The 56,357-nt window shown below is 60.5% G+C and carries 54 protein-coding genes, 7 tRNA genes and 1 riboswitch (1 of these 62 running past the window's edge); of the genes, 18 read left to right on the plus strand and 43 right to left on the minus strand.

Annotated elements, in window-relative coordinates; genetic code table 11:
* Positions 1–117: 117 nt before the first annotated feature.
* The 19 genes from G9Q84_RS24485 to leuC form a co-directional block, all read right to left on the minus strand.
* Positions 118–194: transfer RNA gene (locus G9Q84_RS24485), tRNA-Asp, on the minus strand.
* Between the two features lie 105 nt (positions 195–299).
* Positions 300–376: transfer RNA gene (locus tag G9Q84_RS24490), tRNA-Asp, on the minus strand.
* Between the two features lie 55 nt (positions 377–431).
* Positions 432–507: transfer RNA gene (locus G9Q84_RS24495), tRNA-Val, on the minus strand.
* A 100-nt stretch (positions 508–607) separates the two neighbouring features.
* Positions 608–1,372 (minus strand): SDR family oxidoreductase, encoded by a 765-nt coding sequence (locus G9Q84_RS24500; protein WP_032888256.1) that lies wholly within the window; start codon positions 1,370–1,372, stop codon positions 608–610.
* Between the two features lie 11 nt (positions 1,373–1,383).
* Positions 1,384–2,595, minus strand: coding sequence for an O-succinylhomoserine sulfhydrylase (locus G9Q84_RS24505; RefSeq protein WP_032888258.1), 1,212 nt, complete (start codon positions 2,593–2,595; stop codon positions 1,384–1,386).
* Between the two features lie 65 nt (positions 2,596–2,660).
* Positions 2,661–4,166 (minus strand): amidophosphoribosyltransferase, encoded by a 1,506-nt coding sequence (purF, locus tag G9Q84_RS24510; protein ID WP_032888260.1) that lies wholly within the window; start codon positions 4,164–4,166, stop codon positions 2,661–2,663.
* Between the two features lie 41 nt (positions 4,167–4,207).
* On the minus strand, positions 4,208–4,765 hold the full coding sequence (locus G9Q84_RS24515; RefSeq protein ID WP_003192538.1) for a CvpA family protein: 558 nt from the start codon (positions 4,763–4,765) through the stop codon (positions 4,208–4,210).
* Between the two features lie 257 nt (positions 4,766–5,022).
* On the minus strand, positions 5,023–5,673 hold the full coding sequence (locus G9Q84_RS24520; RefSeq protein ID WP_122752901.1) for an SPOR domain-containing protein: 651 nt from the start codon (positions 5,671–5,673) through the stop codon (positions 5,023–5,025).
* Positions 5,657–6,964, minus strand: a complete 1,308-nt coding sequence (gene folC / locus G9Q84_RS24525; RefSeq protein ID WP_181644218.1) for a bifunctional tetrahydrofolate synthase/dihydrofolate synthase — start codon at positions 6,962–6,964, stop codon at positions 5,657–5,659. Before folC ends, G9Q84_RS24520 begins: the two co-directional genes overlap by 17 nt.
* Complete coding sequence (gene accD / locus G9Q84_RS24530; protein WP_032888267.1) at positions 6,961–7,881, minus strand: acetyl-CoA carboxylase, carboxyltransferase subunit beta; 921 nt, start codon at positions 7,879–7,881, stop codon at positions 6,961–6,963. The genes folC and accD overlap by 4 nt, the downstream gene beginning before the upstream one ends.
* A gap of 244 nt (positions 7,882–8,125) precedes the next feature.
* On the minus strand, positions 8,126–8,746 hold the full coding sequence (locus G9Q84_RS24535) for a phosphoribosylanthranilate isomerase (protein ID WP_099603136.1): 621 nt from the start codon (positions 8,744–8,746) through the stop codon (positions 8,126–8,128).
* A 63-nt stretch (positions 8,747–8,809) separates the two neighbouring features.
* Positions 8,810–9,634 (minus strand): tRNA pseudouridine(38-40) synthase TruA, encoded by an 825-nt coding sequence (gene truA / locus G9Q84_RS24540; RefSeq protein ID WP_053128844.1) that lies wholly within the window; start codon positions 9,632–9,634, stop codon positions 8,810–8,812.
* 230 nt (positions 9,635–9,864) lie between these two features.
* Complete coding sequence (locus G9Q84_RS24545) at positions 9,865–12,450, minus strand: FimV/HubP family polar landmark protein (RefSeq protein WP_181644219.1); 2,586 nt, start codon at positions 12,448–12,450, stop codon at positions 9,865–9,867.
* Positions 12,451–12,612: 162 nt separating this feature from the next.
* Positions 12,613–13,623 (minus strand): aspartate-semialdehyde dehydrogenase, encoded by a 1,011-nt coding sequence (locus G9Q84_RS24550; protein ID WP_122680518.1) that lies wholly within the window; start codon positions 13,621–13,623, stop codon positions 12,613–12,615.
* 250 nt (positions 13,624–13,873) lie between these two features.
* Entirely contained in the window at positions 13,874–14,986 is a 1,113-nt protein-coding gene (asd, locus tag G9Q84_RS24555) for an aspartate-semialdehyde dehydrogenase (RefSeq protein ID WP_032888280.1), read from the minus strand.
* Positions 14,987–15,050: 64 nt separating this feature from the next.
* On the minus strand, positions 15,051–16,133 hold the full coding sequence (gene leuB, locus G9Q84_RS24560; protein WP_003192555.1) for a 3-isopropylmalate dehydrogenase: 1,083 nt from the start codon (positions 16,131–16,133) through the stop codon (positions 15,051–15,053).
* A gap of 52 nt (positions 16,134–16,185) precedes the next feature.
* Positions 16,186–16,950, minus strand: coding sequence for a class I SAM-dependent methyltransferase (locus tag G9Q84_RS24565; protein WP_032888283.1), 765 nt, complete (start codon positions 16,948–16,950; stop codon positions 16,186–16,188).
* Between the two features lie 129 nt (positions 16,951–17,079).
* The gene (gene leuD / locus G9Q84_RS24570) at positions 17,080–17,724 is read right to left on the minus strand and encodes a 3-isopropylmalate dehydratase small subunit (RefSeq protein ID WP_032888286.1); all 645 of its coding nucleotides are present in this window, start codon (positions 17,722–17,724) and stop codon (positions 17,080–17,082) included.
* A gap of 10 nt (positions 17,725–17,734) precedes the next feature.
* Positions 17,735–19,153: a 3-isopropylmalate dehydratase large subunit gene (gene leuC / locus G9Q84_RS24575; protein ID WP_053128838.1), complete on the minus strand. Its 1,419-nt coding sequence runs from the start codon at positions 19,151–19,153 to the stop codon at positions 17,735–17,737.
* A 139-nt stretch (positions 19,154–19,292) separates the two neighbouring features.
* On the opposite strand from leuC, the gene G9Q84_RS24580 reads away from it, so the two are divergent.
* Together G9Q84_RS24580 and G9Q84_RS24585 are read left to right on the plus strand one after the other, a co-directional pair.
* On the plus strand, positions 19,293–20,183 hold the full coding sequence (locus G9Q84_RS24580) for a LysR family transcriptional regulator (RefSeq protein WP_181644220.1): 891 nt from the start codon (positions 19,293–19,295) through the stop codon (positions 20,181–20,183).
* Positions 20,184–20,249: 66 nt separating this feature from the next.
* A complete protein-coding gene (locus G9Q84_RS24585) occupies positions 20,250–23,528 on the plus strand; it encodes an EAL domain-containing protein (RefSeq protein ID WP_032888294.1) in 3,279 nt (1,092 codons plus the stop codon).
* 749 nt (positions 23,529–24,277) lie between these two features.
* Here G9Q84_RS24585 and G9Q84_RS24590 read toward each other — a convergent pair.
* The 10 genes from G9Q84_RS24590 to uvrB form a co-directional block, all read right to left on the minus strand.
* Positions 24,278–25,237: a tRNA dihydrouridine synthase gene (locus tag G9Q84_RS24590; protein ID WP_032888297.1), complete on the minus strand. Its 960-nt coding sequence runs from the start codon at positions 25,235–25,237 to the stop codon at positions 24,278–24,280.
* 55 nt (positions 25,238–25,292) lie between these two features.
* Positions 25,293–25,727, minus strand: coding sequence for an acyl-CoA thioesterase (locus G9Q84_RS24595; RefSeq protein WP_032888298.1), 435 nt, complete (start codon positions 25,725–25,727; stop codon positions 25,293–25,295).
* Positions 25,728–25,768: 41 nt separating this feature from the next.
* Entirely contained in the window at positions 25,769–26,602 is an 834-nt protein-coding gene (locus tag G9Q84_RS24600) for an alpha/beta hydrolase (RefSeq protein WP_032888301.1), read from the minus strand.
* Positions 26,603–26,618: 16 nt separating this feature from the next.
* A complete protein-coding gene (locus G9Q84_RS24605) occupies positions 26,619–27,158 on the minus strand; it encodes a TetR/AcrR family transcriptional regulator (RefSeq protein WP_032888304.1) in 540 nt (179 codons plus the stop codon).
* 183 nt (positions 27,159–27,341) lie between these two features.
* Positions 27,342–27,417, minus strand: a tRNA-Glu gene (locus G9Q84_RS24610).
* A gap of 78 nt (positions 27,418–27,495) precedes the next feature.
* Positions 27,496–27,571 (minus strand) — tRNA-Ala (locus G9Q84_RS24615).
* A 50-nt stretch (positions 27,572–27,621) separates the two neighbouring features.
* Positions 27,622–27,697 (minus strand) — tRNA-Glu (locus G9Q84_RS24620).
* A gap of 78 nt (positions 27,698–27,775) precedes the next feature.
* Positions 27,776–27,851, minus strand: a tRNA-Ala gene (locus tag G9Q84_RS24625).
* A gap of 147 nt (positions 27,852–27,998) precedes the next feature.
* The gene (gene gltX / locus G9Q84_RS24630; RefSeq protein ID WP_032885844.1) at positions 27,999–29,480 is read right to left on the minus strand and encodes a glutamate--tRNA ligase; all 1,482 of its coding nucleotides are present in this window, start codon (positions 29,478–29,480) and stop codon (positions 27,999–28,001) included.
* Between the two features lie 201 nt (positions 29,481–29,681).
* A complete protein-coding gene (gene uvrB / locus G9Q84_RS24635) occupies positions 29,682–31,697 on the minus strand; it encodes an excinuclease ABC subunit UvrB (RefSeq protein ID WP_032885845.1) in 2,016 nt (671 codons plus the stop codon).
* 343 nt (positions 31,698–32,040) lie between these two features.
* On the opposite strand from uvrB, the gene G9Q84_RS24640 reads away from it, so the two are divergent.
* Both G9Q84_RS24640 and G9Q84_RS24645 read left to right on the plus strand, forming a co-directional pair.
* The gene (locus tag G9Q84_RS24640) at positions 32,041–33,237 is read left to right on the plus strand and encodes an amino acid aminotransferase (RefSeq protein ID WP_181644221.1); all 1,197 of its coding nucleotides are present in this window, start codon (positions 32,041–32,043) and stop codon (positions 33,235–33,237) included.
* A gap of 98 nt (positions 33,238–33,335) precedes the next feature.
* On the plus strand, positions 33,336–33,545 hold the full coding sequence (locus tag G9Q84_RS24645; RefSeq protein WP_016970937.1) for a hypothetical protein: 210 nt from the start codon (positions 33,336–33,338) through the stop codon (positions 33,543–33,545).
* A gap of 44 nt (positions 33,546–33,589) precedes the next feature.
* Here G9Q84_RS24645 and ptrR read toward each other — a convergent pair whose 3' ends face one another.
* On the minus strand, positions 33,590–34,462 hold the full coding sequence (gene ptrR / locus G9Q84_RS24650; protein WP_181644222.1) for a putrescine utilization regulator PtrR: 873 nt from the start codon (positions 34,460–34,462) through the stop codon (positions 33,590–33,592).
* 105 nt (positions 34,463–34,567) lie between these two features.
* Here ptrR and G9Q84_RS24655 point away from each other — a divergent pair, with 105 nt between their 5' ends.
* The 4 genes from G9Q84_RS24655 (at position 34,568) to G9Q84_RS24670 (ending at position 39,296) form a co-directional block, all read left to right on the plus strand.
* Positions 34,568–35,950 (plus strand): aldehyde dehydrogenase family protein, encoded by a 1,383-nt coding sequence (locus G9Q84_RS24655; protein ID WP_122752908.1) that lies wholly within the window; start codon positions 34,568–34,570, stop codon positions 35,948–35,950.
* Between the two features lie 252 nt (positions 35,951–36,202).
* A riboswitch (cobalamin riboswitch) is annotated at positions 36,203–36,396 on the plus strand.
* A gap of 115 nt (positions 36,397–36,511) precedes the next feature.
* Complete coding sequence (locus G9Q84_RS24660; RefSeq protein ID WP_032885849.1) at positions 36,512–37,522, plus strand: ABC transporter substrate-binding protein; 1,011 nt, start codon at positions 36,512–36,514, stop codon at positions 37,520–37,522.
* Positions 37,519–38,535: a FecCD family ABC transporter permease gene (locus tag G9Q84_RS24665; RefSeq protein WP_185160213.1), complete on the plus strand. Its 1,017-nt coding sequence runs from the start codon at positions 37,519–37,521 to the stop codon at positions 38,533–38,535. Before G9Q84_RS24660 ends, G9Q84_RS24665 begins: the two co-directional genes overlap by 4 nt.
* Positions 38,532–39,296 carry an ABC transporter ATP-binding protein gene (locus tag G9Q84_RS24670; RefSeq protein ID WP_181644223.1) on the plus strand — a complete coding sequence of 255 codons (765 nt, stop codon included), beginning with the start codon at positions 38,532–38,534 and terminating at the stop codon, positions 39,294–39,296. The genes G9Q84_RS24665 and G9Q84_RS24670 overlap by 4 nt, the downstream gene beginning before the upstream one ends.
* A 528-nt stretch (positions 39,297–39,824) precedes the next feature.
* Here G9Q84_RS24670 and G9Q84_RS24675 read toward each other — a convergent pair.
* From G9Q84_RS24675 to G9Q84_RS24685, 3 genes are all read right to left on the minus strand, one after another.
* Positions 39,825–40,313: a GNAT family N-acetyltransferase gene (locus G9Q84_RS24675; protein ID WP_099603115.1), complete on the minus strand. Its 489-nt coding sequence runs from the start codon at positions 40,311–40,313 to the stop codon at positions 39,825–39,827.
* Positions 40,310–40,729: a GNAT family N-acetyltransferase gene (locus tag G9Q84_RS24680; RefSeq protein ID WP_338104110.1), complete on the minus strand. Its 420-nt coding sequence runs from the start codon at positions 40,727–40,729 to the stop codon at positions 40,310–40,312. Before G9Q84_RS24680 ends, G9Q84_RS24675 begins: the two co-directional genes overlap by 4 nt.
* Before the next feature lie 167 nt (positions 40,730–40,896).
* On the minus strand, positions 40,897–41,778 hold the full coding sequence (locus G9Q84_RS24685; protein WP_032885855.1) for a LysR family transcriptional regulator: 882 nt from the start codon (positions 41,776–41,778) through the stop codon (positions 40,897–40,899).
* A 100-nt stretch (positions 41,779–41,878) separates the two neighbouring features.
* Between G9Q84_RS24685 and G9Q84_RS24690 the strand changes: the two genes are divergently transcribed.
* Entirely contained in the window at positions 41,879–42,931 is a 1,053-nt protein-coding gene (locus tag G9Q84_RS24690) for an alkene reductase (protein ID WP_181644224.1), read from the plus strand.
* An 88-nt stretch (positions 42,932–43,019) separates the two neighbouring features.
* Here G9Q84_RS24690 and G9Q84_RS24695 read toward each other — a convergent pair whose 3' ends face one another.
* The 4 genes from G9Q84_RS24695 to G9Q84_RS24710 all read right to left on the minus strand — a co-directional run bounded on the left by G9Q84_RS24695 (position 43,020) and on the right by G9Q84_RS24710 (position 45,349).
* Positions 43,020–43,940 (minus strand): alpha/beta hydrolase fold domain-containing protein, encoded by a 921-nt coding sequence (locus G9Q84_RS24695; protein WP_181644225.1) that lies wholly within the window; start codon positions 43,938–43,940, stop codon positions 43,020–43,022.
* Entirely contained in the window at positions 43,940–44,380 is a 441-nt protein-coding gene (gene tspO / locus G9Q84_RS24700) for a tryptophan-rich sensory protein TspO (protein WP_032885858.1), read from the minus strand. Before tspO ends, G9Q84_RS24695 begins: the two co-directional genes overlap by 1 nt.
* 104 nt (positions 44,381–44,484) lie before the next feature.
* Complete coding sequence (locus tag G9Q84_RS24705; protein WP_181644226.1) at positions 44,485–45,048, minus strand: nucleotidyltransferase family protein; 564 nt, start codon at positions 45,046–45,048, stop codon at positions 44,485–44,487.
* A gap of 67 nt (positions 45,049–45,115) precedes the next feature.
* On the minus strand, positions 45,116–45,349 hold the full coding sequence (locus G9Q84_RS24710) for a hypothetical protein (protein WP_032885861.1): 234 nt from the start codon (positions 45,347–45,349) through the stop codon (positions 45,116–45,118).
* Between the two features lie 223 nt (positions 45,350–45,572).
* Between G9Q84_RS24710 and G9Q84_RS29560 the strand changes: the two genes are divergently transcribed.
* From G9Q84_RS29560 to G9Q84_RS24725, 4 genes are all read left to right on the plus strand, one after another.
* Positions 45,573–45,698 (plus strand): hypothetical protein, encoded by a 126-nt coding sequence (locus G9Q84_RS29560; protein WP_274603011.1) that lies wholly within the window; start codon positions 45,573–45,575, stop codon positions 45,696–45,698.
* A gap of 72 nt (positions 45,699–45,770) precedes the next feature.
* A complete protein-coding gene (locus tag G9Q84_RS24715) occupies positions 45,771–46,709 on the plus strand; it encodes a hypothetical protein (protein ID WP_181644237.1) in 939 nt (312 codons plus the stop codon).
* A gap of 81 nt (positions 46,710–46,790) precedes the next feature.
* Positions 46,791–47,486, plus strand: a complete 696-nt coding sequence (locus G9Q84_RS24720; protein ID WP_181644227.1) for a DUF1963 domain-containing protein — start codon at positions 46,791–46,793, stop codon at positions 47,484–47,486.
* A gap of 17 nt (positions 47,487–47,503) precedes the next feature.
* Positions 47,504–48,127 (plus strand): SMI1/KNR4 family protein, encoded by a 624-nt coding sequence (locus tag G9Q84_RS24725; protein WP_181644228.1) that lies wholly within the window; start codon positions 47,504–47,506, stop codon positions 48,125–48,127.
* Between the two features lie 8 nt (positions 48,128–48,135).
* On the opposite strand, the gene G9Q84_RS24730 is transcribed toward G9Q84_RS24725, so the two are convergent.
* From G9Q84_RS24730 to G9Q84_RS24740, 3 genes are all read right to left on the minus strand, one after another.
* A complete protein-coding gene (locus tag G9Q84_RS24730) occupies positions 48,136–48,696 on the minus strand; it encodes a hypothetical protein (RefSeq protein WP_181644229.1) in 561 nt (186 codons plus the stop codon).
* A 619-nt stretch (positions 48,697–49,315) separates the two neighbouring features.
* Positions 49,316–50,044, minus strand: coding sequence for a hypothetical protein (locus tag G9Q84_RS24735; protein ID WP_099603109.1), 729 nt, complete (start codon positions 50,042–50,044; stop codon positions 49,316–49,318).
* Between the two features lie 74 nt (positions 50,045–50,118).
* Positions 50,119–50,976 (minus strand): LysR family transcriptional regulator, encoded by an 858-nt coding sequence (locus G9Q84_RS24740; RefSeq protein ID WP_032885868.1) that lies wholly within the window; start codon positions 50,974–50,976, stop codon positions 50,119–50,121.
* A 112-nt stretch (positions 50,977–51,088) separates the two neighbouring features.
* Between G9Q84_RS24740 and G9Q84_RS24745 the strand changes: the two genes are divergently transcribed.
* Positions 51,089–51,697 (plus strand): LysE family translocator, encoded by a 609-nt coding sequence (locus G9Q84_RS24745; protein WP_181644230.1) that lies wholly within the window; start codon positions 51,089–51,091, stop codon positions 51,695–51,697.
* A 91-nt stretch (positions 51,698–51,788) separates the two neighbouring features.
* A complete protein-coding gene (locus G9Q84_RS24750; protein ID WP_032885870.1) occupies positions 51,789–52,154 on the plus strand; it encodes a cupin domain-containing protein in 366 nt (121 codons plus the stop codon).
* Here G9Q84_RS24750 and G9Q84_RS24755 read toward each other — a convergent pair.
* Together G9Q84_RS24755 and G9Q84_RS24760 are read right to left on the minus strand one after the other, a co-directional pair.
* The gene (locus G9Q84_RS24755; RefSeq protein WP_181644231.1) at positions 52,142–52,450 is read right to left on the minus strand and encodes a hypothetical protein; all 309 of its coding nucleotides are present in this window, start codon (positions 52,448–52,450) and stop codon (positions 52,142–52,144) included. The two genes, G9Q84_RS24750 and G9Q84_RS24755, sit on opposite strands and share 13 nt — an antisense overlap.
* A gap of 6 nt (positions 52,451–52,456) precedes the next feature.
* A complete protein-coding gene (locus G9Q84_RS24760; RefSeq protein WP_143499393.1) occupies positions 52,457–52,816 on the minus strand; it encodes a hypothetical protein in 360 nt (119 codons plus the stop codon).
* 110 nt (positions 52,817–52,926) lie between these two features.
* Between G9Q84_RS24760 and G9Q84_RS24765 the strand changes: the two genes are divergently transcribed.
* From G9Q84_RS24765 to G9Q84_RS24775, 3 genes are all read left to right on the plus strand, one after another.
* Positions 52,927–53,280, plus strand: coding sequence for a hypothetical protein (locus tag G9Q84_RS24765; RefSeq protein ID WP_181644232.1), 354 nt, complete (start codon positions 52,927–52,929; stop codon positions 53,278–53,280).
* Positions 53,281–53,341: 61 nt separating this feature from the next.
* Positions 53,342–54,586, plus strand: coding sequence for a hypothetical protein (locus tag G9Q84_RS24770; RefSeq protein WP_095185537.1), 1,245 nt, complete (start codon positions 53,342–53,344; stop codon positions 54,584–54,586).
* An 89-nt stretch (positions 54,587–54,675) separates the two neighbouring features.
* On the plus strand, positions 54,676–55,302 hold the full coding sequence (locus tag G9Q84_RS24775; protein ID WP_032885879.1) for a glutathione S-transferase family protein: 627 nt from the start codon (positions 54,676–54,678) through the stop codon (positions 55,300–55,302).
* Between the two features lie 27 nt (positions 55,303–55,329).
* On the opposite strand, the gene G9Q84_RS24780 is transcribed toward G9Q84_RS24775, so the two are convergent.
* Positions 55,330–56,357 carry the 3' portion of an OPT family oligopeptide transporter gene (locus tag G9Q84_RS24780; RefSeq protein ID WP_181644233.1) on the minus strand. It continues 709 nt past the right edge of the window, so 1,028 of the gene's 1,737 nt are visible here — the last part of the coding sequence; its start codon lies beyond the right edge, outside the window — the gene reads right to left on this strand; its stop codon occupies positions 55,330–55,332.

Genomic DNA, 56,357 nt, shown 5'->3' on the forward strand with positions numbered 1-56,357 from the left:
CACCAAATCGCAGACACAAAAAACCCCGGTCTTTCGACCAGGGTCTTTGCTATCGGGTCAAAGTAGCCAAAGGCTTACTTTGTGCTTCAAGGCGTTCAGTGGGCCTTGAGGCAGATATGGCGCAGCGGACGGGACTCGAACCCGCGACCCCCGGCGTGACAGGCCGGTATTCTAACCGACTGAACTACCGCTGCGTATCGCTTGATCAGTTGAGCAAAACACCTCAACCGTCTTTAAACATCTGATCAATCAGCCTTGGCTGTTCAATCTCAAGCCTGACAAGTCAGATCTGGAAAATATGGCGCAGCGGACGGGACTCGAACCCGCGACCCCCGGCGTGACAGGCCGGTATTCTAACCGACTGAACTACCGCTGCGCGTCGGTGCAACTTTTAACGTTGCGTTTTACCCGAAGGTAAAACTCTCAAGAAGTGGTGGGTGATGACGGGATCGAACCGCCGACCCTCTGCTTGTAAGGCAGATGCTCTCCCAGCTGAGCTAATCACCCTTTGCTTCGTTGAGGCCGCGAAATTTACGCAGGTAGCGGACCTAAGTCAATAGCCTGCTTGAAGTTTTTCTGAAAAAGACAAAATTGCTTCAAGACCCCACTACTCGCTGTAGATCATCTTCTTGCTCATACCACCATCCACCACGAACTCCTGGCCAGTGACAAACCCGGCCTGGCGCGACAGCAGCCACGCCACCATTGCCGCCACATCCTCCACTACCCCCACCCTGCCCGCCGGATGCTGGGCATGATCGGCGTCAGTCAACGGCTCGGCACGCCGCGCAGCGGGGTCACGGGCATCGATCCAGCCAGGGCTGACCGCATTCACCCGCACTTCCGGCCCAAGACTCATCGCCAAGGCATGAGTCAGGGCCAGCAGGCCGCCCTTGCTCGCCGCGTAAGCCTCGGTATCAGGTTCCGATTGACGGGCCCGAGTCGACGCCAGGTTGACGATGGACCCGCCGTGAGCACGCAGGTAAGGCGCACAGTGCTTGGCCAGCAACATCGGCCCGCTCAGGTTCACCGCCAGCACGCGGTTCCAGTAAGCCAGGTCCAGGCTTTCCAGGGTGATATTGCGCGGGTCGGCCACCGCCGCGTTACACACCAACGCGTCCAGGCGGCCGAATTGCCCGAGCACTTCAGCAACCCCTTGGGCAACCTGCTTCTCGTCGGCCACGTCCATGGTGATAAACCAAGCGTTCTCGCCCAGCACCTTAGACACCTTGGAGCCGCGCTCGCGATCCAGGTCGGTCAATACCACTTGCCAGCCTTCGCTGATCAGCCACGCGGCAATCCCGAGGCCAATACCTCGCGCCGCGCCAGTCACCAGTGCGACGCGCCCATTACTGGCCGCTGCAGCCTCCATGGACCATTCGATCACAAGGCAGCCAGCCCGCGGGCCAGGTCTGCCTGCAAGTCGGCCACGTCTTCCAGGCCTACCGCGATGCGGATCAGGCTGTCCCGAATGCCGGCCGCTTCACGCTCCTGCGGCGCCAGGCGCCCGTGGGAGGTGGTGCTCGGATGGGTAATGGTGGTTTTGCTATCTCCCAGGTTGGCCGTGATGGAGATCAGACGCGTCGCGTCGATAAAGCGCCAGGCGCCCTCTTTGCCACCCTTCACCTCAAAGCTCACCACGGCACCGAAACCACGCTGCTGGCGCTGGGCCAACTCGTGTTGCGGATGGCTCTTGAGGCCGGCGTAGTGCACTTTCTCGATACCGTCCTGCTGCTCCAGCCACTCGGCCAGAGCCTGAGCGTTGGCGCAATGAGCTTTCATGCGCAGGCTGAGGGTTTCCAGGCCTTTGAGGAAGATCCATGCGTTGAACGGGCTCAGGGTTGGGCCGGCAGTACGCAAGAAACCCACCACTTCCTTCATCTGCTCGCCGCGACCGGCGACCACGCCACCCATGCAACGACCCTGGCCGTCGATGAACTTGGTAGCCGAGTGCACGACGATGTCCGCGCCCAGCTTGAGCGGCTGCTGCAAGGCCGGCGTGCAGAAGCAGTTGTCGACTATCAGCATCGCGCCCTTGGCGTGAGCCACTTCGGACAGCGCGGCGATATCCACCAGCTCGGCCAGCGGATTGGACGGGGACTCGACGAACAGCAACTTGGTGTTGGCCTTGATTGCAGCGTCCCAGCCGGACAAATCTGCCAGGGGCACATAGTCCACTTCGATACCGAAGCGCTTGAAGTACTTCTCGAACAGGCTGATGGTCGAACCAAACACACTGCGCGACACCAACACGTGGTCACCAGCGCTGCACAGACTCATCACCACCGACAGGATGGCCGCCATGCCGGTGGCCGTGGCCACCGCTTGCTCAGCGCCTTCCAGGGCCGCAATGCGCTCTTCGAACGCGCGCACGGTAGGATTGGTGTAGCGCGAATACACATTGCCTGGCACTTCGCCCGCAAACCGCGCAGCCGCATCGGCGGCAGTGCGGAACACGTAGCTGGAGGTGAAGAACATCGGATCACCGTGTTCGCCCTCTGGCGTACGGTGCTGGCCAGCGCGCACAGCCAGGGTATCGAAAGCTACGCCATCGAGGTCGCTGTCCAAGCGACCGGCATCCCATTCCTGACTCATGCTGCGACTCCTTACTCAATTCTTTATTTAAGATACAAAACCGGCCCCTCAGGGCCGGTGTTTACTCAGTTGTTGTACAGATCGATGATCGCGCTCACCGCCTGGGTCTTGATCTTCGACGAGTCGTTACGCGCCTGTTCGATCTTGTTCAGGTAAGCCTCGTCGACGTCACCGGTCACGTACTTGCCGTCGAACACAGCGCAATCGAACTGGTCGATCTTGATCTTGCCACCGCCGACAGCCTCGATCAGGTCCGGCAGATCCTGGTAGATCAGCCAATCGGCGCCGATCAGGTCGGCCACGTCCTGGGTCGTGCGGTTGTGTGCGATCAATTCGTGAGCGCTCGGCATGTCGATACCGTACACGTTCGGATAACGCACGGCAGGCGCTGCGGAACAGAAATACACGTTCTTAGCACCGGCTTCGCGGGCCATCTGGATGATCTGCTTGCAGGTGGTGCCGCGCACGATGGAGTCATCCACCAGCATCACGTTCTTGCCGCGAAATTCCAGCTCGATGGCGTTGAGCTTCTGGCGTACCGACTTCTTGCGCGCTGCCTGGCCCGGCATGATGAAGGTACGGCCGATGTAGCGGTTCTTCACGAAGCCTTCGCGGAACTTGACGCCCAAATGGTTCGCCAACTCCAGCGCCGCAGTACGACTGGTATCCGGGATCGGGATCACAACGTCGATGTCGTGTTCAGGACGCTCACGCAGGATCTTGTCGGCCAGTTTCTCGCCCATGCGCAGGCGTGCCTTGTATACCGAAACGCCGTCGATGATCGAATCCGGACGCGCCAGGTAGACGTGCTCGAAGATGCACGGGGTGAGTTTCGGCGCTACGGCGCACTGACGGGTGTGCAACTTGCCGTCTTCGGTGATGTACACCGCTTCGCCCGGCGCGAGGTCGCGGATCAGGGTGAAGCCCAGCACGTCGAGGGACACGCTTTCGGACGCGATCATGTACTCGACGCCTTCGTCGGTATGACGCTGGCCGAACACGATCGGGCGGATGCCGTGCGGGTCGCGGAAGCCGACGATGCCGTAGCCGGTAATCATCGCCACGACGGCATAACCGCCGACGCAGCGGTTATGCACGTCGATCACGGCGGCGAACACGTCTTCTTCGGTGGGCTGCAGCTTGCCGCGCTGGGCCAGCTCGTGGGCAAACACGTTGAGCAGCACTTCCGAATCGGAGCTGGTGTTGACGTGGCGCAGGTCAGACTCGTAAATCTCTTTGGCCAGTTGCTCAACGTTGGTCAGGTTACCGTTGTGCGCCAGGGTGATGCCATAAGGCGAGTTGACGTAAAACGGTTGAGCCTCAGCCGAGGTCGAGCTACCAGCAGTCGGGTAACGCACATGGCCAATGCCCATGTGTCCGACCAGGCGCTGCATGTGACGCTGATGAAACACGTCACGTACCAGCCCATTATCCTTGCGCAGGAATAACCGGCCGTCGTGGCTGGTCACAATACCGGCAGCATCCTGGCCGCGGTGCTGGAGGACGGTTAGCGCGTCATACAGCGCCTGATTGACGTTCGACTTACCGACGATACCGACGATGCCACACATGCGACGCAACCCCTACTTAATGAATCTTGACTGAACACAGCTTACTGAGGCGTTTTGGCCGGTAAGAGGTGTTCCTTGAACGGAAGATCAGCGGGTACGCTGATCCCGCTGGCCAGCCACTGACTGCTCCACCCCAAGATGAGGTTCTTGGACCAATCTGCAACTAATAGAAATTTTGGCACGAGTACCGACTCCTGCCACCACGAATCCTGCTGTACCGGCCCCAGGCTCAACAGCCCGACCGCCACGACCACCAGCAACGCGCCACGCGCGGCGCCAAAGGCCATGCCGAGAAATCGATCGGTCCCGGAGAGACCGGTGACACGTATCAATTCGCCAATAAGATAGTTGACCATTGCTCCCACCAGCAGCGTGGCGATGAACATGATGGCGCAGCCCGCGATGACGCGAGCCGAGGGTGTCTCTATGTATCCGGCCAGATAGACCGACAGTGAACCACCGAACATCCAGGCTACGACTCCTGCGATGATCCAGGTCAGCAACGACAGTGCTTCTTTTACGAAGCCGCGGCTTAGACTGATCAAAGCGGAGATGGCGACGATTGCAACAATCGCCCAATCAACCCAGGTAAATGGCACGTTTGAGCCTACGGACAGATAAGGCGGCGCATTTTAGCAGAGCGCCGGGCTATCGGTAAGCTGTGATTGCAGCTGCTTTGCAAATCAATAGTTTGTGGCGAGCCAGCACCATTTCAACCCATTGAAAAACCAATGTGGGAGAGGGCTTGCTCGCGATGGCGGCGGATCAGTCAATTCATCCGTTGACTGTCACAACGCCATCGAGAGCAAGCCCCCTCCCACATTTGATCGCATTCCAAGCCAAAATCGATACGAACTCAGCCGCGCTCAGGTTGGAAACGCGTAACGAACCCCTTCAGGTTTTGCTGGCGATCCAGCAAGTCACGCAGGCGGTCGGCCTCGGCACGCTCGATCAGCGGCCCGATAAACACGCGATTCTTGCCATCGGCACTGCGGATATAGGCGTTGTAACCCTGGCTGCGCAGCTTCTTCTGCAAGGCATCGGCACCTTCGCGATTGCCCAGGCTAGCCACCTGGATCGACCAACTGATCGGCAAACCGTTAGGATCGATACGGCTCTGACCCACGTCCGGCTTGCCCGGCGCGGCAGGTTGCGGCGCTACCGGCTTGGGCGCAGGCACCGGTGCGGCAGGCTTGGCGGCTACGACTGGAGCCGGAGCGGGCTTGACCACCGGCACGCTCGGCTGCACCGGCGTAGAGGGCGCCGCCATTTCCTCATCGGTCGGCACAGGCTCTTCCTCAGGCAAGGCCTGGGGCTCAGGGACCACAACCGGCTCAACCTGCACCTGCGGCAATGACGGTGCCTCGGGCGCAGCCGGGGCCTCGACGACCACTTGGCGCTGTTCGTCCTGACGGGAAAACAGCATCGGCAGGAAAATCACCGCCAATGCCACCAATACCAGGGCGCCGACCATTCGCTGCTTGTATGCGCTATCCAGTAATGCCATGTGCAGCTTCCTCCGTGGAGCGCCGGGCCAACCACTCAAGCGCCTCGGCAACACAATAAAATGATCCGAACAACAGAATCTCGTCCTCGGCCGTCGCTAACGCGCACTGCGCCTCAAGGGCAGCGGTCACGCTTGCATACGACGTCACGGGCGCACCAAGGTTCTGCAACGCAACTTTAAGCTCTGCGGACGGACGGCTGCGCGGTGTATCCAGCGGCGCCACCGCCCACGCCTGAACACTGCCCTGCAACGGTGCAATCACGCCGTCCAGATCCTTATCGGCAAGCAACCCAAAGACGGCCAGACGACGCCCCACCGGCGGCGTAAGCGCCAGGCGCTGCGCCAGGTACTCGGCCGCATGAGGGTTATGACCTACATCCAGCAACAAGTTGAGGCGTTTGCCCTGCCACTCGAATGCGCGACGATCCAAGCGGCCCACCATTCGGGCTGCCAGCAAAGTCGCAGCAATCTGCTCGGCATGCCAAGGCAGATCCAGCAGCAGATAGGCTTGCAAGGCGAGCGCGGCGTTTTCCATCGGCAGGTTCAGCAGCGGCAGATCGCGCAGCTCTACAACTTGGCCACGGGCATCCCGCCCTTGCCACTGCCAGTGCTGCGCGCCGATTTCAAGATTAAATTCGCGACCACGCAGGTAGAACGGGCAATCCAGCTCGCGCACCTTGTCCAGCAAGGGCTGCGGCGGATCCAGATCACCACACAGCGCGGGCTTGCCTTGGCGGAAAATTCCGGCCTTTTCGTAAGACACCGACTCGCGGGTATCCCCTAGGTAGTCAGCATGGTCAACACCAATACTGGTCACCAGCGCCAGGTCGGCATCCACCACGTTGACTGTGTCCAGACGCCCACCCAGACCGACTTCCAGAACCACCACATCCAACTGCGCACGCTCGAACAACCAGAACGCCGCGAGGGTGCCCATCTCGAAGTAAGTCAGGGAAGTCTCGCCCCGGCCGGCATCCAGTGCGGCGAAGGCTTCGCAGAGTTGCTCGTCAGTGGCCTCAAGGCCATTGAGTTGCACCCGCTCGTTGTAGCGCAGCAGGTGCGGTGAGCTGTACACGCCTACCTTCAGCCCTTGGGCTTGCAGCAGCGCGGCGACAAAGGCGCAGGTAGAGCCTTTGCCGTTGGTGCCGGTCACCGTGATCACACGCGGTGCCGGACGGCCCAACCCGAGGCGGGCCGCTACCTGTTGCGAGCGCTCCAGGCCCATGTCGATGGCGGACGGATGCAACTGCTCAAGGTAGGCGAGCCACTCGCCCAGGGTACGTTGGGTCATAGGTTCGCAGGCACTGGCGGTACGACGATAGGCTCGACTTTAGGCGCGACGTACACAGGTGTCGGCAGGCCCATCATTTGCGCCAACAGGTTACCCAGACGTGGACGCAGTTCACCACGCGGGATGATCAAGTCGATTGCGCCGTGCTCCAGCAAAAACTCGCTGCGCTGGAAACCTTCCGGCAATTTCTCGCGAACGGTCTGCTCGATCACGCGCGGGCCGGCAAAGCCGATCAGGGCTTTTGGCTCGCCGACGATCACATCGCCCAGCATCGCCAGGCTGGCAGAAACACCACCGTAGACCGGGTCGGTCAGCACGGAGATGAACGGAATACCTTCTTCGCGCAGACGCGCCAGCACCGCTGAGGTCTTGGCCATTTGCATCAGGGAGATCAGGGCTTCCTGCATACGCGCACCACCGGAGGCGGCGAAGCAGATCATCGGGCAACGGTTTTCCAGGGCGTAGTTGGCGGCGCGCACGAAGCGCTCGCCGACGATCGCACCCATGGAGCCACCCATGAAGGAGAACTCGAACGCCGAGACCACCACCGGCATACCCAGCAGCTTGCCGCTGACCGAAATCAGCGCGTCCTTCTCACCGGTCTGCTTTTGTGCAGCGGTCAGGCGGTCCTTGTACTTCTTGCCGTCGCGAAACTTAAGGCGATCCACTGGCTCCAGGTCAGCACCCAGCTCGTTACGGCCGTCAGCGTCCAGGAAGATGTCGATGCGGGCGCGGGCGCCGATACGCATGTGGTGGTTGCACTTTGGGCAAACGTCCAGGGTCTTTTCCAGCTCCGGACGGTACAGCACCGCGTCGCAGGAAGGGCACTTGTGCCACAGACCTTCAGGAACCGAGCTTTTTTTCACCTCGGAACGCATGATCGAAGGGATCAGTTTGTCTACTAACCAGTTGCTCATGCTTTCTTTCTCCAGTACCGGTGGCTTGAACACAGCCCCGCGTATGCCCTTGAGCTAAATTCATATGTGGCGATGACGCCGGCTGGACGGGGTCAGACGTTCGACCTGCCATTTCCAGCCTGCATCCTCAGCCTTCCAGACAACCTGCCAGCGCAGAGTTGCCACTTCATTTCCGGGCCATCCTCAGACGGCACCGGGCTGTTTTACACAGTGGTAGTTATGGACGGCGGCAGACTGCCAGCCGTCACATCCCGCGCACAGCCTGCATAAATGCGCGAATCTTGTCGTGATCCTTGAGACCCTTGCCCTGCTCCACGCCACCGCTGACATCCACGGCGTAAGGGCGAACCTGCTCAATGGCTGCCGCAACGTTCGCGGGATTGAGCCCACCTGCCAGGATGATCGGCTTGCTTAAACCCTCAGGAATCAGCGACCAATCGAACGCTTCGCCAGTGCCGCCGGGCACGCCTTCGACATACGTATCCAGCAAAATCCCGCGGGCGCCACCGTAGGCGGCACACGCGCTGGCGATATCGTCCCCAGACTTCACGCGCAGCGCCTTGATATACGGACGCTGATAGCTTTCACATTCGTCCGGGGTTTCGTCGCCATGAAACTGCAACATGTCCAGTTGCACGGCATCCAGGGTTTCATTGAGTTCACAACGACTAGCATTGACGAACAAACCCACGGTAGTCACGAACGGTGGCAATGCGGCAATAATCGCCCGCGCCTGCAACACATTCACCGCCCGCGGGCTCCTGGCATAAAACACGAAACCAATGGCGTCCGCCCCCGCCTCGACTGCCGCCAGCGCATCTTCTATGCGGGTAATCCCGCAAATCTTGCTGCGAACGACGGGCATATCGTAGAAACCTCAGGGTTGGACCGAGAAAGTCCCGGATGGTAACAAAAGCTTTTCCGGGCGTCAGCCGCCAAGTTCGCTGAATCCGGTAAGGAAGTGCGGCCCGATAAATCGCTGGGGCAGTTCGAACTCGTCGCGGTACTCCACATCCACCAGATATAGGCCAAATGGATGCGCAGTTACCCCGCCGGTACGGCGAACCCTGCTCTCCAGCACTTCCCTGGCCCATTCGACCGGGCGTTCGCCGGTACCGATGGTCATCAGCACACCGGCGATATTGCGCACCATATGGTGCAGAAACGCGCCAGCGCGTATATCCAGCACGATCATCTTGCCGTGGCGGGTCACACGCAGGTGGTGGACTTCCTTGATAGGCGACTTGGCCTGGCACTGGCCGGCACGGAAGGCGCTGAAATCATGCACACCCACCAGATGCTGCGCGGCCTCGGCCATGCGCTCGGCATCCAGCGGACGGTGGTTCCAGGTGATTTCTTCGTTAAGGTGCGCCGGGCGGATCTGGTCGTTGTAGATCACGTAGCGGTAACGCCGCGCAATCGCCTTGAAGCGCGCATGAAAATGCGCTGGCATGACCTTGGCCCAGCTGACGCTGACGTCGTGGGGCAAATTGATGTTGGCGCCCATCACCCAAGCCTTCATCGTGCGCTCGGCCTGAGTATCGAAGTGGACCACTTGGCCACAGGCGTGCACACCGGCGTCGGTACGTCCGGCGCACATCAGCGAAACGGGCGAATCGGCGACCTTGGACAGGGCCTTTTCCAGGGTTTCCTGTACCGTCAGCACGCCAGACGCCTGGCGCTGCCAGCCGCGATAGCGCGAACCTTTGTATTCCACGCCCAGGGCGATGCGGTAAAAGCCTGCGGCCGCCATTTCGGCGGCCGCGTTATCTATATTTGCCAAGAACTGAGAGCCTGATGAATTGCGCAAAGGCGGCCATTATAAATGCGGCAGCCGTGTGACGGGCGCTTTTGTTAGGGATTGACGCAGACCACATGTGAAAAGGGGCTTGCTCCCGATAGCGCGGTGCCAATCAGCACATGTAAGGCTGATCCACTGCTATCGGGAGCAAGCCCCCTCCCACATCAGAGCGGTATCGACCTTCAGATTTTGCCGAGCATTTCCTTGGCTTCGCCGCGCTGGGACTCGTCGCCCTCGGTCAGCACTTCGGACAGGATGTCCCGAGCGCCGTCCGCATCGCCCATGTCGATATAGGCCTGGGCCAAGTCAAGCTTGGTAGCGACCTCGTCAGTGCCGGACAGGAAGTCGAACTCGGGCTCATCATCACCCAAGGCTGCGTCTTCAGCAGTGAAAGATGGCTCGATGGGTGGATGCTCAAGGCTCTGGGACAGGCGATCCAGCTCGGCGTTGACATCGTCCAGCTCCGATGCAAACGCGTCAGGCTTGACGACTGCGTCCGGCTCATCGGCAAGTGACAGATCAAAATCTTCCGGCAGGTCGAAGTCATCCACGGCCGCAGGCGTCAGCGTAGGCGGCTCAACGGCAGGCACGTCGTTCATCTGATCTTCAAGGCCGGACAGGAAGTCATCATCGGACTGAGCTGACGTCGGCGCATCCAGCTGCAGATCCAAATCAAAGTCAGACAGGTCATCCGAGGCCGGCTTAGTGGCGGTTTGCTCTCGCAGCAGCGACTCGAATGTCTGCTGATCGTCCTTGATCTCGGCCGGTGAAGCAGCCTCCAGATCATCCAGGCTCAAATCAAAATCGGTGTCAAAAGCCTCTGGCTTGGGTGCTGCCGGTTTGTCTTCGAGCAAGTCCTTGACGTACTGAGCATCCAGCGCAGCGGCAGCAACCGCCGCACTGACGCCTGCCGCCAACACCGCCATCGCCGGAAAGCGCGACTTCAGTTGCTCGACCTGGGCGTGGTTTTCACCATTGGCTACCAGTTGACGCTCCTGGGTCACGAAACCGTCTTTGTCGCTTTGCAGGCCATAAACCTCCATCAGCTTCAAACGCAGGTCGCTGCGCTTGGGCTCGTGCTTGATGGCTTGTTCGAGCACATCAGCGGCCTGGTTCAGATGACCACGGTCGATATGGGACTGGGCTTGCACCAGTGCGTCGTTGGCGTTTTGCGGCGCAACGGCAACGGCCAGCGGTGCGAGCACGGAGGCGACCGTCGGCACTACCACTGCAGGCTCAACCACTGGAGCGGGCGCCGGAGCGGCGGACAGTTTGACGTTCGGCGGCGGGACTTCAAGCCCCTCGAAACTATCCGAAGGAAGGTCGTGTTCGATATCAGAGGTAAATTGCGGCTCTTCGGCCAATGCACGCGCCATCCGCAGGTGTTTTTCCTCTTCGCGACGGGCGTTGCGATGGCGCAGCCACAGCAGCAGGAGCAACAACACCACCAGGCCCGCCGCACCACCGATCACAGAGAGGACAACCGGGTTGGTCAGCAGGTCATTGAACTTGCCTTCGGGAGCGTCAGCTGCGGCAACCGGTGTAGCCGCTTCCGGTGCGGGAGCAGCTACCGGAACGGCCGGCGTTGGTGCTGGTGTTGCCGCCTGTTCGGCGGGGGTTGCCGGAGTGGCTGCCGGTTCGCTGGCCAACTGCGCGGGCATCGCCGCTGCAGTCGTTGCAGCCGTTGCCTGCGTCGCCGGGTCGCCTTTTTCCGCCTGCAAACGGGCCAACTGATCATTCTTCAATTGAATCAGTTTTTGCAGTTTATCCAGCTGGCTTTGCAGGTCAGCTGCACGGCTCTTGAGTTCGTCGTTATCGCGGCGAGTGGTATCCAGCTGTTCCTGGGTCATCGCCAGCTTGTCGCTCAGACCCTGGCTGTCGCCCGCCTTGCCCTTGCCTCCCTTCTTGGCCGCCTCGGCCGAAACCAGGCTCAAGTTGTCCTGGGCATTGGTGGTCGACGGCGCACTGCCCGCCTGGGTACGCTTGGTGGCGTCCAGTTGTTGCTTGCCGGCGGCCTGGTTGGCTGCCGTGCGACGCCCCTGGCGCCAGGCATCATTCTGCGCGCGAACTTCGGCAATCGCCTGGGGTTGCGGCAGTGCGGTGCTTTGGACAGTGTCCGGTAGGCGCAGCACCTGGCCGGTTTTCAGGCGGTTGATATTGCCGTCGATAAAGGCGCCAGGGTTAAGCGCCTGAATCGCAAGCATGGTCTGCTGCACCGAACCGCCATTGCGGTGTTTCTCGGCGATTTCCCATAGGGTGTCGCGGGAGGTGGTGGTGTGCTGGGCCGGTTTGCTTGCGGCAGGCGCGGCGCTGGCAGGTGCGCCCAAGCGTGGGGCTGGCGCCACAGCGGCCGGTGTCGACCGGTCGAACTTGGACGGATCAAGCAATACGCTGTAGTCGCGCATCAAACGACCATTGGGCCATTGCACTTGCAGCAGAAAGCGAACGTAGGAGTCAGGCAGCGGCTTGCTGGAGGTGACACGCACCACGCTGCGACCGTTGGGGTTGATCACTGGGGTAAATGTCAGGTCATTGAGGAATGCCTGGCGATCGACGCCGGCATCCACAAACGCCTGCGAGGACGCCAGGCTAGGAGTGATCTCGGACGCGGTGAGGCCGCCGACATCGAGCAATTCGATTTCCACCGACAGCGGCTGGTTCAACTTCGACTTGAGGGTCATTTCCCCCAGCTGCAGCGCCTGCGCCATACCGGAGGACAGCGCCGAGGCGGCCGCTATTGCTAACACCAGTTTGCGAACTTGAACCATAGCCTCATCCTTTGTTTGAACACTCCCCGGCCTGCGAGAAGGTTGGTAACCGCTTGCCATAAGGCATGGCGAGCCGATAGGTTACCGACACGCTTCTGTTGCACTTCGGGCCAAGCATAGCGCCTGGCTAGAATCAATCTACAAATTGCGGCCAAGTATCTTTTACGCAAGGCCTTTTATCAACAACTGCGCCAGTTGCACGGCGTTAAGTGCAGCGCCTTTGCGTACGTTATCTGACGTCAGCCACAGATTTAGTTCCGCCGGGTCATCCACACCGGCGCGAACCCTACCGACATAGACCACGTCCTGGCCTACCGCATCACCAACGGCTGTTGGGTAATCCCCCTCCTCCACGAGTTCTATACCCGGCGCAGCGTCGAGCGCACGGTTGACCGCAGCAAGGTCGACCGGCGCAGCCAATTGCAACGACACCGTCAGGCTATCGCCAAAAAACACCGGAGCTTGAACGCAGGTCGCAGAAATCTTTAGTGACGGTAATTCAAGCACAGCACGCAGTTCGTGTACGAGACGCTTCTCAAGGGCTGTATGACCTTGGGCATCTGGCGTGCCGACTTGTGCCAACAGGTTGAAGGCCATTTGCCGGTCGAAGAATTTCGGCTCCAGCGGGCGTACGTTTAGCAGCTCGGCGGTCTGACGGGCCAGTTCGCTGACGGCTTCACGTCCTTGAGCAGACACCGCCAGGTTAGCCGTGACGCTGACGCGCTGGATATCCAGCAGCCCACGCAACGGCGCCAGCAATACCGCCAGGTTGGTCGCGGACGGGCTCGGGCTGCCGAGCTGGAACGGTTTTTTCAAGCCCTTCAGGACGTGGGCATTGGCCTCTGGCACGACCTGTGGCGCCTGTTCGGCGGGCAATGCACCGGACAGGTCGATCACCGAACAACCCGCCGCCGTGGCACGTGGGGCGAAGCTCAGGGTGACGGCTGGACCGGCGGCAAAGAACGCCAGTTGCACCTTGCTGAAATCGAATTCATCAACTTCCTTGACCCGCACGTTCTTGCCGCGAAACGGTACCGACGCACCGGCGGAATTATTGCCGGCCAACAAGTACAGGGTGCCGACCGGGAATGCCAACTCTTCGAGAATCTGCACCAGGGCTTCGCCAACAGTGCCGGTGGCGCCGATCACGGCAATTTCAAAGGTCTGGGTCATGGGGGCTGCCTCGGGCATTGCGGGGGGAGCGGCACTTTACCGGGTGGCTGGAGGTGAGGCAATTAACCTGGGGGTGGGGCCATGGCTGACGTCGCTATCGGGGGCAAGCCCCTGCCCACAATGAACAACATTTCAACGTTGGAATTCGGTCGAATGTGGGAGGCGGCTTGCCCCCGAAAGCCTCCGAAAGAACAATAAAAAAACCCGCGCCTGTCACCAGAACGCGGGTTTCTATTATTGCTTCAAGCGATCAACGCTCCAGCAAAATCCGCAGCATGCGGCGCAACGGCTCAGCCGCGCCCCACAGCAGTTGGTCGCCGACGGTAAACGCGCCGAGGAACTGGCTGCCCATGTTCAGCTTGCGCAGACGGCCCACCGGTACATTCAGGGTGCCAGTGACCTTGGTCGGGCTCAGCTCCTGCATGCTGATGTCGCGGTTGTTCGGCACCAGCTTGACCCACGGGTTGTGCTGGCTGATCAACCCTTCGATATCGGCGATCGGCACGTCTTTGTTCAGCTTGATGGTCAGCGCCTGGCTGTGGCAGCGCATGGCGCCGATGCGCACGCAGATGCCGTCAACCGGGATCGGGCTCTTGAAACGGCCGAGAATCTTGTTGGTCTCGGCCTGGGCCTTCCACTCTTCGCGGCTCTGGCCGTTCGGCAGCTCTTTGTCGATCCATGGGATCAAGCTACCGGCCAATGGCACGCCGAAGTTCTCGGTCGGGTAGGCATCGCTGCGCATGGCTTCGGCCACACGACGGTCAATGTCGAGGATTGCGCTGGCCGGGTCGGCCAGCTGATCGGCGACGGCCGCGTGGGTGGCGCCCATCTGCTTGATCAGCTCACGCATGTTCTGCGCGCCGGCACCGGAGGCCGCCTGATAGGTCATGGCGCTCATCCACTCGACCAGACCCGCTTCGAACAGGCCACCCAGGCCCATCAGCATCAGGCTGACGGTGCAGTTGCCACCGACGTAGTTCTTGGTGCCGGCATCCAGTTGCTGGTCGATGACCTTGCGGTTGACCGGGTCGAGGATGATCACGGCATCGTCCTGCATACGCAGGCTCGACGCGGCGTCGATCCAGTAACCCTGCCAGCCCGCTTCGCGCAGTTTCGGGAAGACTTCGCTGGTGTAGTCGCCACCCTGGCAGGTCACGATCACGTCGAGTGTCTTCAACTCGTCAATGCTGTAGGCATCCTTGAGCGGGGCAATATCCTTGCCCACGGACGGCCCTTGGCCACCCACGTTCGAGGTGGTGAAAAACACCGGCTCAATAAGATCGAAATCCTGCTCTTCCAGCATCCGCTGCATGAGCACGGAACCGACCATACCGCGCCAACCGATCAGACCTACACGTTTCATCGCAACTACACCTTGTTAAAAAGTGGACCGTCTTGCAGCAACAACTGCAAGCGGGCCCGAGAGATTACAGATTCCGCAGCGCGGCGACTACTGCGTCGCCCATTTCTTGCGTACCGACTTTGGTGCAACCCTGCGACCAGATGTCACCGGTGCGCAAACCCTGATCCAGCACCAGGCTCACGGCCTTCTCGATCGCGTCCGCCGCATCGCCCAGGTTGAAGCTGTAACGCAGCATCATCGAGACCGACAAAATGGTCGCCAGCGGGTTGGCAATGCCCTGGCCCGCAATGTCCGGCGCCGAACCGTGGCAAGGCTCGTACATACCCTTGTTGTTGGTGTCCAGCGACGCCGAAGGCAGCATGCCGATAGAGCCGGTGAGCATCGACGCCTGGTCGGACAGGATGTCGCCGAACAGGTTGTCGGTGACGATCACGTCGAATTGCTTCGGCGCGCGCACCAGTTGCATGGCGGCGTTGTCCACGTACATGTGGCTCAGTTCGACATCCGGGTAGTCCTTGGCCACTTCCTCGACGATTTCGCGCCACAGTTGGCTGGAGGCCAGTACGTTGGCCTTATCCACCGAGCAGACTTTCTTGCCGCGCACGCGGGCCATGTCGAAACCGACACGGGCGATACGGCGGATTTCGCTCTCGCTATACGGCAGGGTGTCGTAGGCCTGGCGCTCGCCATTTTCCAGTTCGCGCACGCCGCGTGGGGAGCCGAAGTAGATGCCGCCGGTCAACTCACGCACGATCAGAATATCGAGACCAGCCACCACTTCCGGCTTGAGGCTCGACGCGTCGGCCAGTTGCGGGTAGAGGATCGCCGGACGCAGATTGCCGAACAGGCCCAGTTGCGCGCGGATCTTCAGCAGGCCGCGCTCAGGGCGGATGTCACGTTCGATTTTGTCCCACTTCGGACCACCCACGGCGCCGAGCAGCACAGCATCGGCAGCACGGGCGCGGTCCAGGGTTTCATCGGCCAGTGGCACGCCGTGTTTGTCGATGGCGGCGCCGCCGATCACGTCGTGGCTCAGCTCGAACCCCAGGCTGTACTTGCTGTTGGCGAGTTCCAGGACTTTGACCGCTTCGGCCATGATTTCCGGACCAATACCGTCGCCAGGGAGAATCAGAATCTGCTTGCTCATGGGTTCCTCATTTCATCGAGCGACCTGCCCGTGGGCAGGTCGGGAAAATTAATCAGCGTTCGGCCCATACCACGAGCACATCGGTGCTGAAGGTGCCGTCGGCTTGAATTTCGTAGTAATCGCGCACTTCCTGGCCCATCGCCTGCTGCAACTCCAGGATCGCGGCGCGCAGCACTTGCGGTGTACGCATACGTTCGACCCACGAGGTGTATTCCAGGCGCAGGCGCTGGCGGCTGCTGTTGCGTACATGCAAACCGGCTTCGCTGAGCTGACGCATCCACTCGGCGGCGGAGTAATCGCGCACGTGACTGGTGTCGCGCAGCACCTCGACGGTCTGCAGGTAAGTGTCCAACAGCGGACTACCCGGTGACAACACGTCAACAAAGGCCGCCACGCCGCCCGGCTTGAGCACGCGGCGCACTTCACGCAGGGCCAGGCCAAGGTCGCTCCAGTGGTGGGCCGAGTAGCGGCTGAACACGAAGTCGAACTCGCCATCGGCGAACGGCAGGCGCTCGGCGGCGCCATTTACGGTGCTGATATTGGTGAAGCCGCGATCTTGCGCAGCGGCAGCCACCACATCAAGCATCTGCTGGGACAGGTCATAGGCCACCACTTCCTTGACCAGCGGCGCCACATTGAAGCTCACATGACCGGCACCGCAACCGAGATCCAGCAGTCGCGCACTGCCCTGCCCGGCCAGTTCTGCCTGCAGCAGCGCGAATTCGGTGCCTTGGGCGTGCACGGCACTGCTCAGGTAGGCAGACGCCTGTTCGCCGAATTGTTTTTGCACGACTTGGGTGTGGGCGGTGTTGGTCATGGTGGCATCCTTCAAGGGTTGCGTTGCTAGTACCGGCCCTATCGGGGGCAAACCCCCTCCCACAGGGGAACGCATTCCAAATGTGGGAGGGGGCTTGCCCCCGATGAGGCCGGTCCTGCCTATATCAATTTAGGCGTCGCGAAACAGCCAAGGCTGGCTCGCTCGGTGCTTGGCTTCAAACGCCGCAATCGCATCACCGTCCTGCAAGGTCAGGCCGATATCGTCCAGGCCGTTGATCAGGCAGTGTTTACGGAAGGCGTCCACCTCAAAGTGGTACACCTTGCCGTCCGGACGGGTCACGGTTTGCGCAGCGAGGTCGACGGTCAACTGGTAGCCCACATCGGCTTCCACTTGCTTGAACAGCTCGTCGACTTCTTCGTCAGTCAAGATGATCGGCAACAGGCCGTTCTTGAAGCTGTTGTTGAAGAAGATGTCGGCATAGCTCGGCGCGATGATGCTGCGAAAGCCATATTCTTCCAGGGCCCATGGCGCGTGCTCGCGACTGGAACCGCACCCGAAGTTTTCGCGGGCCAGCAACACGCTGGCGCCTTGGTAGCGTTCGGCGTTAAGCACGAAGTCCTTGTTCAGCGGGCGCTTGGAGTTGTCCTGATAGGCGTAGCCCACGTCCAGGTAGCGCCACTCATCGAACAGGTTAGGGCCGAAACCGGTGCGCTTGATCGACTTCAAAAACTGCTTGGGGATGATCTGGTCGGTGTCCACGTTGGCACGGTCCAACGGCGCGACAAGACCTGTGTGTTGGGTAAAAGCTCTCATCGGGTATTCCTCAGATCAATTCGCGAACGTCGATGAAACGACCGTTGACGGCAGCGGCGGCGGCCATGGCCGGGCTCACCAGGTGGGTACGGCCACCGGCGCCCTGACGCCCTTCGAAGTTACGGTTGGAGGTCGACGCGCAATGCTCGCCCGACTCCAGGCGGTCCGGGTTCATCGCCAGGCACATTGAGCAGCCCGGCTCGCGCCATTCAAAACCGGCTTCGAGGAAGATCTTGTCCAGGCCTTCGGCTTCAGCCTGGGCTTTAACCAAGCCTGAGCCCGGAACCACGATGGCCTGCTTGATGGTCGAGGCGACCTTGCGCCCCTTGGCGATCACCGCCGCAGCGCGCAGGTCTTCGATCCGCGAGTTGGTGCAGGAACCTATAAACACGCGATCCAACTGGATGTCGGTGATTGCCTGGTTGGCCTTCAAGCCCATGTACTTCAAGGCGCGCTCGATGGAACCGCGCTTGACCAGGTCGGCTTCCTGAGCCGGGTCCGGCACGTTCTGGTCGACGGCCAGGACCATTTCCGGCGAAGTACCCCAGCTGACTTGCGGCTTGATCTGGGCAGCGTCGAGTTCGACCACGGTATCGAACACCGCATCAGCGTCGGAGACCAAGTCTTTCCAGGCTTCGACGGCGGCATCCCAATCGGCACCAGCCGGTGCGAAAGGACGACCCTTGACGTATTCGACGGTCTTTTCATCCGCCGCCACCATACCCACGCGGGCACCGGCTTCGATGGACATGTTGCAGATGGTCATGCGGCCTTCGATGGAGAGGTCGCGAATGGCGCTGCCGGCGAATTCGATGGCATGGCCGTTACCGCCAGCGGTGCCGATCTTGCCGATCACAGCGAGGACGATGTCCTTGGCGGTGACGCCAAACGGCAACTTGCCTTCGACGCGCACCAGCATGTTCTTCATTTTCTTGGCAACCAGGCACTGGGTGGCGAACACGTGCTCGACCTCCGAGGTGCCGATACCGTGAGCCAGAGCGCCGAAGGCACCGTGGGTCGACGTGTGGGAGTCACCGCAAACCACGGTCATGCCTGGCAAGGTGGCGCCCTGCTCCGGGCCGATCACATGGACGATGCCTTGACGCACATCATTCATCTTGAATTCGGTGATGCCATATTCATCGCAGTAATCATCGAGGGTCTGCACCTGCAACCGCGACACAGTGTCGACGATGGCGTCGATGCCGCCCTTGCGCTCCGGGGTGGTCGGTACGTTGTGATCCGGGGTGGCGATGATCGAGTCGACGCGCCAAGGCTTGCGCCCGGCCAGTCGCAGGCCTTCGAACGCTTGTGGCGAGGTCACTTCATGGATGATGTGACGGTCGATATAGATCAGCGACGACCCATCATCGCGCCGTTTCACTTCATGGGAATCCCAAAGCTTGTCGTAAAGCGTTTTGCCGGCCATCAGTCGGTCCTCATCAGCGGTATTTCATTCGCCGGGCTTTTCAATAACCCTTTGGCTTGTGAGGCTGATGGTATGGCGCTACATTAAATAACTCAAATTCATATTTTTTATGCTTTGGATTACCAACTGGAATACCACAATGGACTTGGCCAACCTCAATGCCTTTATCGCCATCGCCGAGATCGGCAGCTTCTCCGGCGCTGGAGAACGCCTGCACTTGACCCAACCGGCCATCAGCAAACGTATCGCCGGCCTGGAACAGCAATTGAAGGTGCGACTGTTTGATCGCCTGGGCCGCGAAGTCGGCCTGACCGAGGCCGGACGCGCCTTGCTGCCGCGCGCTTACCAGATTCTCAATGTGCTGGACGACACCCGCCGCGCCCTCACCAACCTTACCGGCGAGGTCAGCGGGCGGCTCACATTAGCCACCAGCCACCATATAGGCCTGCATCGCCTGCCGCCTATCCTGCGAACCTTTACCCGGGAATACCCGAACGTGGCGCTGGATATTCAATTTCTCGATTCTGAAGTGGCCTACGAAGAAATCCTCCATGGCCGCGCTGAAGTGGCAGTGATCACCCTGGCGCCCGATCCCCACAACTTGGTGCGCGCCACGCCAGTGTGGGACGACCCGCTGGACTTTGTGGTGGCGCCGGAGCATAGCCTGATCAGTAACGGCTCCATCAGCCTGGCTGATATTGCCGGCCATCCGGCGGTTTTCCCTGGCGGCAACACGTTTACCCACCATATTGTCAGCCGGTTGTTCGAGGCCCAAGGCCTTACCCCGAACATCGCGATGAGTACTAACTACTTGGAAACTATCAAAATGATGGTGTCTATCGGCCTGGCCTGGAGCGTGTTGCCGCGCACCATGCTCGACGATCAGGTGGCAAGTATCGCTTTGTCAGGCATACAACTCAGTCGCCAGCTAGGCTATATCGTGCACACCGAAAGGACGCTGTCGAATGCTGCGCGGGCTTTCATGAGCCTATTGGACGCACAGATGGATTTGCCAGGGATACCGGCATGACACTGTGCGGCCTCGGGTTCTGAGTAAAACCGTGCTGTTTGCCCATCGAATCAAGGCCCTTTGATAATGCGCAACCCCGTCGACCCCGTGCCACCCCTACCCCGCATTTACGCGCTGGACCCTCAACAGGCGGAACAAAGCTGGGAGAGCGCGCCACAACTGCTGGCAGCCCTTAACGCTGCGCGGCTGGGCGCATGGTGCTGGGAAATAGACACCGGCCGCATAAGTTGGTCACGGGGCACCCAGGCGTTGTTTGGTTTCGATCCGCGCCAACCGCTGCCCCAGGACCTGGACTACCTTGATTTGCTGGCCCAGTCGGATCGCGCCCGAGTGGTACGGGCTTTTCACGCCGTACTGGCCGGCGAGCCGCTTGAGCAGGCCATGCATCACCGCATCCAATGGCCTGACGGCAGCTTTCACTGGCTGGAAATCAACGGCAGCCTGCAGCCGGACAAAACCGGTCGGCGCCGCATGATCGGGGTGATCCGCGAGGTTACCCACCAGCGTGAACGTGAAAACGCCCTCGGGCACTCCGAAAAACGCTTCGCCACGCTGTTTCACCTGTGCCCGAACATGGTACTGCTGACGCGCCGGGCCGACGGCCTGATCAGCGAAGCCAACCAGTATTTCGAGATGCTCTTCGGCTGGCCCTTGGGCGATGCCATCGGCCGCACGACCCTGGAACTGGGCCTGTGGCGCCACCCGGAGCAACGCGCACAATTGGTCAAGGCCACGCAGCGCAAGGGCGAGCCCATTACCATGGAGGTGCAGTTTTGCGCCAGCAACGGCCAAGTCCACAATGGCACGCTCAGCGCGCAAAAAGTCGAGTTGGAGGGTGAGGCCTATCTGATCAGCACCTTCCTCGACACCACCGAACGCAAAAATGCAGAGCAGGCGCTCAAGGACAGTCAGGAGCGCCTCGACCTGGCGCTGGACTCGGCACAACTGGGTACTTGGGACTGGCACATTCCCAGCGGCATGCTCTATGGCTCGGCGCGCGCAGCCCAATTGCACGGTCTGCCGTCCGAACCGTTCCACGAATCCTTCGACGCCTTTTTCGAAGGCATGCCCAACGAGGAACGGGACAACATGCGCAACGCCTACCGCACCCTGCGCGAAGGCCCTGCCGGAAACTACCAACTGACCTACCGCGTGGCCATGGAAGATGGCAGCTCGCGCTACTTGGAAAGCCGTGCTCGCCTGTACCGCGACGAGCGAGGTTTACCCCTGCGCATGGCCGGTACGCTGCTCGATATCACAGACCAAGTGGAGCGCGAACAACGCCTGAGCGCCTCCGAAGAAAAATTCGCCAGCCTGTTCCAGGCCAGCCCCGACCCGATCTGCGTCACAGGCCTGGAGAGTGGCGCCTTTATCGAGATCAATCCGGCCTTTACCCAAACCTTTGGCTGGAGCGCTGCCGAGGTAATCGACAAGAGCGCTGACCAGATCGGCCTATGGGATGATTCCAGCCAGCGCCTGGAGCGTATCGAGCGGGTCATTCGCGAGCAGTCGTTGAGCAACGTGGCCGTGGTGGTGCATCACAAGAATGGCCACAGCCTGACCTGCATGATTTCCAGCCGCCTGATCAAGGTCGGAGATCAAGCGTGCATCGTTACGACGTTGCGCGATATCACCCAACAACAGCGCTCCGAGGCCGCGCTGAAGGCCAGCGAGGAGAAATTCGCCAAGGCCTTCCATTCCAGCCCTGACGCGATTTCCATCACCGAGCGCGACACCGGCCGCTATGTGGAGGTCAACGATGGCTTCTGCCGCCTGACCGGCTTGCGAGCTGAAGAAGCTATTGGCCTGACTTTTTACCAGATCGGCATCTGGGCCGATGAGAACCAACGCTCGGCGCTATTGGCCGAGTTGCAGATCAAGGGCCGCATTCACCACCTGGAAATGCTCTGGCACAACAAACGCGGTGAAGTGCTGGCAGTAGAAGTCTCGGTCGAGCCCATCACCCTGAATGAAACCCCGTGCCTGCTGCTGACCGCGCGGGACGTGAGCCTGCTGAAAAACGCCCAAGCGCAGATCCGCCATCTGGCCTACCACGACCCGCTGACCAACCTGCCCAACCGTGCGCTGTTGATGGACCGCCTGAGCCAGCAGATCGCCCTGCTCAAGCGCCATAACCTACGCGGCGCGCTGCTGTTCCTCGATCTTGACCACTTCAAGCACATCAATGACTCCTTGGGCCATCCGGTCGGCGACACCGTGCTGAAAATCGTCACCGCGCGGCTGGAAGCCAGCGTGCGCATGGAAGACACCGTGGCGCGCCTGGGTGGCGATGAATTCGTGGTGCTGCTCAGCGGCCTGGATGGCTCGCGCCAGGAGGTCAGCAACCAGGTGCAGGAACTGGCCGACACCCTGCGTGAATTGCTTTCGGAGCCGATGTTCCTGGACGGGCACAGATTGCAGGTCACGCCGAGCATTGGCGTGGCGTTGATTCCCGATCACGGCTCCACACCGGCCGACCTGCTCAAGCGCGCCGACATTGCCCTTTACCGCGCCAAGGACTCAGGGCGCAACACCACGCAGATGTTTCACAACAGCATGCAAAAAGCCGCCAGCGAACGCCTGCGCATGGAAACCGACCTGCGCCTGGCCCTGGCGCGCGGCGAATTCAGCGTTCATTACCAACCCCAGGTGGATGCGCGCGGTAACAAGATCGTCGGTGCGGAGGCACTGGTGCGTTGGCAGCACCCACAATTGGGTGCGCAGTCACCGTCGGAATTTATCAAGGTGCTGGAAGACAGCGGCCTGATCCTTGAAGTGGGCACCTGGATCCTTGATGAGGCCTGCGCCGCCTTTGGGCAACTGATCAAAGAAGGCTTGGTGGACCCGCTGAATTTCAGTCTATGCGTGAATATCAGCCCCCGGCAGTTTCGCCAGAACGATTTCGTGGAACGGGTGGAGCACAGCCTTAAGCAGCATTCCTTGCCCTGCAGCCTTCTGAAACTGGAAATCACCGAAGGTATCGTGATCCAGAACCTGGATGACACCGTCAACAAGATGCGCCGCCTGAAGAAGCTCGGCGTGAGCTTTGCGATGGATGACTTTGGCACCGGTTACTCTTCACTGACATACCTCAAGCGCCTGCCGGTGGACGCACTGAAGATCGATCAGTCGTTTGTGCGAGACGCGACCCATGATCCAAACGACGCGGAAATCATCAGGGCGATCGTGGCGATGGCTCGCAGTTTGAATCTGGAGGTGATTGCCGAGGGTGTGGAGACCCCCGAGCAACTGGCATTCCTGCAAGCGTTGGGGTGTCATCTGTATCAAGGGTTCATTTACAGCAGGCCGCTACCGCTGAAAGAGTTCAGGCAATTGCTGATATAACTATTAAATAGTCGACTGCTACTTTCATGACGAACAGCGACAGTCGATTATTTTTCAGGCCAACGCCAATACATTAATCAATTGCTAAAATATTACGCTTTAAAAAACGACTTCAATCCACTCATGGCCCCACCCACCTTTTCAAACATCGAAGCAGCAAGTGAACCACCGATACTAACCGCACCGGAAATCGCCAACCCGACCGGACCTAATAACGGCGCCGCCAGACTTATCAGCGGACTAAGTGCTTTTACCACTCCCCCCAACACCTTACCAATCCCACTGAAAACACTGCCGACTTTGTCAAAGACTTTTCCGAAAAAGCTGCCAATCTTGGAAAAAAAACTCTGCTTCTTCGGGGCTGGCTTACAAGGCCTGCAAAGCTTTGGCGGGGCTGGCTTGCAGGGTACACAGTATGTTGGCGGGGGCGGGTTATAACACCCAAACCGGATGCCGCAACCAGGGCCTGAGGCACGGATGGGCAACGTCGCACTGGAACCGCAGTTAGGGGAGTAAACGGAATTAACGCCATAGGTACGGCTCACAACTGGATCACGCATAAGAATTTTAGTCCTATATTTATCCGAGTTAAGACGGCAGATAGCAGCAATACAGAAGACCAGTATTTTTTACGCACTAACTACCTGACGCCCAACCCTTACGTGGCCATCCCCCCAAAAAAGTTCCTTGATCAATGCCAACCGCTCACGTTGAATTTGTCATACAGCCCGAACGACTTACATCAACATTTAAAGCACGTCAGGATGACTCATACCCAATAGACAACTTACCTGCCGCACATCCGTCTCGCGACGAAGGGCGGTAAACAGTTCCACCGCCTGCGGGTAATTACGCGTTAACATCGCCAACCATTGTTTCAATCGCCCAGGCGCCTGTTTTTCAGTCAGTTGCGCTACCGACTGGGTCCAGAACTCGCGGAGCATGGGCTGCATCTCTGCCCACGTCATTTCGACCACTTCCTCGCCTGCGCGTGCTGCTGCAATCTGCCGCGCCAGGTCAGGGCGCGCCACCAGGCCACGGCCAAGCATGATGTCCTCTACGCCGCTGATCTCCCGACAGCGGCGCCAGTCTTCGACGCTCCAGATATCGCCATTAGCGAACACCGGCACCTTGACCACGTCCTGGACTCGCGGGATCCACTCCCAATGAGCCGGCGGCTTGTAACCATCGGCCTTGGTACGCGCATGCACCACGATATGCGCCGCACCGCCTTCGGCCAGGGCCGTGGCGCACACCAGCGCGCCATCCGGGCTATCGAAGCCCAGGCGCATCTTGGCAGTCACCGGGATATGGGCAGGCACCGCACGCCGCACGTGTTCAACGATCTGGTTGAGCAACTCCGGTTCCTTGAGCAGCACGGCACCGCCTCGGGACTTGTTGACGGTCTTGGCCGGGCAGCCAAAGTTCAGATCGATCACTTGCGAACCCAGCTCACAGGCCAGTGCGGCATTCTCCGCAAGGCACACAGGATCGGAACCGAGCAATTGCACGCGCAAGGGCACGCCCGCAGCGGTGTGGGCACCGTGCAGCAGCTCTGGAGCAAGTTTGTGGAAGTACGCCGGGGTCAGCAGGCGGTCGTTGACGCGGATAAACTCGGTCACGCACCAGTCAATACCGCCCACACGGGTCAACACGTCCCGCAGGATGTTGTCGACCAACCCTTCCATGGGCGCCAAAGCAATTTGCATGGAAAACACTCAACAAAAATCGTGGCGCAGTTTACTGGGTTTCCTACGGCAACCGTTAACCCCCTGTCAGGGCGGGGCCATAGCCATCGAGAAACTCGCTCGGCATGCGCTTGGGCTTGCCCGTGGACAATTCGATGCAGACGAAGGTGGTTTGCGCGCGCAGAAGGGTTGCACCGTCACGCGGGCGGACCAGTTGAAAGCGGCGGGTCATCTTCAGACGCTGGTCCCAATCGACGATCCAGGTGGCCAGTTGCAGCTCGTCGCCTTCGTAGCCTGCCGCCAGGTAATCGATCTCATGGCGCACCACCGCCATGGCGCGGTCCAGACGGCGATACTCGGTCAGGTCCAGCCCCAAACGCTGGGAATGACGCCAGGCACAGCGCTCCAGCCAGGATACGTACACCGCATTATTTGCGTGCCCAAGGCCGTCGATATCCTCGGGGGCGACCTGCAGGTCAATGATAAACGGCGTTGCCAAATCCCAGCCCATGCCTTGCTCCCAGTCGATTAATGGCGGCGGGAGGCAGTGTATCAGGCGCTTTGCCGCGCCTGTAGACGGCAACCCGCCAACAGCGCCAGCACGCCATCGATCACTCGCGGATCGGCCAGTACTTTCTGGTGGCCGCCTTGTTCAAGGCGCAGCAGGCGGCTGTCGAACCAGGCTTCGTGAATGGCTTGGGAGGCGTTGACGGGGACAAAGGTATCGTCTTCAGCGTGCACGATCAGCCCGGGAATATTCATTTGATAGTGGGCCACATCCAAATGCTTGAGTGGCATTCCGAATGTTTGCTCCACCTCCTGAATAAACACCGAACGCGCCTTCGCTGGCAAACCGACCATTTGGGTAAAACCACGCAGTACATCCAGGAAACGCGACGGTGCAGCGATACTGACCAACGCCTGGGTACGCAACCCCAACTGCACCGCCAACATTGCACTGGCGCCCCCCATGGAATGGCCGACCACTGCATGCAGGGGCGGCAACTCGGCCGCCGCCTCCAGCATGGCGCGAGCAAACAGCAGCACATGAGCCTCACGCCCCGGTGAGCGGCCATGGGCAGGCCCGTCCAGAGCAATCACGGAGTAGCCATTGTCGACTAAGGCGGTGATCAGACTGGCAAACTGGGTTGGCCGGCCTTCCCAGCCGTGCATCAACAAAACTGCCGGACCCTGCCCCCAGCGCAGGGCCGACAAGCCAAAGCGCAAGGTGATGCGCTCCGATTGCGCCAGCAGCGGTAACTCCCAGTCACGGGGCGGCAGGTCGCGGGGCGTCATGAAGGCTCGACGCATCTTGTTGGCCACCGTGTGCGGCGCCAGGTACCCCAGCGTGCCGTTGAAACGACGAATCCAGGTTAACGCGCCCATTTCGCGAGCCCTCTTCCTATCGCACAGCCGACTTGGCAGCGCGCAACACTCGGTCCGACAGCTCACCCGGCCCCAAGGCGCGGGCCAAGGCCAGACCACCGATCATTAATGCCATATCGGCTAAGGCCTTGTCGGTGTCTTCAGGGCTTGCGGCAAGCTGAGCAGCCATCAACTCGACATGCTCGCTCAGCGCGTCGCGAAAGGCGTCCGGCAGGCGAGCCATCTCCCCTACAGTCGCTGGAATCGGGCAGGCCTGCGCGGTGGAGTCGCGATGCTTGCGCGAGAGGTAAAACGCCGCAACCAACCCCCTGCGTTCTTCTCCGGTCAACTGCGCGTCCATATCATCGATGGAGGCGCGACGCCTTGCCAGCAGCTGCGTAAAGGCCTCCAGCATCAACGCATCCTTGCTTTCAAAGTGCGCGTAGAAGCCGCCGACGGTCAGCCCCGCCGCGCCCATGACTTCACCGACACTCGGCTCGGCCGGGCCGCGCTGGATCAACGCGGCGCTGGCGGCCTGCAGAATGCGTTCGCGGGTTTGCGCTTTTTTATCGTTCATCAAAGCCTCCGACTCTCATGGGTTGAATATTATTACCATAATAATATTTAGCAAGCGACAGTCATGACCACTGGTCAGAACAGGAAGAAAGGAGATGATGAGAGAAGTGGTCAAACGCCAGACAAACAAAAGGGCCATTCAATAATTGAATGACCCTTAAAAATCCCGCAGAGCGGGTAATCGTGGCGTCCCCTAGGGGACTCGAACCCCTGTTACCGCCGTGAAAGGGCGGTGTCCTAGGCCACTAGACGAAGGGGACACAAACCTTCTATACAACTGACCGAGCTGAGATCGGTCGATTCAAGGACGGTGTGGCCGGAACCTTGAACCTGTAAATTGGTGGAGCTAAACGGGATCGAACCGTTGACCTCTTGCATGCCATGCAAGCGCTCTCCCAGCTGAGCTATAGCCCCAGATTTTTCGCCTCGCGGCGCAGCAGACCTTTCGAGCTGCTTGTTGAAAATGGCGTCCCCTAGGGGACTCGAACCCCTGTTACCGCCGTGAAAGGGCGGTGTCCTAGGCCACTAGACGAAGGGGACAAAACCTTCTGTACAACCGATCAGAGCTGAGACCTGATCTATTCAAGGACGGTGTGGCCAGACCTTGAATCTGTAAATTGGTGGAGCTAAACGGGATCGAACCGTTGACCTCTTGCATGCCATGCAAGCGCTCTCCCAGCTGAGCTATAGCCCCTCATCGGTGAGGACGGGGCGAATCTTAATGGCGGCTTGGAAGTGTGTCAAATTTATTTTCAACATTTTCCAAATTTTTTTGCCGGGATAACAATCACTTACCGACGAAACCCCGGAAAACCGGGGTTTCGTCACTGCAACGGCCTGCTTAGGCGATAGCGCCCAGCAGCTTTTCCCACTCTTTGTTTTCTTTCTTCGAGACACCACCAAGCAAATCAAGGGCTTGGCGCAGACGGAAACGGGTGAGGTCCGGACCGAGAATTTCCATCGCATCGAGCACCGACACCGAACTGGCCTGCCCGGTAATCGCAGCAAACATCAGCGGCATTGCATCACGCAACTTCAGTTCCAGGGATTCAACCACCGCCTGAATCGTCGCAGTGATTGCATCCTTCTCCCACTGACGCAGGCTCTCCAGCTTCCACAGGATCAACTGCATCAACTGACGAACCTGGTCGCCAGAGAGCTTCTTGGACTCGAACAGCTTGGCATCCGGGTTAACGCCCCCGGCAAAGAAGAAACTGGCCAATGGTGCAACCTGGCTGAACGTTTCCACCCTGCCCTGCACCAGCGGCGCGATCTTCATCATGTACTCGGGGTTCAACGCCCACTGCTGCACGCGGCTGGCAAACTCTTCCACCGGCAGATCGCGCAACCACTGGCCGTTGAGCCAGGACAGTTTCTCGACATCGAAAATCGGACCGCCCAGGGACACGCGTGACAGGTCGAAGTTGTCGACCATTTCCTGCAACGAGAACTTCTCACGCTCGTCCGGCATCGACCAGCCCATACGGCCCAGGTAGTTGAGCATCGCTTCCGGCATGAAGCCCATGCGCTCGTAGAAGGTCACCGAAGTCGGGTTCTTGCGCTTGGACAGCTTGCTCTTGTCCGGGTTACGCAGCAGCGGCATGTAGCACAGCTGCGGCTGTTCCCAACCGAAGTATTCGTAAAGCAGGATCAGTTTCGGCGCCGACGGCAGCCACTCTTCGCCACGCAGTACGTGGGTGATGCCCATCAGGTGGTCGTCGACCACATTGGCCAGGAAGTACGTCGGCAGGCCGTCGGTCTTCATCAGCACTTGCATGTCCATGCGATCCCATGGGATCTCGACGTCACCGCGCAGCATATCCGGCACCACGCACACGCCTTCGCTCGGCACTTTCATGCGGATAACGTGCGGTTCGCCAGCAGCCAGGCGCCGAGCCACTTCTTCCTTGGACAGCAGCAGCGCGCGGCCATCGTAGCGCGGGGTTTCGCCACGGGCCTGTTGCTCGGCGCGCATCTGGTCCAGTTCTTCGGCGGTGCAGAAGCACGGGAACGCATGGCCCATGTCGACCAGCTGCTGTGTGTATTGCTTGTAAATGTCGCTGCGCTCGCTTTGGCGATACGGGCCGTGCGGCCCGCCGACGTCCGGGCCTTCAGCCCAGGTAATGCCCAGCCAGCGCAGGGCATCGAAAATCTGCTGTTCAGACTCGCGAGTGGAGCGCAGTTGATCGGTGTCTTCGATCCGCAGGATGAATTCACCGCCGTGCTGCTTGGCAAAACAGTAGTTGAACAAGGCGATGTAGGCGGTGCCGACGTGGGGATCCCCAGTAGGCGATGGCGCAATGCGCGTGCGGACGGTGGTCATGGCGGGTCTCGAATGGGCGATAAAACTTAAAATTGAAACAAGGGGCGAATGGTAACAGCCTGGGTGATTTCTGGAAAACCGAGGCGTAGCCATCGAGGGCAAGTCGAATCGTCGCACCGCCCCTCCCACATTTGATGGTGTTCACAAGTCAAAGCGTGGGAGGAGGCTTGCACCCAATGAGGCCCGCTCAGCCACCGCAGATCAGACAGCCAGCAAGCGCTCGCGCAACTTGCCAATCTCATCCCGCGTCTGCGCCGCCGCCTCGAACTCCAGATCCCGCGCCAACTGGTACATCTTCTCTTCCAACTGGCGAATCCGCTTGGTGATCTCACTCGGCGAGCGCAGTTCGTTCTCGTACTTGGCGCTTTCCTCTGCGGCCTTGGCCATGCCCTTGCGCTTCTTGCTGCGCGAACCGGGCACGGTGGCGCCTTCCATGATGTCGGCGACGTCCTTGAACACGCCTTTGGGCGTGATGCCATTTTCCAGGTTGAACGCGATTTGCTTGTCGCGACGACGCTGAGTCTCGCCAATCGCCCGCTCCATAGAACCGGTGATGCGGTCCGCGTAGAGAATCGCCCTGCCATTAAGGTTTCGCGCCGCCCGCCCGATGGTCTGGATCAACGAGCGTTCGGAACGCAGAAAGCCCTCCTTGTCCGCATCGAGGATCGCCACCAGCGACACTTCCGGCATGTCCAAGCCTTCGCGCAGCAGGTTGATGCCTACCAACACATCAAAGGTACCCAGGCGCAGATCACGGATGATCTCAACGCGCTCCACGGTGTCGATATCCGAGTGCAGATAGCGCACCCGCACGCCGTGGTCGGCCAGATAGTCGGTCAAGTCTTCGGACATGCGCTTGGTCAGCGTGGTGACCAGCACCCGCTCTTCCAGAGCGACACGCTTATTGATCTCGGACAGCAGGTCATCGACCTGGGTCAGCGCCGGGCGGATTTCAATTTCCGGGTCCACCAGGCCGGTCGGACGCACCAGTTGCTCAATAACGCGGCCGGCATGCTCGGCCTCATAGTTACCCGGTGTGGCCGACACAAAAATAGTCTGCGGGCTAATAGCCTCCCACTCGTCGAAGCGCATCGGCCGGTTATCCAGTGCCGACGGCAGCCGGAAACCGTACTCCACCAACGTCTCTTTACGTGAGCGGTCGCCCTTATACATAGCGCCCACTTGCGGCACGCTGACATGGGATTCGTCGATCACCAGCAGCGCGTCATCGGGCAGGTAGTCATAGAGCGTCGGCGGCGGCGCGCCGGATTCGCGACCCGAGAGGTAGCGCGAGTAGTTTTCGATGCCGTTGCAGTAGCCCAGCTCCAGGATCATCTCCAAGTCAAACCGGGTGCGCTGCTCAAGACGCTGGGCTTCCACCAGTTTGTTATTGGCCCGCAGGTATTCCAGGCGCTCGGCCAACTCCACCTTGATGCCCTCGATGGCACCCATCAGGGTTTCACGCGGGGTCACGTAGTGACTTTTCGGATAGAAGGTGAAGCGCGGCAGCTTGCGGATGACCTCGCCGGTCAACGGGTCGAAGGCTGAGAGGCTCTCCACTTCATCGTCGAACAGCTCGATGCGGATCGCTTCCAGATCGGATTCGGCCGGGTAAATATCGATCACGTCGCCGCGCACGCGGAAGGTGGCGCGGGCAAAGTCCATGTCGTTGCGGGTGTACTGCAAACTCGTCAGGCGGCGCAACAACTCCCGCTGGTCGAGTTTGTCGCCACGGTCCACGTGCAGCACCATCTTCAAATACGCTTCCGGGCTGCCCAGGCCGTAGATACACGACACCGTGGTGACAATGATCGCGTCCTTGCGCTCCAGCAGCGCCTTGGTCGCCGACAGCCGCATCTGCTCGATATGGTCATTGATCGACGCATCCTTCTCGATAAAGGTGTCGGAAGACGGCACATAAGCTTCAGGCTGGTAGTAGTCGTAGTAGGAAACGAAGTATTCCACTGCGTTATTCGGGAAGAACGCCTTGAACTCGCCGTAGAGCTGCGCGGCCAGGGTCTTGTTTGGCGCCAGCACCAAGGTGGGCCGGTTGATCTGTGCGATCACGTTGGCAATGCTAAAAGTCTTGCCTGAACCGGTCACCCCGAGCAGCGTCTGGTGAGCCAGGCCGGCCTCGATGCCTTCGACCATCTGGCGAATGGCTTCTGGCTGATCGCCAGCGGGTTCAAAGCGGGTGACTAGTTGGAAATCCGACATAACGTACCTCTTGAAGTCACCCCGGACTGTAAACCCGTCGGGGAAGAAATAGACCACCACCCGCGAACTTTCAGAGCGAGCAGTAGGAAAAAACCATGATAGCCATAGAAGTGGTGGCGAATGTGACGGGTTTCAAGGCAATCGTCCTGCCTGCCATCTGGGATCGACGTTGCAATAAGACTAACGGTCAGCAAATAAACCGAAAAACTTGGCCGAAAAGCCGTTTCGGTTGTCGCCCTCAGCCGTGATGGCCTCTATACTAGCTCCCCGTTTGTGCACCGCTCTAGTGCATTCGGCTGGAGCGCGACACGTCCCTCCCTTCCCCCATAGAGCTGCCGCAAAAATGAGCCTGTTCTCCGCTGTCGAAATGGCACCACGCGATCCTATCCTGGGCCTCAACGAAGCATTCAACGCCGACACACGAACCACCAAGGTCAACCTTGGCGTAGGCGTTTACTGCAACGAGGAGGGGAAGATTCCACTCTTGCGTGCCGTTGCCGAAGCGGAAGCCATTCGTGTGGCGCAACACGCCGCCCGTGGCTACTTGCCGATCGACGGTATCGCCGCCTATGACAAGGCCGTTCAAACCCTGCTGTTCGGGAACGACTCGCCACTGCTCGAAGCTGGTCGTGTCGTGACCGTCCAGGCCGTTGGTGGCACTGGCGCCCTGAAGATCGGCGCTGATTTCCTCAAGCAACTGCTGCCAGACGCCGTCGTCGCCATCAGCGACCCGAGCTGGGAAAACCACCGTGCACTGTTCGAAACCGCTGGTTTCCCGGTGCAGAACTACCGCTACTACGACGCCGCCACCCACGACGTGAACCGCGCCGGCTTGCTCGAAGACCTCAACGCCCTGCCGCCGCAGTCCATCGTGGTGCTGCACGCCTGCTGCCACAACCCGACCGGCGTCGACCTGAGCCCGGCCGACTGGCAAAACGTGCTGGACGTGATCAAGGCCAAGAACCTGGTGCCGTTCCTCGACATGGCCTACCAGGGCTTTGGCGATGGCATCCACGAAGACGCAGCCGCTGTGCGCCTGTTCGCGGAATCGGGCTTGACCTTCTTTGTCTCCAGCTCGTTCTCCAAGTCGTTCTCTCTGTACGGCGAACGTGTGGGCGCGCTGTCCATCGTCGGCGACTCCAAGGAAGAAAGCGCGCGCATCCTGTCCCAGGTCAAGCGTGTGATCCGCACCAACTACTCCAACCCGCCAACCCACGGCGCAGCAATCGTTGCCGCCGTGTTGAACAGCCCTGAACTGCGCGCCCAGTGGGAAGCCGAACTGGCCGAGATGCGCCTGCGCATCCGTGGCATGCGTGAGCAGATGGTTGCCGAACTGGCCAAGGCTGCGCCGGGCCACGACTTCAGCTTCGTCGGTCGCCAGCGTGGGATGTTCTCCTACTCCGGTCTGACCGTTGAGCAAGTCACCCGCCTGCGCAGCGAGTTTGGTATCTACGCGCTGGATACCGGGCGTATCTGTGTGGCGGCGTTGAACCAGTCGAACATTGCTGCGGTCACACAGGCAATCGTTCAGGTGCTGTAAACCTGCTAGCGTTGCACAGAAGGGGAAGCCATGGTTTCCCCTTTTTTGTGTCCAGCCCCTAGACTGAACCCTGACCGCCCCTTTGCTGTGAGAGCTCTATGAGAAACGACGACTTGGACCTGCGCGCCGACCGCGACGAACTGCACGACTACACCCCACGCGCGCCGCAGGCGAAGCGGCAGAAGAGTTTGGTGTTGCAGGTGGCCCTCGGTGTATTCCTTGGTGGTTTGGCGTTGTGGCTGGTGCAGTTGGGTGCGACAGCAATCATGGCGAAACTCGCCATGGGCACCTTCCAGTTCGGCGGCTGATAAAAAAACAGGTGGGACGGGACTTATCCCCTCCCACAGTGGATTCAGGCGGCTACCAGCCCGCGCTCTTCCAGCAACTTCACAAAGCTGTTCAAACTCTGCGAAACAGTCCCCCGCCGCCAGATCAACCAAGTGTTCAGCAAGCGAAAGCTGTCCATCAGCGGCCACACACTCACCGCAGCGAACCCGGGCATGCTTTCCAACATACTGCGCGGCATCAGCGCCAGCCCAGCACCGGCGCTGACGCAGGCGAGCATGCCGTGGTAGGACTCAATCTCGAAGATCTTGCCCGGCACCGCGCCATCCTGTGAGAACCAGCGTTCAAAGTGATGCCGGTACGAGCAGTTCGAGCGGAACGTATAGATGTTCTCGCCATTTACGTCCTGCCCCCGGCTGATCGGCGCATGGTGCAGTGGCGCGATCACCACCATCTCCTCCTCAAACACCGCCACGCCCTCCAGGGTCGAATGCAGCACCGGCCCGTCGACAAACGCGGCGGTCAGGCGCCCCGACAATACCCCCTCGATCATGGTGCCCGACGGCCCGGTGCTCAGGTCCAGTTCGACCTTGGTGTGCTTCTGGTTATACGCCGCCAGCAACGCCGGGATACGCACCGCCGCCGTGCTTTCCAGGGAGCCGAGGGCAAACGCCCCCTGAGGTTCTTCCCCCGCCACCGTCGCGCGGGCCTCTTGCACCAGATCGAGAATGCGCCGCGCGTAACCGAGGAAACTCCAACCTGCCGGCGACAGGCGCAGTCGGCTCTTCTCGCGGATAAACAGCTCCACGCCCAGATCCTGCTCCAGTTGCTTGATCCGCGTGGTCAAGTTTGACGGCACCCGATGAATCAACTGCGCGGCGGCGCTGATGCTGCCTTGTTCGGCGACGGCCTTGAAGATTTCCAGTTGCACGAGATCCAATTCATTCTCCATTCGTGAACGTATTGCTTAATATTATTCAGTTTCCAGAAAAGATCCAGCCCCGTACGCTGACCTCCATTCCCAACGTACACGCAGGACGGTGCCATGAACGCGAACACCCACGCCTTATCGATCAACCCCGCCAACGGCCAAACCGTCGGCAACTATCCCTACGAAACAACAGCGCAGCTGGATGCCGCCCTCGACCGCGCCACCAGCGCCTTCCGCACCTGGCGCCGCCAGCCGGTGAGCCAGCGCGCCGAGCTGCTGTTAGCCCTGGCCGCCGCCTTGCGCGAGCAAGCCGAAGCCATGGCGCAGATGATCACTCTGGAAATGGGCAAACCCATCGCCCAGGCACGTGCCGAAGTCGAAAAATGCGCGCAACTGAGTGAATGGTACGCAGCCCAAGGCCCGGCCATGCTCGCCCCGGAACCGACCCTGGTCGACAACGGCACCGCCCACATCGAATACCGCCCGCTGGGTCCGATTCTCGCCGTAATGCCGTGGAACTTCCCGGTATGGCAGGTACTGCGCGGCGCCGTGCCAACCATGCTCGCCGGCAACACTTACGTGCTCAAACACGCGCCGAATGTGATGGGCAGCGCCTACCTGATCCAACAAGCGTTCCGTAAAGCCGGCTTTGCTGAAGGCTTATTCGAAGTGATCAACGTCACCCCCGAGGGCGTGTCCAAAGCCATCGCGGACTCACGCATTGCCGCCGTGACCCTCACCGGCAGCGTGCGCGCCGGCATCGCTATCGGCTCCCAGGCCGGTGCCGCGTTGAAAAAATGCGTGCTGGAACTGGGCGGCTCCGACCCGTTCATCGTGCTCAACGACGCCGACCTCGACGCCGCCGTGCAAGCCGCGCTCATCGGCCGCTTCCAGAACAGTGGCCAAGTCTGCGCCGCCGCCAAGCGCCTGATCATCGAAGCCGGTGTTGTGGAAGCCTTCACGGCCAAGTTCGTCGAAGCCAGCCGTGCCCTGGTGATGGGCGATCCCACATCAGCTGCCACCTACATTGGCCCAATGGCCCGCTTCGACCTGCGCGACGAGCTGCACGGTCAGGTCCAGGCCACCCTGGAGGAAGGCGCGACCCTGTTGCTCGGCGGCCATAAAGTCACAGGCGACGGCAACTACTACGAGCCGACCGTACTCGCCAACGTCACCGACCAGATGACCTCGTTCAAACAGGAACTGTTCGGCCCCGTGGCCTCGATCATCACCGCCCGCGACGCCGACCACGCGGTGGCCCTGGCCAATGACAGCGAATTTGGCCTCACCGCGAGCATCTTCACCACTGACGCAGCGAAAGCACGGGATATCGCCAATCAGCTGGAAACCGGCGGGATCTTCGTCAACGCCTTCAGCGTCTCCGACCCACGGGTGGCGTTTGGCGGCGTGAAGAAAAGTGGATTCGGTCGCGAGCTGTCGCACTTCGGCGTTCGCGAGTTCTGCAATGCGCAGACGGTGTGGCTGGATCGAAAATAACCCCGGCTGCGCAGCGGGCCTTTCATGGCAGGCGGCCGTGTTGTGGTGAGCGATCTGATCGCGCATTTAGGCGGGATCAAGCAAAAAACGGATTGCGAAGCTACTGACGAACACACATTGGCCGCCTCCTTTTTGCGAGGCGCGAACGTCCTAGCGACTTTTTAACGATAGACCCCATCACTTGGCGCGACATCGAAGATCGCGCCACCGGCACGCAAACTGAAGCTCAGCCTCCCTCTGCGAGGCTGAATCAACTACCATAGCGCCGCCGGTTCCCCCATGGGACTAATAGGGAATTCGAAACGCCGCCCGCGGCGTCAATCGAAACTGCCCCCGCAACTGTAGGTGCCGAGCCTGCTCCTTAACGCCACTGGACCTCGTCCGGGAAGGCTGGAGCGTGGCGAAGACGCATCAGTCAGGAGACCTGCCGGCCCAGCACAATCACTAACCGGCGGGGTGTCCGGGAAGGACATCCTTGCCTGCCCGACCGGCAGCGTTCAAGGGCGTATTTCCGAGCCGTACTGCCCCTGCTTCACCTACGGTTCACACGGAGATCGCCCCATGCTGCCACGCGTTACTGCCCTGATCACCGGTCTGGGTTTCTGTGCCCTGGCTCAAGCGGCGCCCACTCACTACCCGCTGACGGTCCAAAACTGCGGCAGCGCCGTGACCTTCCCGCAAGCCCCCGCACGCAGCGTGACCATCGGCCAGGCCGCCACCGAAATGCTGTATGCCCTGGGCGTCGGCGACAAAGTGGTCGGCACCTCGCTGTGGTTCAACAGTGTGCTGCCCCAGTACCAGGCGCAGAACGACAAAATCGAACGCCTGGCCAACAACGAGCCAAGCTTTGAAGCCGTGATCGCCAAACGCCCGCAACTGGTGGCTGCCGAGCTGGAATGGGTGGTCGGCCCGCAAGGCGTGGTGGGCACCCGTGAGCAATTCCACGAATTGAAGATCCCCACCTACCTGCTGCCTTCCGACTGCGAAGGCAAGGACAATCTGGTGGGCGCCGACGGCACGCGGCTAGAGCCGTTCCGCATCGAGACCCTCTACAAGAGCATCAGCCAACTGGCCGAGATTTTCGACGTGCAAGCGCGCGGCCAACAGCTGAACGACGACCTCAAGGCGCGCCTGGCCAAGTCCGTTGCCACGGCGCAGAGTAAAGGCCTCAAGCAAGCCAGCGCGCTGGTGTGGTTCTCCAGTTCCGAGATAGCCAGCGACCCGTACGTGGCGGGCCACAAGGGCATCCCCGAATTCATGCTCGAAACCCTCGGCCTGCACAACGTGGTGCAGTCCGATGAAGAGTGGCCCGCTGTTGGCTGGGAAACCATCGCCAAGGCCAATCCGACGTTCCTGGTGATCGCCCGCATGGACCGTCGCCGCTACCCTGCCGACGACCATGAAAAGAAACTCGCCTTCCTGCGCAGCGACCCGGTCACGCGCAACATGGACGCCGTCAAACACAACCGCATCATCATCCTCGACGCCCTGGCGTTGCAGGCCAGCCTCCGCACGTTCGATGGCCTTGAACAGCTGGCCGGCGCCATCGACGGCTACGACCTGCGCAAATGAGTAAAAGCGTGATCCGCACCCTGCTCGCCCTGACCCTGCTTTCAGCCGCCCTACTCGCGGGCGTGGCCATCGGCGAAACGTCCATCGAGCCGCAGGTGGTGCTTCAAGTACTCGCCAATAAGCTGTGGAACGCCGGCTATCTGCTCGATCCAATCGACGAAGGCGTGGTGTGGAACTACCGCCTGACGCGCGCCCTGGTCGCTGCCGCGTGCGGGGGGGGGCTGGCCACCTGTGGGGTGATCTTGCAGTCGTTGCTGCGCAACCCGCTGGCCGATCCCTATCTGCTGGGTATCAGCGCCGGCGCCTCCACCGGCGCGGTGTTGGTGGCGCTGATGGGCGTGGGCGGCGGGTTGATTTCACTGTCGGCCGGCGCGTTTGTCGGGGCCATGGCGGCGTTTGCACTGGTGATCTTGCTCGCGCGGGCCAGCGGCTCTATGAGCGGTACCGGCCAGATCATCCTCGCGGGCATTGCCGGTTCGCAGATGTTCAATGCCCTGACCGCGTTTCTCATTACCAAGTCGGCCAGTTCCGAGCAGGCCCGCGGCATCATGTTCTGGCTGCTGGGCAACCTCAGCGGTGTGCGCTGGCCTTCGGTGTGGCTGGCGGTGCCGGTAGCGGTTGCCGGCTTGGCGGTGTGCTTATGGCATCGGCGTGCGCTGGATGCGTTTACCTTCGGCAGTGACTCGGCGGCGTCCCTCGGCATTCCGGTGCGCCGCGTGCAATTTGTGCTGGTGGGCTGCGCGGCGTTGGTGACGGCGGTGATGGTGTCGATTGTCGGCTCCATCGGCTTTGTCGGCCTGGTGATCCCCCATGCGGTGCGCCTGTTGCTGGGCACCGGGCACTCGCGGTTGCTGCCAGCCAGCGCCTTGGGCGGCGCGCTGTTTTTGATCGCGGCGGATGTGCTGTCGCGCACGTTGATCAAAGGCCAAGTGATTCCTGTGGGCGTGGTCACTGCCCTGGTCGGCGCGCCGGTGTTCGCGTTGATCCTGATCGGGCGGAGGAATGCACGATGAAAGTGCTCAGTTGTACGGGCCTGGGTTTCAAAGTGCGCGATGCCGAGTTGCTACGGGATATTCATCTTGAGGTGCAGTTGGGGGAAACCTTGGGGATTGTCGGCCCGAACGGCTCCGGTAAATCCACCTTGCTCAAACTGCTGGCGGGGTTGCGAACACCCGCCTCTGGTGAGGTACGGCTTGGGGGCACCCGTTTGGGCGACCTGTCCCGCCGCGCCATCGCGCAACAGCTGGCAGTGGTGGAGCAACAGGCCGACACCGACGACGCCATCCGCGTATTCGACGCCGTGGCGTTGGGGCGCACGCCATGGTTGTCGGCGCTGAGCCCGTGGTCACGCGAGGACGACGCCATCGTGTGCCAGGCCCTGCACGATGTGGACGCCACCCACCTGGGCCAACGCGCCTGGCGCAGCCTCTCCGGCGGCGAACGCCAACGTGTGCACATCGCCCGAGCCTTGGCGCAACGGCCACAGATTCTGCTGTTGGATGAGCCGACCAATCACCTGGATATTCAACATCAACTGGCAATCTTGAAGGGTGTGCAAGGGTTACCGGTGACGACGCTGATCGCGCTGCATGACCTTAATCAGGCCCTGACCTGTGATCGATTGGCGGTGCTCGATCACGGACAATTGGTGGCGCTGGGCACACCGCTGGACGTGCTGACACCGCAGCGGTTGCAGGAGACGTTCGGTGTGCAGGGGCATTACCTGACGGACCCGTTTGATGGAGCGCAGATACTGCGGTTGCGTTCCAACTGAGGCGCTCGGTGAGCACCGCAGATGGACGTTAAGTGACCGATGAGCCTTTTGTGGTGAGCGGGCTTGCCCCGCGCTGGGCTGCGAAGCGGCCCCAATAAGGCCACCGCAATTTCGCAGAAAAACCGCAGTGCCTGGTCTGGGGGCTGCTGCGCAGCCCAGCGCGGGGCAAGCCCGCTCACTACAGAAAGCACTTTCAGCACATCAAGCACTTCCTCCATAGCAAGTACTTTCACCACAGACAGCACTTCCACGCGGATGGGCGTTATGTGACCGATGAGCCTTTTGTGGTGAGCGGGCTTGCCCCGCGCTGGGCTGCGAAGCGGCCCCGATAAGGCCACCCCAATTTCTCAGAAAAACCGCAGTGCCTGGTTTGGGGGCTGCTGCGCAGCCCAGCGCGGGGCAAGCCCGCTCACTACAGAAAGCACTTTCACCAAAGGACACACGTTCAGCACAGGACGTACTTTCACCACAGGAAATACTTCCACCACAAGAAGCCCTCTGACCACGACGAGCGCGCTCACCGCAAACCTATAAACTCCGCTGCATATGCGTCGTCTGCCACACCGGGTCGGCCTCGACATCCACAATCTCAAACCCCTGCCGCCCCCAAAAATCAATCGCCCCAGGCAGGAATGGGTGGGTATGCAGATACACCACGTCCACGCCGTCCGCCCGCGCCCTGCCCTCCAACGCGCGGTATAACTCCCCCGCCAGACCGAAGCGGCGAAAGGCCGGAAGGACGAACAGGCGCACCACTTCCACAGTCTTGCGGCCTTGGTAATTCAATTGGGGGAAACGATCGTCGTAGGGCAAATAACCGATGGCGGCGATGATCTGGTGGTCCTGGCGAGCGATCAGGAAGTGCCCATCGCCGTGAAGGTAAGTGGCCTCGAATTGCGCCAGGTCGGCGGGCATGCTGGTATCGCTGAGCTTGGGGAACAGCTCGGCACGGGCTGCCAGGACGAAGGCCAGAACCTCTGGAATGTCGGCAACCGTGACCGTCTGGATATTGATCATTCACTCACTCGCTCGTACCGCAAATACCCGTTGGCTGCTGTTCCCACACACACGAACCCAGCCGCCTCATACATTAACCGGGCCGGGTTGTCCGCCCGCACGCACAAGCTCAACCGCGCATAACCGTCCTGCCCCGCCGCCGCCCGGTAGGCCTCCAGCAATGCACGCCCAATACCCTTGCGCCGATATGCCTCGCCGACGTTGATCGTGCACAACTCGGCAAGACCGTCCTCGGGCATCCACATCGAATAACCGGCGAACTGTCCGTCGAGCATGGCCACCGTCAATCGCTCAACGTTGTTGACCCAACGTGTGAGGTGCCGTTCCAACTGATCTTGCCAGGCCACTTCGTGTGCAGGCTCCCAACGCTGGATATATCCCCGCTCACCCCGGTAAACCGCGGGCAGGTCGGTGATCCTGGCCGGCCGTAGCGTCAGCTCGTTCACTCAAGCAACTTGCAGAATGAAGTGCCCTTCAGGGCTGCAGGCGGACAGGCAGGATGGGGCTGAGCGCTTGAGGCCGGGTTGAAGAAGCTCATGTACATCCCTTCGTTTGAGTGGGAGGCGAAAGGTTACCCGGCCAGTCATGCATCCTCCAGCTTGTCGCGCAAAAACTCGATAAACCGCTGGGTCTTCGCGGGCAGCAGCCGCGTTTCGGTCAGGGCATAAACTGAAACCGACGAGCCATGCCAGTCGGGCAGTACTCTGCACAGTGTCCCGCTGACCACATCCTGCTCGGCAATGCCTTCGGGCAGCAGCGCAATCCCCAGGTTCAACGCGGCCAGGCGTCTGAGCATGCCCACGCTGTTGAGCTCAAACCGCCCGCTCACGTCGACGTCCACCTTCTCCGACCCCGACTCCAAGACCCATCGATGCGCCCTTGACCCGCGCATGCGCAAACATTCGTGATGCGCCAGATCTGCTGGCTGAGCTGGCAGTCCGGCGCGTTCCAGGTACTGGGGCGAGGCGTAAAACGCTCGCCGCATATTCGCGAGTTTGCGCGCGATCAGGTGGGAATTGGCGGGCTCGCCCATGCGAATGACCACGTCCACTGGATCGCTGATCAAGTCGACCTGGCGCGGCGTTAAGTCGAGTTCGAACGTGATGTCCGGATACAACCGGGAAAACTCGGCAATCAACGGCGCCAGGTAGACCATCGCGAAATCCACCGGCAACGAAGCGCGCAGCAGGCCGTTGGGTTGGGCGAGCATTTCGCCGAGTTGTTCATGGGCCAGCCGGGCCTCGTCGACGATGCGCTTGCACCGCTCAAAGTACAACTGACCCGCCTCAGTGGGCTCGATCTTGCGCGTAGTGCGGTGCAACAGCCGCAGGCCGATACCTTTTTCCAATTCGCTGATGCGCCGGGACAGCGTCGAGTTCGGCATGCCCAGGCTTTCGGCCGCGCGACTGAAACTGCGTGCCTTCACCACCTCGACAAACAGCGCCATATCGTTGAGAAATTCCACAGCATTATCCCATCAGTGGATTAGTCATTTCGTATTTCAGGCATTTATCCCGAAATCGGATTGATCAATCATAACCCCATCACTGATGAGGAACACCGCCATGAATGCTCTTTTCTCTCCCCTTTCCCTTGGTCGCTACACCCTCGCCAACCGCCTGATCATGGCGCCGATGACACGCTCGCGCGCCAACGACGCCGGTGTGCCTTCCGACCTTGTGACCACTTACTACGCCCAACGCGCCACCGCCGGTTTGATTATCTCGGAAGGCGTATTTCCCGACGCGTCGGGCAAAGGCTACGTCCGCACTCCAGGTATCGAAACCGCCGAACACGTGGCCGCCTGGAAATCTGTCACCCAAGCCGTGCACGCCCAGGGCGGGCACATCTTCATGCAACTGATGCATTGCGGGCGGGTCTCTCACCCTTCACTGCTGCCCGACGGCGCGCTGCCGCTGGCCCCTTCTGCGATCAAACCGGCGGGCCAGACCTGGACCGCGAACGGCCTGCAGGATTTCGTCACGCCCCATGCTTTGAGCGTCACGCAGATCGGTGGCGTGGTCGACAGCTACCGTCATGCCGCACGCCGGGCAATCGAGGCAGGCTTTGACGGGGTGGAGTTGCACGCCGCCTCCGGTTACCTGCCCGAGCAATTCCTCTCCAGCAGCAGCAACCAACGCGAAGATCAGTACGGTGGTTCGGTGGAAAACCGTAGCCGCTTCGTACTGGAAGTGCTCGCCGCAATGGTCGATGAAGTAGGCAGTGATCGCGTGGGCATCAAAATTTCCCCGGAGATGAACTTCAACGACATCAGCGATGCCAACCCGCAGGAAACCTTCACCTACCTGGTCAAGCAACTGCGCGAGCTGAAACTGGCCTACTTGCATGTGGCACTGTTCGGGGCGAGCTTCGACTATCACGCTGCGTTGCGAGAATTGTTCGAGGGCCTCTATCTGATCGGAGGCGGCCTTACACGGGACAGCGCCGACACCTTGATCGCCGAGGGCAAAGCCGATGCGGCGGTGTTCGGCGGCGCGTTCCTGGCCAATCCGGACCTGCCCGCGCGCTTTCTCAGTGATGCCGCTTTGAATGTGCCCGACAAAGACACCTTCTACACGCCAGGTGCCGAGGGTTACATCGACTACCCAGCACTCTGAAACGTAGAACCTTCAGTCACTTGTCTGATACGGGACGGTTGGTGAATAGGATCCAGTTGTGGTGAGCAGGGCTGCCCGACCAAAACACCTATTCACCACTGATCCTCGTCGAGATCCATCGTCGGCTATACGCCAACACCGCCTCGCCCATCGCCACCGGAAAATGGATAAATCCATGGGCCGACTCCGGCAGCAGATGGGCCTCTGCCTGTGGCCACCGTTCAGCGATTAACAGTGTGTCGTCTTTGAGCGGGTCCAACTCACCCACAAACATCAACGCCGGTGGCAGGCCGTCGAAGTCGCCATACAGCGGCGACAACGGCGCCTTTCTGCGCTCGTCATCGCTGAGACCTGGCGTCAGCATGCGCAGCGCATCGACCATTCCTGGTCCGTCTAGCAACAAGGTCTCCGGCCCGGCGTTGCGCACACTCGGCGTACCGGTCAAATCGTAAACACCGTAATACAGCACCGCGCCGCTCACACGCTGGAGCAACTCCGGCCATTGCTTGAGCGCCAACAACGTCGCCGCCGCAAGGTGCCCGCCGGCCGATTCGCCGACGACGATGACCGGCAGCTGTTTGAACTCATCCTCACAGAGCAACCAGCGCGCCGCCGCCAGGCAATCCTCCATCAGCCCTTCCACCGGCGTATCCACCGCCAGCCGGTAATCCACCGACACAACCGCCACGTCGCATGCGTTAACCATGCCGAGGTTAAGATCGTCGTCCATCTGCGCATTGCCAATCACCCAGCCGCCGCCGTGGATATCCAGCACCACGCCTTTAGGCTTGCCGACTGGCCGCAGGATGCGTACGGGGACGTTGTCGACGATCTTGCACTGCGCCGCTGGCGCCTTCTTGAGCGTTTGGCTGACGCGCAACAACCCCTGGATCAAACGCGGCGTCACGCGGTTACGGATCTTGAAGCGCGGCATCCAGGCGAGCTTTTGACTGAAGCGGCGCATCTGGGCCAAATCCGCCTCGCTGGCCGGCCAAGGTTGGTGGGCCATCAACGGTTATTCCGCAGGATCGAGAAATTCAACGCCGCCGCTACGCACAGCCACGCCAAATACGGGAACAGGATCAAGCCGGTGATCAAGTCCAGACGCACCGCCATCACCACCATTGTCGCCACCGTTACCCACAGCACCGCAATAATCACCATCCCCGCAAAGATGCGATGGGCGCCGAAGAACACCGGGGTCCACAACGTATTCAATGCGATCTGCGCAGCCCACAGCGCCAATACCATTTCGCTGCCTGGGATCAGTGTGAGGCGATAACCGGCCCAGGCCAGCAGCAGGTAGATAATCGTCCACGCGACCGGGAACAGCCAATTGGGCGGGGTGAAGCTGGGTTTGACGAGGGATTCATACCAGGCGCCAGGTTTGAAAAGGATGCCGGTGCTGGCCGCGGCGGCGCAGGCGAGCAGGAAGATGAAGAAGGTCATGGTCGGTCCTTGAGGTCGGTTGAAAGAAAACCACGCATAGCATCAGTGACTCAAACCGCCGCAGATAAATTCAATCAACCACACAAAAATGGACTGCACGGTGCTCAAACCGGCTCCACAATCCTCAGCCACGGCCACCGCACCTGATAACTCCTGGCTTTGCGCGCAAACAATTCCGGCTCCGGGTGCAGTGGGTTAATCCGAAGAATCCCCTGCTCCACATCCGCCAGCCCATAGGGCGCATACACCTCACCGGTGGCGATCTCCAACCCGATGCACGTCCCCGCCACCAGGTAACGGTCCACCCCCTGTTTAGCCGAGTGCAACTGCGGATATGGTCGGCCAAACCGCTGCCCATACCAGAGGTGAACCCGCGCCTGGTTCTTGACCTCAACATTCACGCCCAAATCCTGGAACAACTGCTCGGCCCTGCGAATCACAGCGTCCTCGGCCTCGTAGGACAAGTCGGTGTCGAAGTAGAAAACGTCGTAGTCCTTTACGCACTGCGCGGCAGGGAGATTGGACTGATGATTCCACACCGCCTGGAATAGACATCCCGCCGTGAGCATGCATTGCTCCACCCCGAGGTCGGGCAGACGCGCGGTGATTTCGGCGTTGATGGGGTTGGCCATGGCCAGGTTGAGCAAGGTGTCGACGGTCAATGTCATGGGATCCCTGAGTTAATCAGCCCTTTGGTGGAAGTCGACTGTACAACATCAGGGAGGGCGTTGAGGTTTACCCCTTCAACTCACTGGCCCGATGACTCGCCGCATCGTCATAAGCCACATACAGCGACTCAGCGATCTGGCTCTTGATGGCCTTGGAAGCCTCCAGACCCAACACAAACCCTTCCGCCTTACCGCCTGCGCGGTTGAGTTCTTCATGGGTGGACGCGCCGGTGATGGCGTCGAGTAGCTTGGTGGCATGCGGGCCGACGCCCTTGGGGAGGCTGATTTGGTCGATGGACATGAGGCGATACCTTGCGAGAGAGAGGTCGGTAGCGCGTGGAACCACTGCCGGGGGATGGCATGGTAGACCGATATGCCCTGCAAAGGGGTGTTTGCGAGTCAACCGGTTTAAAACTCAAGATGCCTTCATCATGGCATTTCATTGTCATGCAGCGCTCGGCACCGCATCACCGCGCGCCTGAGCAGGCATCGTGTGAGGACTCAAGGGCGAAGACGCACGGCAAATGCGCGACACGATAGGTGTGGTGCGTTACACCCACGCTAACGACACACCGAACCCAGCGTTCACCCTTGAATATCACCGCTACCTGGCATTCCGGGCGGGGAAACGCGTGGCGTTCTCGGCTTAAGGTATTCTCCATGGCGTTAATGCCGACCTCGGCCGCCAATCGCTGCCCCTCAAGGCGCTTCAGGAGATTTGCATATTGATTGGGCATCGCTTCGAGCGCACCGCGCAGGGTGACTTGCACATCCACTCGCGCAACGGGGTGCAAAGCGCATTGGTACTGCTGACAGGCGCAATGGCGTTCACCCTGCCACTGGCCTTCGTCGTGTTTTGGCTCACCGATAGCAGCTCGCAGTGGGCGGACATGGACCCGCTGACCTCGCTGCTGATCGTGCTCGGCCTGCTGCTCATTCCTGCCCTTGGCCTGCTGCTGATGGTGTACACCGGCATCCGCGAGAGCTTGTTGTTGTCGCGGGCTAACGGCGAAGGCAAGCGCCGCACTCGAAACTTTTTCGGTGGCCGCGAGCGTGTGCAGTCAACCTTCAGCATCGATAAAGTCCACCACCTCGAACTGCGCCGCCGTCCACAGGCAGAGCCGGCCAACACCCAGTTGTGGCTAGTGATGCGCGACGGCACCGAGCAGCGCTTGACCACCGACAACGTGCCCGTGATACCGGGGAGCACACGCACCGATATGTGGCTGCGAGAACTGGCTGACTATCTGAACGTGGCCGTGCCCACTGAGGTGCACGTTGGGTCGGCGGCCGCGGCGCCCTACAGGCCTGAGCCATCACCGGCGAAGGTGGCCCGGCGGCGCAAATCCGAGGGGCCGGCACCCGTGGCTGAGTCCACCGACAAACTCGGCAGGCCCGCACGCGCCCTGCTGTCCCTGCTGGGTGTTTTCCTGGCGGTGCTGGAGCTGACGCATGTGATCGCGTTGGTGCGCGCGCTGTTTACCGGGCGGCTGCGGGTCAGTGGCATTCGATCGGGTTCGACGAGCTTCTATTGGGCCGAGCAGCCGCTGGTGTTTTCATTCAATGTGCTGGTGGGTGTCGCCGAGGTGCTGATTATCGGCGTGATCGCCTGGGGGTGTTTGCGTACGGCGATTCTGGGGCGGCTGAAATCCAACTCGTGAAGGAGACCAATTGGGCACCGCGCCCGCGCACTGCTAATCTGCGGCCTTTGTGCCTGTAGCAAAAGGAAGGTTTACAGCGACATGGACATTCAACAAATCAAGCAACGCCTGGCCCGCCCCGCCGTGAAGTTCATGGCCGGTGGCTTTCGCCCTCTCGGCACCGATGAAGAAAGCTGGCTGGGGAATGTCTTCCTGTTCCGCCCGGATGAAGGCGTACCCACCAATCAGGCCGGACAACCCTTGCTGCCCTACGCGCAGTTTTACCTGCCCGCCCTGCCCTTCAACAGCCCGCTGCTGGCGGGGGTTCGTGTGCTGACGGTGTTTATCTCGGACCCGTTTCCTGAAGACTTTGAGCCGATGGGAAATAACTGGGTGATCCGCGAATATGGTCCCGATGACGTATTGGTGCGCAAGGCGCTGCCGGTACCGGGCACATTTCTCAAACCTTTCCCGTTGAAGGCAGAAGCGGTGCCGGAGGACTTCCCACTGTGGGATGGCGGCGGTGTCCCCGCGGACCTTGAGCAAGCCATTCTCACGCTGGAGCGCGCCGGCGAGATACAGAGCTATTACGACTTGATCACCCATACTTACGAACACAAGATCGGCGGTTACCCCTCGTTCTGCCAGTCGGGGGTGGATCCGGGTGAAGGTTTCGAGTTTGTGTTCCAGATTTCGTCGGACCCCAAGATCAACCTCAACGTGATCGACAGTGGCAGCCTGATGTTCTGGAAGCACAACCAAACCGGGGAATGGGCGCTCTATTATGATTTTTACTAAGGTGCTGGGAGCCCCGAATGACTGACTACCGTGGATTGATCTTCGACGACACCCGAGAAAGCGCATCCGACCACGCCCTCGCGCAATTGGAAGCCACTCTAGGCGCCCGCCTGCCGGACGATTACCGGCAGTTTCTCAAGACCTGCAACGGCGCCACCGTGGAATACGACGTGTTGGCGACCATGAGCAATGGCGATAAAGAGCTGCTGAGTTTCTTGCTGTATGGCCTGGACCCCAGCGACCAGTATGAATCCAACCCCTTTGAACTGGAGCAACTGCGCAAGCAACCTGGCTTCCCCGCGACAGGGTTATTGCCGATCGGCCGCGATGGCGGCGCCAGCGTGCTGTTACTTGACCTGCGCGAGGGGCGCCAGGATGTGGGGGCGATGGTCGCAGGTTTGCCTGCCTGGACGGGTCGTCGCCAGCAAGGCGATGAGTACGTGGTGCTGGCGGACTCGTTCAATGCCTACCTGGACTTGCTGCACGTGTCGCAGGAACGGATCGCGGAGCACATCAATCACTTCGTCATCAGCGACGACACCATTGACGCGACGCTGACGTGGCTGGATCAAAGCAGTCCCGGTTGGCGGGAGCGCTATCGGGACCTGTGGAATGCGCGGGTGGTGGACAGGCCTATTTGAAGCCGGTGTCAGGGCGTCGCGCATTGTGCTGGCTGGAGGAAGTCTTTCAGCGCTGCCTGATACAGCGTGAGTGGCTGGTCCCGGGTATCGAGCATGGCAAATGGAATCGCGGTGATATGTGAAAACGTCTGGGCACTGATTGAATAGGTTTTCTGCCTGCACACGCCGTGATTGCCATTGAGCATGAACTGAAACGTGAACAGTGTAGGCCGGGTACACCAGCTGGGAATCAAGCCAAGACTCAAGCCCGTCAGGTACTCCTGCGGACACGCGCCGCCCGATGAAAACTCCGAGATTTTTATGGCTAATACAGGGCGCGACGACGCGAGCGGTGCTGAGCTGATGTCTTGCGCCGCCGGGATTATTTCTTGTGTGGCCTGGTAGGCGCGCTTGCCGAAGCGGCTGTCCTTCCAGGGCGCGTCAACTTCATAAGTGAAGCTTGGGATGCTTTCGGTTTTGGCGGCGTCAACGCCGTCGTTGATGATTGGCCTGGACGCGTAGGTGGTGCATCCGGCGCCGGATATCGCCATGGTGAGAAGCATCAGACTGTTAACGAGTGCGCCACGCATCTTGGGTTTTCCCTGGCTATGAATTGGGCCGACTTCATCCAAGTCGGTCAGGAGGGTGAGCGGGCTCTCCTGTGATGTGCAGGCTTCTTGTAGTGAGCGGGCTTCTTGTGGTGAGCGGGCTTGCCCCGCGCTGGGCTGCGAAGCAGCCCCAATAAGGCCACCCCAATTTCTCAGAAAAACCGCAGTGCCTGGTTTTAGGGCTGCTTCGCAGCCCAGCGCGGGGCAAGCCCGCTCACCACAGAAAGCATACTCAACACAAAAAAACCCAAGCGACTCACGGTAAGCAGACTTTCCTGTGGTGAACAGGCTTCTGTGGTGAACAGGCTTCTGTGATGAGAGGGCTTCTTGTGGTGAGCGGGCTTGCCCCGCGCTGGGCTGCGAAGCGGCCCCAATAAGGTCACCCCAACTTCTCAGAAAAACCGCAGTGCCTGGTTTTAGGGCTGCTTCGCAGCCCAGCGCGGGGCAAGCCCGCTCACCACAGAGAGCCTACTCAACACACGAAGTTCGCTCACCACAGAGAGCCTACTCAACACACAAAGTTCGATCACCACAGAAAGCCCGTTTACCATGAGAGATCAGCGCACCAAAAAAGCACCTCACCAAAAAAACCCCAAGCGACTCACGCCTGCGCACTGAACCGCTGCGCCGCACGCCGCTCATACATCGCCGCTTCCGTCTGCTGAGTCGCCCGCTCACCCTTATAGGCCAACTGCGTCAAAAACTTCGCATCCCTGAACTCTGCAGGGACCATGCTATGCGTGTCTTTGAACAGCGGCGCCAAATCAAGGGAGCTGGCGAAGTTTTCCTGGGTCAGGCTGTAGTAACCCATGATGCTGCCGGACCAGGGCGAGCTGGCGTCTGTCATGTCGATGGCAGCATCTCGGTAGGCGACGGCTGCGGTTTTGAGACCCAGGGATTTGTTGAGCAGATCCGTGAGCCGCTGGGTGTCCGAGCTGTTGAGCTGGCCGGCGGTATTGAGCACTTTCAGACTGCCGTCAGCGTCGACGGTGAAGCCGTATTTTTTGCTGGCAAGGTCGGGGGCTGTAGTCGACAGAGTTGACTGGAAGGCCTGGAAAGAGGCTTTCAACGTGTTGTGCGCACCTTTGAAGATTTCGGCGAACCGAGGGTACTCCGGCGATTCAGAGCGACCCACCCAGACGTCGACGACCTCCAGTGGTTTCGACGTGGTGCTGGTGTCTTCACTGGGATGGTAGATGGCGGCTGGCGCGGCGTTTGCCAGGGCTTCCTTGGCGACATCCGTCAGCGGCTGGGGCGTAAGCGTCTGGTTGGAAGGCGCAAGGGTGACATTGGCCGGCGAGGGATAGGCGGAACTGACGGAGAGAGCCATTTAATCGGTCCATGATTGGCGGGTTCCTCAAGGTTATCGACGGTGCTGGAGCAACCTTTAGCTCAGTGACCCGCCTAGCCTCTCAGCGCACTGATGATGAACGCGTGAAGACTATTGACGGCGTTGGCCCCGCGAGAAGCTCGGCTGCGCAAGATCGAAACTTCCATCGGCGCAATGTTCCCCACCCCCTGCTCACTGCCCAAGACCTGCAGCGATGCCGGCACGCTGCACTGAGTGATCGCGGCAATTGCCAGTCCACCTTCGACGGCGGCCACTTGGCCAGCGAGGCTTGAGCTGTTGTAGACCACTTTGAATTGGCGGCCCTGGCGGGTCAGTGAGTCGACCGCATAACGCCGAGCCAGACTTTCACTTTCGTAAACAGCGATAGGCACCGGCTCTCGACGCCACAGTTCGAACTGCGGTGAGCCCACCCACACCATGGGTTCTTTGAACAGAAACGTGCCGCTTTGCGGCGAGTCCCTGGACACCAGTGCAAGGTCAAGATCGCCGCTTCGCACACGCGGGATCAAGGTGGTCGACTGCTCACAGGTCAGCTCTATGTCCACGCCTGCGTAGCGCGGTGCAAAGCGCTTGAGCAGCGGCGTGAGGTACTTGGCCGCGTAGTCCTCGGCGACGCCCAGGCGGATGCGACCGGTCAATGCTTCCCCATGAAAAGCCGCCTGGGTTTCAGCATGCAGGGCGAGCAGGCGGCGGGCATAGCCCAGCAGCGTCTGGCCATCAGCGGTCAGTTGCAGGTGGCGCGGACCACGGTTCAACAGTTGCCGTCCAAGCGCGGCTTCAAGCTTTTTCATCTGCATGCTGACGGCGGACTGGGATCGGTTCACCTCGTGCGCAGCACCCGACAGTGAACCAGCATCCACCACAGCCACGAAGCACTTGAGCCAATCAATCTGCAGATCGCTGGCGAGCATGGGGCTACCTCTATGCGTTAATCGAATGACTGCGATGTGAATTATGCGCTTTTCAGGATAACCGCCCAGCCCTAATGATGATTCGCCTGAATCACCACTGCGGGATTTGAACATGCCATTCGAGACCTGGTTGCTCTATGTGTTTACCTGCTGCGGTATCGCAGTCGTGCCGGGGCCCAATGCGTTATTGGTGCTGACCCATGGTGCCATTCACGGGCGCCGCAAAACGCTGTTCACCATCACCGGCGGAGTGCTCGGTTTTGCGGTGGTGCTTTCGTTTTGCGCGCTGGGCCTGGGCGCACTGATTCAGGCGTCGTCCGCGTGGTTCAACGCGCTGAAGGTGGCCGGGGGGCTGTACCTGATCTGGCTGGGCTTCGGACTGTGGCGGGCTGCGCCGATGACGCTTGAGACTGCCGATACGGCTGGCTTCAGCGGTTGGTCACTGTTGCGCCAAGGCCTGGTATCGGCCCTTTCAAATCCCAAGGCGTTGCTGCTGTTTACCGCGTTTATCCCACCGTTCCTGGATCCGCACAGGAGCCTGATCGCCCAGACGGCTGCCATCGCACTGACCTACGCCGGGGTGGAGTTTGTGGTTGAGTATCTGGTCGCCAGCGCGGCGCACCGGATCAGGCCTTGGTTGGCGAGGACCGGGCGCCGGTTCAATAAAGTCTGTGGTGGTTTTTTTGTGCTGTTTGGCTTGGCGCTCCCCATTCGTGCCTGACAGCTTCATGGTTGCCCTTGCAGGATCGTACAAGCCCACTGACCCGCAACGTGAGTAGCCTTGGATCTCCCACCCCACCCGAGGATCCACCATGGCCCAGCACCCGGTAAATCTCACCCAAAAAGCCTCGCTCATCGATCAACTGTGGAGCCCGCGAGTGGTCGCGCAAATGAACGACTACCAGTTCAAGGTCGTGCGGATCGAAGGCGAATTCATCTGGCACTCGCATCCGGAAACCGATGAGGCCTTTCTGGTGCTTGAAGGCACTTTGCGTATCGACCTCCCGGACGGCCCGGTGTATGTGGCTCCGGGCGAGCTGTACGTGGTGCCGCGTGGCGTCGAACACAGGACGGCGGCCGACGGCGAAGCCAAGCTGATGATGATCGAACCACGCGGCATCCTGAACACCGGGCATGAAGGGGGTGAGCGCACTGCCGAGAATGATCAGTGGATCTGAAACGTCGCGGCCCCCAGCAACCCCAGCAGCTCATTCACCAACTCAACCGCCTCCTGCTGATAGCCTTCACGCCAGCGCGCCGACCAATCATTCGGTCGGCCGTCTTCTTCCCACTCAGATAACGCCAGGCCGTTGACGATTTCCAGCTCAAACCACTGGCGTTGCCAAGCGTCAGCGTCGGTGACCAGGGTGATGTCCTGCCACAGAAACTCGGTATGGGCGACAAAACGACTCCAGCGGAACAGGTCCTCGGTGGCCTGCTCTGCGAGTAGGATCAGTTGGGCTTTTTGGTCCATTGCGGGTTATTTGTCCTTGATCTCTTCCAGCCGTCCGCCGCAGGCGATGAACTTGTCGGTATAGCCTTCACGACAGGTGTTGCTCTGCACTGACGCCACGCCGCTCGGCTTCAAACCGGAGCACGGATCGGGGTTCGAGGCGCTCGACGAAAATTGATGAGTGCACGTTTGGTAGCTGTTTCTTTGCGCCTCATCCAACACGCGCTGGCCCTCGGCGCTGTCTTTTGCGCGCTGTTCGCAGGCGTTGACGTTGGCATCCAGTTCGGCCACGCACTGCTGGCCCTGTGGGGTTTCAGGGTGGATGTAGCGGTACTGCGTGCAAGCGCCGAGGAGGAGAAAGGCAAGTGCGGCAAAAGCTTTGGTCACGGATTCCATATCCTTCAGGCGTGAATGTCGCGAGGTTGGACGTGGAAAAGGGCCCTAGGTTCTGCCATTGTCGCGCCGTTGTTTGTTTTTCCTGCACCCCCGGAGCCCTTATGCCACCGACCAAACGCGACAGCGCCCGCATTGAGCGCCGACTCGTCGCCACCCTGACCGACGCCTGCGAAACCGCCAAAGCCGAAATCCCCGGCTTCGAATGGTTGACCCACACTGTCGATTACACAGCCTTTCCCCAAAGCCTGCAGGTGATCTGGGTGTTCGATACGCACGCCAACAAGGACCACGCCCTTGCGACCGGTGTCGACCAGCGCATGCGTGAATTGACCGCTGCGGCGCTGGATGACGCCGAGGTAGCGCCCGTACAGGTTGACCGCTGTGTGCGTTTTGACTCTGAAGAGGAATGCCAGCGCCAGCACGGTGGCGATTGGCGTGTGCGCCTGCAACGCTAGTGGCTGCCTCGTAATCTCTGGATAATGCCCTCCTCCCGCCCCGATACGGAAATCCCGCTCAATGAAGTCGCCCGCCCTGCTTCTCGCTTCTGCCCTCTTGCTGCCCGCCATCGCCCACGCCGACGACGCCGCATTGACCGAGACGCTCAAGGCCTTCACGCGCTGCGACGCGACCTTCTTCAGCAGCCTGAACACGCACCGCGCCGCGTGGCAGGCCTATGCGCCGCTCAAGCAGGACAAGGACTTCACCTGGATCGCCGTTAAAAACCGTGCCGACCGCCAAGCCAATCAGGTGCCCGTCAGCGCGCCGCCCATCGCAGGCCTGAAGCTGTTGTCGTACGCCGACGAGGCCGCCGACCTCGATCAGTTGGGACGCTACTATTACTGGGGTTTTGTCGTGCAAGGCGGTGTGGACGAGGTGGCCCAGCACCTGGCACCACTGCTGGACGTGCCCGCGCGGCTGCAAAAAATCGACGGGTCTTATATTCGCAGTGAACTCAAGGTCGGCGACCGCTGGCAGGCGATCAAACCGCAACCGGGTAAGGCACCGGGCACACGCAACGTTGAGCGCGTGCTGATCGTCGAACCCGATGGCGAGCAAACACGCGTCAGTTGCTCGGTACAGGGCGGCGTCGATGCTGCGCTGCTGGCCTGGCTGCGGCCGGACATTGCACCGGTTGACTACCCGCGTACCGTTGTAGAAACCAGCATCAACGATGTCGACGTACCTGCCAGCGTGCTCCAACGCCTTGATTCACCGCTGTTGCAGCCGAAATTCAAGAGGTTGAGCTACTCCTACCTGTCCAAGAAAGGCGACGGCAGCCAGGACAGCCCGACTTCGGTCACCTTCACCGCCGACGGCGGCTTGCTGAAGAAGAATGAGGTGTACGGCAACGCCTTCAACGTCGATCGACTGGTGCTCGCCGACTTGATCCAGTTGAAGTCGAAGATGAACGGCGTCGGCGATGGGCGAGTGCTGCAAACCCTCGCAGTCGAGTTGAAAGTGCCGAGCAGTTGGGCCCCTGGCCAGATCTTGCGCGCAGACATGCAGATGCTGAACGTCCCCGCCAAGCCCACCGACACCCCCACCGACACCTCATTGATCTGCAAGGTGGGTGAGCGCTTCCCGGCGCGCCAGGTGTTTGCCTCCTTGACCGGCGACGCCATCAAGCTTGAGTGCGACCAGGGCGACTACAAGACCTCGCGTGCGTTTATCGAGGACTTGGGCGTGGCCCTGACGCTGGAGTCGACGTCGAGCCAGTTCCACTACGTGAATCAATACACCGCGCTGGATGTCGTGCGCTGATCAGCCCAACGCCAGGACGCTGGGATCTGGGGCACTCTGCGCCAGCCCAGCGGTCTGTTGATGCACACCCCCTGCCCCGTGGAGTTCCCATGATCATTGTTCACCACCTCAACAACTCACGCTCGCAGCGCATCCTGTGGCTGCTGGAAGAGCTTGGCCTGCCCTACGAAATCAAGCGTTACCAGCGCGACCCAAAGACCAACCTCGCACCGCCTGAACTCAAGGCAATCAACGCCCTGGGCAAGTCCCCGGTGATTGAAGACGGTGCCAATGTGGTGATCGAATCCGGCGCCATCGTCGACTACCTGATCCGCCGCCATGGCGACGGCCGCCTGCAACCCGATCCCGCCTCGGCCGACTACGATAAATACGTGCAATGGCTGCATTTCGCCGAAGGTTCGGCCATGTTGCCGCTGATGCTTAACCTCTACGTGGGACGCCTGGGGGATGCCGGTGCACCGTTGCATCCACGCATCGAATCCGAGGTCGCCAACTATTTGGGCTATCTGAACGATGCACTGGGGCACGCGCCGTATCTGCTGGGTGATGAGCTGAGCGGTGCAGACATCCAGATGAGTTTCATCGGCGAAATCGCCAAGGCCCAGGGCAAGTTGCAGGCGTACCCGCACTTGTCAGCGTGGGTGCAGCGGTTCCAGGCGCGGCCGGCGTATCGCCAGGCGCTGGAACAGGGCGGCGAGTATGCATTTGCCAACTAAGTAAACCCGGGCACGGTGGGTGTGCGACTAGCCCACCATCTGCCACAACGATGCGCCCACCCCGGTAATGCTCTCCCCGGCAATCAACCCCGCCGCTGCGGTAATCGCAAAGCGCTCAGTGATACTTGGCCAACGGCAACTCACCAACCAGGTGAGCACCGCGCCCATCGCCATCATCAACGACACCGAAGCCGGCAGGACAAAAGCCAACCCCAACGCGGCGGCACTCGGCAAGTAGCGGGAACGATGGGCCGGCAACAGGCTGTCGAGCACGCCCAACAACACGCCTGCACCGCCGCCAATGGCAATCGCCCAGCGGATGCTCGTCGACAATGAATCCAGCCCGTGGGTCAGGGTTTGCGCCACGGCTTTCCACGTCGCCACCGCGGGCGCCGGCCACTCTTCGGTAAGCAGCATGGACTGCGGATCCGGAATCAGCGCCAGGTACGCAAACACGCCAACGATGCTGCCGATGAAAATCCCCAGGATCTGCGCGATCACTTGTTTGTGCGGCGTAGCACCAATCGCTTTGCCCACCTTGAAATCGTTCATCAAGTCCGTACATTGCCCCGCCGAGCCGCCAGCGGTGTTGGCGCTCATCAGGTTGATCGGCACCTGGCCGGGAGCAACGATGCCGAAGCTCAGTTGGGACAATTGCCCGATGGCGCCAATCGGCGGAATACCGGTGGCACCCACCACGCGGGCGGCGACGGCCGCGAGGCAGATCGCCAGGGGAATGGTCAGCAATGCCATCCACAGATTGATGCCGAACAACAGCGCTTGCAGACTGACTACCAAGCCTATCGACAGGATAAAACCAGCGGCCGGCCCGGGCTTGGGCACACTCCACATCTTGCCGCCGTCAGCTTTAGTGGAGGAGCGCAACGCCCACAAACGAATCGTCAGCGAGGCCAAGGTGGAACACACCATCAGGCTCACACCGGGCCACAGCAACCATTCCACCAATGCAGCGAATTGCGGGCCGCTGCTGTCTGCCGGCAACGTCACCAGGTTTTGTGCCAGCAGCCACGGGCCCAGGCCACCCCACGCAATCA

Origin of the sequence: Pseudomonas sivasensis, assembly GCF_013778505.1 — a bacterium.
In the GTDB taxonomy this organism is placed as follows: Bacteria; Pseudomonadota; Gammaproteobacteria; order Pseudomonadales; family Pseudomonadaceae; genus Aquipseudomonas; species Aquipseudomonas sivasensis.

Bases quoted from the DNA above. Each gene is read 5' to 3' on its own strand.
- G9Q84_RS24500 (WP_032888256.1), bottom strand. From the start codon at position 1,372: ATGGAGGCTGCAGCGGCCAGTAATGGGCGCGTCGCACTGGTGACTGGC.
- G9Q84_RS24505 (WP_032888258.1), bottom strand. From the start codon at position 2,595: ATGAGTCAGGAATGGGATGCCGGTCGCTTGGACAGCGACCTCGATGGC.
- purF (WP_032888260.1), bottom strand. From the start codon at position 4,166: ATGTGTGGCATCGTCGGTATCGTCGGTAAGTCGAACGTCAATCAGGCG.
- G9Q84_RS24520 (WP_122752901.1), bottom strand. From the start codon at position 5,673: ATGGCATTACTGGATAGCGCATACAAGCAGCGAATGGTCGGCGCCCTG.
- folC (WP_181644218.1), bottom strand. From the start codon at position 6,964: ATGACCCAACGTACCCTGGGCGAGTGGCTCGCCTACCTTGAGCAGTTG.
- accD (WP_032888267.1), bottom strand. From the start codon at position 7,881: ATGAGCAACTGGTTAGTAGACAAACTGATCCCTTCGATCATGCGTTCC.
- G9Q84_RS24535 (WP_099603136.1), bottom strand. From the start codon at position 8,746: ATGCCCGTCGTTCGCAGCAAGATTTGCGGGATTACCCGCATAGAAGAT.
- truA (WP_053128844.1), bottom strand. From the start codon at position 9,634: ATGGCGGCCGCAGGCTTTTACCGCATCGCCCTGGGCGTGGAATACAAA.
- G9Q84_RS24545 (WP_181644219.1), bottom strand. From the start codon at position 12,450: ATGGTTCAAGTTCGCAAACTGGTGTTAGCAATAGCGGCCGCCTCGGCG.
- G9Q84_RS24550 (WP_122680518.1), bottom strand. From the start codon at position 13,623: ATGACCCAGACCTTTGAAATTGCCGTGATCGGCGCCACCGGCACTGTT.
- asd (WP_032888280.1), bottom strand. From the start codon at position 14,986: ATGAAACGTGTAGGTCTGATCGGTTGGCGCGGTATGGTCGGTTCCGTG.
- leuB (WP_003192555.1), bottom strand. From the start codon at position 16,133: ATGAGCAAGCAGATTCTGATTCTCCCTGGCGACGGTATTGGTCCGGAA.
- G9Q84_RS24565 (WP_032888283.1), bottom strand. From the start codon at position 16,950: ATGACCAACACCGCCCACACCCAAGTCGTGCAAAAACAATTCGGCGAA.
- leuD (WP_032888286.1), bottom strand. From the start codon at position 17,724: ATGAGAGCTTTTACCCAACACACAGGTCTTGTCGCGCCGTTGGACCGT.
- leuC (WP_053128838.1), bottom strand. From the start codon at position 19,153: ATGGCCGGCAAAACGCTTTACGACAAGCTTTGGGATTCCCATGAAGTG.
- G9Q84_RS24580 (WP_181644220.1), top strand. From the start codon at position 19,293: ATGGACTTGGCCAACCTCAATGCCTTTATCGCCATCGCCGAGATCGGC.
- G9Q84_RS24585 (WP_032888294.1), top strand. From the start codon at position 20,250: ATGCGCAACCCCGTCGACCCCGTGCCACCCCTACCCCGCATTTACGCG.
- G9Q84_RS24590 (WP_032888297.1), bottom strand. From the start codon at position 25,237: ATGCAAATTGCTTTGGCGCCCATGGAAGGGTTGGTCGACAACATCCTG.
- G9Q84_RS24595 (WP_032888298.1), bottom strand. From the start codon at position 25,727: ATGGGCTGGGATTTGGCAACGCCGTTTATCATTGACCTGCAGGTCGCC.
- G9Q84_RS24600 (WP_032888301.1), bottom strand. From the start codon at position 26,602: ATGGGCGCGTTAACCTGGATTCGTCGTTTCAACGGCACGCTGGGGTAC.
- G9Q84_RS24605 (WP_032888304.1), bottom strand. From the start codon at position 27,158: ATGAACGATAAAAAAGCGCAAACCCGCGAACGCATTCTGCAGGCCGCC.
- gltX (WP_032885844.1), bottom strand. From the start codon at position 29,480: ATGACCACCGTCCGCACGCGCATTGCGCCATCGCCTACTGGGGATCCC.
- uvrB (WP_032885845.1), bottom strand. From the start codon at position 31,697: ATGTCGGATTTCCAACTAGTCACCCGCTTTGAACCCGCTGGCGATCAG.
- G9Q84_RS24640 (WP_181644221.1), top strand. From the start codon at position 32,041: ATGAGCCTGTTCTCCGCTGTCGAAATGGCACCACGCGATCCTATCCTG.
- G9Q84_RS24645 (WP_016970937.1), top strand. From the start codon at position 33,336: ATGAGAAACGACGACTTGGACCTGCGCGCCGACCGCGACGAACTGCAC.
- G9Q84_RS24655 (WP_122752908.1), top strand. From the start codon at position 34,568: ATGAACGCGAACACCCACGCCTTATCGATCAACCCCGCCAACGGCCAA.
- G9Q84_RS24660 (WP_032885849.1), top strand. From the start codon at position 36,512: ATGCTGCCACGCGTTACTGCCCTGATCACCGGTCTGGGTTTCTGTGCC.
- G9Q84_RS24665 (WP_185160213.1), top strand. From the start codon at position 37,519: ATGAGTAAAAGCGTGATCCGCACCCTGCTCGCCCTGACCCTGCTTTCA.
- G9Q84_RS24670 (WP_181644223.1), top strand. From the start codon at position 38,532: ATGAAAGTGCTCAGTTGTACGGGCCTGGGTTTCAAAGTGCGCGATGCC.
- G9Q84_RS24675 (WP_099603115.1), bottom strand. From the start codon at position 40,313: ATGATCAATATCCAGACGGTCACGGTTGCCGACATTCCAGAGGTTCTG.
- G9Q84_RS24690 (WP_181644224.1), top strand. From the start codon at position 41,879: ATGAATGCTCTTTTCTCTCCCCTTTCCCTTGGTCGCTACACCCTCGCC.
- G9Q84_RS24695 (WP_181644225.1), bottom strand. From the start codon at position 43,940: ATGGCCCACCAACCTTGGCCGGCCAGCGAGGCGGATTTGGCCCAGATG.
- tspO (WP_032885858.1), bottom strand. From the start codon at position 44,380: ATGACCTTCTTCATCTTCCTGCTCGCCTGCGCCGCCGCGGCCAGCACC.
- G9Q84_RS24705 (WP_181644226.1), bottom strand. From the start codon at position 45,048: ATGACATTGACCGTCGACACCTTGCTCAACCTGGCCATGGCCAACCCC.
- G9Q84_RS24710 (WP_032885861.1), bottom strand. From the start codon at position 45,349: ATGTCCATCGACCAAATCAGCCTCCCCAAGGGCGTCGGCCCGCATGCC.
- G9Q84_RS29560 (WP_274603011.1), top strand. From the start codon at position 45,573: ATGCGCGACACGATAGGTGTGGTGCGTTACACCCACGCTAACGACACA.
- G9Q84_RS24720 (WP_181644227.1), top strand. From the start codon at position 46,791: ATGGACATTCAACAAATCAAGCAACGCCTGGCCCGCCCCGCCGTGAAG.
- G9Q84_RS24725 (WP_181644228.1), top strand. From the start codon at position 47,504: ATGACTGACTACCGTGGATTGATCTTCGACGACACCCGAGAAAGCGCA.
- G9Q84_RS24730 (WP_181644229.1), bottom strand. From the start codon at position 48,696: ATGCGTGGCGCACTCGTTAACAGTCTGATGCTTCTCACCATGGCGATA.
- G9Q84_RS24735 (WP_099603109.1), bottom strand. From the start codon at position 50,044: ATGGCTCTCTCCGTCAGTTCCGCCTATCCCTCGCCGGCCAATGTCACC.
- G9Q84_RS24740 (WP_032885868.1), bottom strand. From the start codon at position 50,976: ATGCTCGCCAGCGATCTGCAGATTGATTGGCTCAAGTGCTTCGTGGCT.
- G9Q84_RS24745 (WP_181644230.1), top strand. From the start codon at position 51,089: ATGCCATTCGAGACCTGGTTGCTCTATGTGTTTACCTGCTGCGGTATC.
- G9Q84_RS24750 (WP_032885870.1), top strand. From the start codon at position 51,789: ATGGCCCAGCACCCGGTAAATCTCACCCAAAAAGCCTCGCTCATCGAT.
- G9Q84_RS24755 (WP_181644231.1), bottom strand. From the start codon at position 52,450: ATGGACCAAAAAGCCCAACTGATCCTACTCGCAGAGCAGGCCACCGAG.
- G9Q84_RS24765 (WP_181644232.1), top strand. From the start codon at position 52,927: ATGCCACCGACCAAACGCGACAGCGCCCGCATTGAGCGCCGACTCGTC.
- G9Q84_RS24770 (WP_095185537.1), top strand. From the start codon at position 53,342: ATGAAGTCGCCCGCCCTGCTTCTCGCTTCTGCCCTCTTGCTGCCCGCC.
- G9Q84_RS24775 (WP_032885879.1), top strand. From the start codon at position 54,676: ATGATCATTGTTCACCACCTCAACAACTCACGCTCGCAGCGCATCCTG.